Here is a 55,284-nt window from a genome sequence, read left to right on the forward strand (position 1 = left end):
TGCTGAACCTGTTTGCAGGCTGGGCAGGCAACTGGCTGCCGATGGCGCCGCTGCTGCGGGTGCTCAACGAAGCCACTGCGTTTGGGGTGTGCGCGGCGCTTTTTGTGGGCCTGATGCGCATGAGCGCAGGCCCCAAGCCCCGGTTGCGGTATTTGTGGTTGGGGGCCGTCATGGGCGCCTCGCTGTTCACGGCCGGGCGGCATGTGCTGGCGGTTTATCTGTCCACCGCGGCCGTGGTTTCTGCCTACGGGGCGGCGGGTTCGCTGGTGGTGCTGCTGATGTGGATCTATTTTTCGTCGGCGGTGCTGCTGTTTTCTGCCGGTTGTGCACGGGCCTACGAAGAGGCGCTGGTGTACACCGCGCGGTAATAAGAAATTGCTGAAGGCTCTTACCCCCGCTTACATGGGTGGCCGCCGTTTCAGACAGCGCAGTGTGTAACTTCAAGGCCGGCCCGCGACCCTTGTCGCAGGCGCTGTTTTCGATCTGTTGAGAAAGGCAAAAAAATGCAAACAAATCCCTCCGCTGCACCCAGTGCCCCCATTGCTGCAACCGCCGTAGGCGTGCCCCTGAAATGGCTGTGGGCGGCCATTGCCGCGCTGGGCCTGTGCGTGCTGGCACTGGGCGCCACGCTGGTGGCGCAGCAGCGCCCGGGTGCGGTGGCCGAACGCGAGGCCCTGGCGTCGCCTGCGCCGCGCACGCCAGAGTCCGAAATCATTGACGAAAAAAGGCCTGTAGCGCTTAACCAGCGTGCACAAGCAGCTCCTGAATATGGAGCAAACCCGTTGCCTGCCGCAGCGCCGGTGCAACGGGCTGCGGCCCGCGCCTCCCCGCAGGCGCCACAGCCGGCGCGGTATGACGAAGCACCCCGTCGCCAGGATGCGCGCCGGGAAATGGCCCGGGCCCCAGTGTGTGCGGTTTGCGGACGCATTGAATCGGTGCAGGCAGTGCAGCACGCAGCCCCCGCCACGGGCGTGGGCGCAGTCGCCGGCGGCGTGCTGGGCGCGGTGGTGGGCAACCAGGTGGGCAAGGGCTCGGGCCGCACGGCCGCCACGGTGCTGGGCGCCGTGGGTGGCGGTTACGTGGGTCATACGGTGGAACAGCGCACCCGCACCCAGACGGTGTACGAGGTGCGCGTGCGCATGGACGATGGCTCGGTGCGCCGCTTCACGCGCGCGCAACCCGTGCCCGAGGGCGCGCCCGTGCGCGTGGAAGGCAAGGGGTTTCAGCTGGTCTGATGGCGGATGGCGTGCGTTGCGCGCTTGCGGCCCCCACGCACGGCCTTTTTGCATGGATCAAGCATTGAAATGCCGCGGGCGCTTATCCATCAAGCGCTAGCAGCTATTAAAACAGTAGTGTTTTTGGCGCCACCGTGGGCAGCCCGCACCCGTCAGTCGACGATGATCTTCTGCTCCTTGATCAGCGTGGACAGCAGCTTGCCTTCATTGGCCAGCAGGGTCTTGAACTCGGCGGTTTCCAGCGGTACCGGCTCTGCGCCCAGGTCGGCATAACGCGACTTGGTGGCGGGCAGTGCCAGGGCCTTGGCCAGTTCACGGTTCATGCGGGCAACGATTTCGGGGGGCGTGCCCTTGGGCGCCCACATGCCAAACCAGATGTCGAGGTTGGCGTCCTTGAAGCCCTGCTCGCCCACGGTGGGCACGTCGGGGAAGAAGGGCGAGCGCTTGGCGCTGACCACGCCCAGCAGCTTGACCTTGCCGGTGCGGATGTGCGGGAACGCAATGCCGGGGTCGCAGACAAAGTCGGTCTGCCCGGCCATCACGTCCTGCAGCGCGGGCGCCGCGCCGCGGTAGGGGATGTGCGTGATGAAGGTGCCGGTGGAGAGCTTGAACAGTTCGCAGGCCAGGTGCGGGGGCGTGCCGGCACCGGCCGAGGCATAGGACAGCTTGCCGGGCCGGGCCTTGGCCAGGTCCACCAGCTCGCGGGCGTCCTTGGCTTCGAGTTGCGGCTTGCCCACCAGGTACATCTGCGTCTTACCCACGCCACCCACCGGTGCCAGGTCGCGCGAGGGCAGGATGGTGGACTTGAACAGCGAGGGGTTGGCGGTTTCCACCGAGGTGGGGGCGATCAGGAAGGTGTAGCCGTCAGGCGCCGCGCGGATCACTTCGGCGGCGGCGATGTTGCCGCTGGCGCCGGGCTTGTTGTCGATGACCACCGCCTGCCCCAGCGATTCGGACAGCGACTGCGACAGGATGCGCGCCATCACGTCGGTGCTGCCACCGGGCGCAAAGCCCACGACCACGCGCACGGGTTTGCCCGGCCAGCCAGCCGGTGTCTGGGCCTGCACGGCGCCCAAGGTGCCGAGTGCGCACAGTGCCAGCGCGGCCCGGGCAAGGTGGCGGCGGGTGAAGGGGTTGGGTTGAAATGCCATTTTTTGTCTCCGTTGTTGTGATGGGATGGCGTTTTTCGCGTCAGGTGGCTTCGTCGCGCAGCATGTCGCGCAGCTTGAATTTCTGGATCTTTCCGGAGGGTGTGGACGGCATCGCGTCGCGCACGATCAGGCGCTCGGGGATGTACTGCAGGGCGATCTTCTGGTCTTTCAGAAACTGCACCAGGCCTGGCAGGTCGATGGTTTGCCCGGGCTTGGGCACCACCACGGCGCAGGCCCGCTCGCCCAGGCGCTCGTCGGGATAGGCCACGATGGCGGCCATGGCGATGGCCGGGTGGCGATACAGCAGCGATTCGACCTCGACCACCGGAATGTTCTCGCCGCCGCGGATGATCACGTCCTTGCTGCGGCCGGTGATGCGCAGGTAGCCGCGTTCGTCGATGCGGGCCAGGTCACCGGTGTCGAACCAGTCGTCGGCGTCGGTGGCGTTCAGGTGGGCACGGTGCAGGTAGCCGCCAAAGTTGGAGCATGAGCGCAGCAGCAGCTTGCCGGGTTCGCCAGGCGGAAGATCCTTGCCGTCCACATCGACCACCTTGATTTCCACGCCGGGCAGCGGGCAGCCGTCGGTGTTGAACGAGCGTTCGTCGTCGTCTTCCAGCCGGGTGAGCGTGACCGCGCCGTTTTCGGTCATGCCCCAGGCCGAGACGATCTTGGCGCCCAGCGCCTTGCGGGCCTGTTCCACCAGCGGGCCCGGGATGGGAGCGCCGGCGCACAGGAAGGTGCGCAGGCTGGGCACGGCCACGCCGGTTTCGGTGACGGTGCGGGCCAGGTCGGTGAGGAATGGCGTGGAGGCCATGGTGAAGCTGGCCTTTTCCGCATTGATCAGCGCGATGGCCTTGTTGGGCTCCCACACATCCTGCAGCACCGCGCTGGCCTGCAGCAGGATGGGCATGATGAGCCCGTACATGAAGCCGGTCTGGTGCGCCATGGGCGAGGCCATCAGCACCACGTCGTCGGCGCCCAGGTGCAGGCGCTCGGCATACGGCACGATGTTGGCCATCACGGTGTTGGCCGAGTGCATCACGCCCTTGGGCTCGCCCGTGGTGCCCGAGGTGTAGATGAGCTGGGTGATGTCGTCCGGGCCGGGGCGGTGGGCCGTCAGGATGGCCTGGGCATCGGGCTGCTTTTCCCATTCGGGGCCACTGAGCAGGGCGTCAAAGCTGTTGGCGCCGCTGCCACCGACCACCACCGCATGCTGGAGGTGGGGCAGGCTGGGCTGCAGGGCGGTGATCATCTGTTCAAAGTCAAAACCCCGAAAGGCCTTGGGCGCAATCACCACCTTCGCCTCGCCGTGCTGCAGCATGAAGGACAGTTCGCGCTCGCGAAAAATGTGCATCAGCGGGTTCATGACGGCGCCGATGCGCGAACAGGCCAGGTAGGTCAGCGTGAACTGCCACCAGTTGGGCAACTGGCAGGCCACGATGTCGCCCCTGCCGACGCCCAGGCGGGCCAGCCCCACGGCCATGCGATCGGCCATGCGGGCCAACTCGCGGTAGGTGAAACGCGTGGTGGCGCCGGTTTCCACCTGCAACGCGGTGAGCGCCAGCTTGTCGGGGCAGGCGGCCACGCAGGCGTCGAGCGCATCGTTGATGGTGCGGTCGCGCCAGTGGCCTTGCGCCACCCTGCGTGCACGGCGGGGGGGCAGCAATACAGCATCGAATTCCATGGTCTTGTCTCCTGGTGTTTTGCGTGAATGCGGAATGCCTGGGGCTCAGGCCGGCACGAACTTGCGGCCGGCCCGGGCGCGGGCGATGATGGTTTTCATGATCTGCGCCGTGCCGTCGCCAATCTGGAAGCCCAGCACGTCGCGCAGGCGCTGCTCCATCAGGCCGCGGTCGTAGCCGCCGTGGCCAAAGCACAGCAGGCATTGGTGAATCACGTCGTAGGCCAGCTTGGGCCCCCACCACTTGGCCATGCCGGCCTCGGCGGTGTGGGGCAGGCCTTTGTCTTTGAGCCACAGGCCCTGCAGGCACAGCAGGCGGGCGCCTTCGACCTCGGTGTCGTACTGCGCCAGCGGATGCGTCACACCCTGGAAGGCCGACAGCGGCTGGCCAAACGCCTGGCGCTGGGTGATGTATTCCCAGGTTTCCTCCAGTGCCACGCGCGCCACGGCCAGGCATTGCAGGCCGATCAGCGAGCGCGAGAAGTCAAATCCATGCATCACCTGCACGAAGCCCTTGTTCTCGTCGCCCAGGCGGTGGCTGACGGGCACGCGCACGTTCTCAAAGAAGATCGAGCCGCGCCCGATGGCGCGCTGGCCGTGGCAGTCGAAACGGCTGGTGGTGATGCCGGGGGTGTTCATCGGCACCATCACGGCGGTGACGCCGTGGGCACCGTCTTCGGGCTTGCCGGTGCGGCCGAAGACGACCGCAATGTCGGCCTGGTCGGCGGCCGAGATGGAGGTCTTTTCGCCGTTGATGACATAGAAGTCACCGTCGCGCTCGATGCGCAGCCGAAGGTTGGCGGCGTCCGAGCCACCGCGCGGCTCGGTCAGTGCAATGCAGCAGATCGCCTCGCCTTTCGTGAGCTTGTGCAGCCAGGGCCCGACCACCTCGGGGTTGCCGTATTTGGACAGGATCTGGCCGTTGAGCGAGGCCAGCAGGTTCAGGTACGAAAAGCTCAGGTCGGCACGGGCGATTTCCTCGTGGATCACGCCGGCAGCGAGGCAGCCCATCCCCAGGCCACCGTGTTGCTCGGGCAACTCGGGGCAGATGAAGCCCAGTTCGCCCATCTCGCGCAGCAGCACGCGGTCCAGGTCGCGGGTCTTGTCGCGCTCCAGAAAGCCGGGTTTGACGCGCTCTTCGGCAAATCGGCGGGCCGTGTCGGCCAGCGCCTGCAGGTCTTCGTCGATGTAGGGGTTCGGGTTCATCTGCAGTCTCCAGGGTGGGCGCGTTATTTCGCGTACTTGCGGAACTCGGGCTTGCGCTTGTCTTTGAGCGCATTCACGCCCTCGCGTGACTCTTCGGTGTCGTAGTACAGCTTCAGGGCATACATGCCCAGGCCTGCAATGCCGGCCTGGTGCGCCGTGTCGGCGTTGAAGCTGCGCTTGGCAATGGCCAGTGCCGTGGGGCTGCGCTCGCACAGTTCCTCGCCAATCTTTTGCACTTCGGCGTCGAGCTGGTCGTGCGGGAAGCAGAAGTTGGCCAGGCCCATGGCCACGGCCTCGGCGCCGCTGTAGCGTCGGTTCAGGTACCAGATTTCGCGGGCCTTCTTTTCGCCGACCACGCGGGCCAGGAACGCGGTGCCGTAGCCGGGATCGACCGAGCCCATCTTGGGGCCGACCTGGCCGAACTGGGCCTTGTCGGAGCAAATGGTCAGGTCGCAGATGGTGGCCAGCACGTTGCCGCCACCAATCGCAAAGCCCTGCACGCGGGCAATCACGGGCTTGGGTACGTCGCGGATGGCGGTGTGCAGCTCTTCCATCGGCAGGCCAATGGTGCCGCGGCCGTCGTAGTTGCCGTTGTGGGCCGACTGGTCGCCGCCGGTGCAAAAAGCGCGGTCGCCGGCGCCAGCCAGCACGATGGCACCCACGTCGCGGTCGTAGCCGGCCTTGTTCAGCGCCTTGATGATTTCGTCGCAGGTCTGTCCGCGAAACGAGTTCATTTTTTCCGGGCGGTTGATGGTGATCCAGGCCACGCCGTTGCGCACTTCGTACAGGATGTCTTCAAAGTTCATGGTGTTCTCTCAAAAAATAAGGGGAAGTCAACAACAGGAATGCGGCCGGTCAACCGTGCATGGTCAGACCGCCGGAGACGCTCAGCACCTGGCCGGTGACAAAGCCCGCGTCGTCGCTGCCAAAGAAGGCAATGGCGCTGGCCAGGTCGTCGCCCTGGCCCAGACGGCCCAGCGGAATGGCGCTCTTGAAGGCTTCGATCAGCTTGGCCGGGTCGCGCGCACCTTCGGCCACACCGGCCAGCAAGGCGGTGTCGGTCGGGCCGGGGCAGACCACGTTGACGGTGATGCTCTGGCGGGCGTGTTCACGCGCCAGGGTTTTGGACAGGGCCACCAGGCCGCCCTTGCAGGCCGAATAAACGGCTTCGCCCGACGAGCCGCCGCGCGCGGCATCCGACGCCACGTTGACGATGCGGCCATATTTGCGCTCGACCATGCCGGGCAGTACGGCGTGCAACATGTGCAGCGCGCCCGTGAGGTTGATGGCGATGAGCTTTTCCCACTCGGCAGGCACGGTTTTGAGGAAGGGCTTGAACACGTCCCAGCCCGCGTTGTTGACCAGCACGGCGATGGGGCCGAGCTGGGTTTGAGCGGCGGCCACGGCCGCATCGACCTGTGCGCGGTCGGTGATGTTGCAGGCGAAGGCCGCAGCCTGGCCGCCATTGCCGCGGATGTCGGCGGCGACTTTTTCCGCGGCGTCCAGGTTCATGTCGAACACGGCGACTTTGGCGCCTTCGCTGGCAAAGCGGCGGCAGGTAGCCCCGCCAATGCCACCGCCGCCACCGGTCACGATTACTGTTTTGCCATCAAATCTTTGCATGGATTTCTCCTTGGGTGTCAGGGTTGGTTGCGGGTTGCTATGCTGGCGGTCATATTGCTGCGGTCCGTGCAATATATGTCAATACATTGACGTATAGTAGGCCTCTGTTGGGCGCAGCGCAAGCAGGAAACTCAAGGAAAAAATAGTGGAAAACCCTAGTAAAAACAGCGACGTGGTGAAGATGGAGCTGGCCAATCGCTTGTTCTTCCGTTTGTATCAATGTGCAAATATGTTGCATAAAACGGGAACGCGGGCGGTCGAGGAACAGGGCTTGACCACGCAGCAATGGGCCGTGCTGGGCGCGTTGTCGCGGCCCGAGGTGCAGGACGGCATGAGCGTGGGAGACCTGGCCCGCTACCTGATGGTGAGCCGGCAAAACCTGTCGGGCCTGATCAGCCGCATGGAGCGCGATGGCCACCTGGGCAGCGCGCCGGATGGCCGGGACCGCCGGTCACGGCGCATCACCATCACCGAATCGGGGCGCGAGGTGTGGGTGAACGAGGCGCAGCCCAACATCCGCCGCTACTACGGGCAGGTGCTGGAGGGTTTTTCGGTGGGAGACATGGCGCACACCCTGCACTACCTGCTCAAGCTGCTGGGCAATATGGAGCGGGTGGACGGGGAGGGTGCGGCGTCCGGGGCGGATGGCCCGCAGGAGGAGGCGCAAGAGGCACCAGAGTCGGCACAGCAGGACGCGCCAGAGCCGGCGCGGTCAGCAAAAGCCGCCGCCGGCCGGCGTTGAAACAACGCTTACTTTTCGACGAAAGCGCGTTCGATGACGAAGTCACCGGGTTTGGTGGTGTTGCCTTCCTCGAAGTCGCGGTGCTCCAGGATGTGCTTGAGCGAAGCCAGCATCTCGGGGCTGCCGCACAGCATCACGCGGTCGGTCAGCGGGTCCAGTGCGGGAACGCCCAGGTCGGTGAACAGCTTGCCGCTTTCGATCAGGTCGTTGATGCGGCCCTGGTTCTTGAACGGCTCGCGCGTCACCGTGGGGTAGTACTTGAGCTGCTTGGTCACCAGCTCGCCCAGGAACTCGTGTTGGGGCAGCTCCTGGGTGATGTAGTCGTGGTAGGCCAGTTCCTTGACCTGGCGCACGCCGTGCACCAGCACCACTTCCTCGAATTTCTCGTAGGTCTCGGGGTCGCGGATCACGCTCATGAACGGCGCCAGGCCCGTGCCGGTGGACAGCATGTACAGGCGCTTGGCCGGCAGCAGGTAGTCGATCAGCAGGGTGCCGGTGGGCTTCTTGCCGACGATGACGGTGTCGCCCACCTGGATGTGCTGCAGCCGCGAGGTCAGTGGGCCGTCGGGCACCTTGATGGAGAGGAACTCCAGGTGCTCCTCGTAGTTGGCGCTGACGATGCTGTAGGCGCGTAGCAGCGGCTTGTCGTTCACCTTCAGGCCGATCATGGTGAAGTGCCCGTTGGAGAAGCGCAGCGCCGGGTCGCGGGTGGTGGTGAAGCTGAAAAGCCGGTCGGTCCAGTGGTGAACGGTCAGCACGCGTTCTTCGAGAAAGGCACTCATGGTTTTTTGGCAGGAATGAAAAAAACAAGGCCCCAAACGGGGCAGGGCTCAGGGCGGCGGCGCCGCCCGGGCCGGGCCTGGCATGCACCCCGGTCCGGCGGGCAAACCCGCACATTGTCCGGCAAATGCGATGGGCGGTACATTTTGTGGTTTCGGCCCCTGTGATGTGGAACAAAGGAAAACCAATGCGAAGCTTCTCTGTCGCCCGTCGGGCCCTGTTGGTGGCCGGGCTGGCATGTGCCGCCGGTGCGGTGCACGCCCAAGGCGCGATCAAGATCGGTGAGATCAACAGCTACAAGGCGCAGCCCGCCTTCCTGGGGCCCTACAAGAAGGGCATGGAACTGGCCGTGGCCGAGGTCAACAGCGCCGGCGGCATCAACGGCCGCAAGCTGGAGCTGGTGGTGCGCGACGACAACGGCAACCCGGGCGACGCCGTGCGGGCCGCCGACGAGTTGCTGGCGCGCGAGAAGGTGGATGTGCTCATGGGCAGCTTCCTGTCGCATGTGGGGCTGGCCCTGACCGACTTTGCCAAGCAGAAAAAGGTCTTCTTCCTCGCGGCGGAGCCGCTGACCGACAAGATCGTCTGGGAAAATGGCAACCGCTACACCTTCCGCCTGCGCGCCTCCACCTACATGCAGGTGGCCATGCTGGTGCCCGAGGCCGCGGCCGTGAAGAAAAAGCGCTGGGCCATCGTCTATCCCAACTATGAATATGGCCAGTCGGCGGCGGCCACGTTCAAGAAGCTGCTCAAGGCTGCGCAACCCGATGTGGAGTTTGTGGCCGAGCAGGCGCCGCCCCTGGGCAAGGTGGATGCCGGCAGCGTGGTGCAGGCGCTGGCCGATGCCAAACCCGACGCCATTTTCAATGTGCTGTTTGCTGCCGATCTGGCGCGGCTGGTGCGCGAGGGCAACACCCGCGGGCTGTTCAAGGGCCGCGAAGTGGTGAGCCTGCTGACGGGCGAGCCCGAGTACCTGGACCCGCTCAAGGGCGAGGCACCGGTGGGATGGATCGTCACGGGCTACCCCTGGTATGCCATCCAGACCGCAGAGCACCAGGCGTTCCTGAAGGCCTACAAGGAGCGCTTCAACGACCATCCCCGGCTGGGCTCGGTGGTGGGCTACACGGCCATCCAGTCGCTGGCCGCCGGCTTGCGCAAGGCCGGGGGCAGCGACACCGAAAAGCTGATCGCCGCCTTCAAAGGGCTGGAGGTGACTTCGCCGTTTGGGCCCATCCGCTACCGCACCGAAGACCACCAGTCCACCATGGGCACCTTCGTGGGCCGCACGCGGCTGCAAAACGGCACGGGCGTGATGTCGGACTTCCGTTATCTCGACGGTGCGCGCTTTCAGCAGTCTGCCGACGAGGTGCGCAAACTGCGCGCTGCCGACTGAGATGGGTAACCCTTCGCCGTTCTGTTCGGCACTCTGCGCATGAGTTTTTCCGGGCTGCTCGTGCAGCTGCTCAACGGGCTGGCCTCGGCCTCGTCGCTGTTTCTGGTGTCGGCAGGGCTGTCGCTGATTTTCGGGGTCATGCGCATCGTCAACTTCGCCCATGGCTCGTTCTTCATGCTGGGCATCTATCTGGCGTATTCGCTGGTGGAGAGCCTGGGTGCCGTGATCGGTTTCTGGCCCGCGCTGCTGCTGGCACCGCTGGCCACGGCGGTCCTGGGGGCGCTGGTGGAGGTGGTGCTGCTGCGGCGCATTTACCGCGCGCCCGAGCTGTTTCAGCTGCTGGCTACCTTCGCTCTGGTGCTGGTGATCAAGGATGCCGTGCTGTGGGCCTGGGGGCCTGAAGAGCTTTTCGGGCCGCGTGCCCCGGGGCTGGAAGGTGCTGTCGACATCCTGGGCCGGCAGTTTCCGACGTACGACCTGTTCCTGATGGCGGTGGGCCCGCTGGTGCTGGGGCTTTTGTGGCTGGGCCTGCATCGCACGCGCTGGGGCACGCTGGTGCGCGCGGCCACGCAGGACCGCGGCATGGTGGGCGCCCTCGGCGTCAACCAGGCCTGGCTGTTCACCGGGGTGTTTGCGCTGGGCGCCTTGCTGGCGGGCCTGGCGGGCGCGTTGCAGCTGCCGCGCGAGCCGGCCCAGCTCGACATGGACCTGAACACCATCGGCGCGGCCTTCGTGGTCGTGGTGGTGGGCGGCATGGGCTCGATCCCCGGTGCGTTCGTGGCGGCGCTGCTGATTGCCGAACTCAAGGCGGTTTGCGTGTGGGCCGGGCTGGTGGAGGTGGGGGCATCAGCCTGTCGCTGTCCAGGATGACGCTGGTGGTGGAGTTCCTTGTCATGGCCGTGGTCCTGGTGTGGCGGCCCTGGGGGCTGCTGGGGCGGCCGCAGCCGCCCGCGCGCCAGGCCGGCATGGTCGAGGCGCCGCTGCAGCCGGCCAGCCGAGCCCTGCAATGGGTGGGCTGGGCCATCCTGGCCGCGCTGGCGCTGGTCCCGCTGCTGGCGGACATCTGGCCCTACGCGCCGGTGCTGCTGGTGGATGTGCTGGTGGCGGTGCTCTTTGCGTCCAGCCTGCATTTCCTCATGGGGCCTGCGGGCATGCACTCGTTCGGCCATGCCGCCTATTTCGGGCTGGGGGCCTATGCGGCGGCGTTGCTGGTGCAGTCGGCCGGGGGGCGCATGGAACTGGCCCTGCTGCTGGCACCGCTGGCCGCGGGCGTTGCGGCGCTGCTGTATGGCTGGTTTTGTGTGCGGCTGTCGGGCGTGTACCTCACCATGCTCACGCTGGCGTTTGCGCAGATCACCTGGGCGCTGTGCTACCAGTGGGACGCCGTCACCGGTGGCAGCAACGGCATCGCCGGCGTGTGGCCCGCACCGTGGCTGGCCAGCCAGCCGGCCTATTACCTGCTGACGCTGGCCCTGGTGGCTGCCGGCGTGCTGCTGCTGCGGCGCGTGCTGCTGGCGCCGTTCGGCTATGCGCTGCGCGCGGTGCGCGACTCGGCCCTGCGGGCCGATGCGATCGGCATGGACGGGCGCCGCCTGCAGTGGGTGGCGTTTGTGGTGGCGGGCGTGTTGGCCGGCCTGGCCGGTGCGCTGTATGTGTTCTCCAAGGGCAGCATTTCTCCCGAAGGGCTGTCGGTGGGCAAGTCGGTGGACGGGCTGGTGATGGTGCTGCTGGGCGGCGTGCAGACGCTGGTCGGCCCCTGGGTGGGCGCGGTCACTTTCACCTGGCTGCACGACACGGTGGCGCGCAACACCGACTACTGGCGCGCCGTGCTGGGCGGCACCATGTTGGCGCTGGTGCTGCTGTTCCCGCAGGGGCTGGCGGGCTTTGCCCGGCATGTGGCCCTGCGTTGGCAGTCCCGCCGCAGGAGCGCGCCATGAGCGCGGTGACCCCATTGCTGCAGGTGCGCGGCCTGCGCAAGGCCTTTGGCGGCGTGCACGCGGTCGACGGCGTGGATTTCACGCTCGCGCCCGGTGAGATGCTGGCGCTGATCGGGCCCAACGGCGCCGGCAAGTCCACCACCTTCAACATGGTGGGTGGCCAGTTGCGGCCCGATGCGGGCACCATTCGGCTGGCGGGCGTGGACATAGCCGGCTTGCCGCCGCGCGCCATCTGGCGCCAGGGCGTGGGGCGTACCTTCCAGATTGCCGAAACCTTTGCCTCGCTCACCGTGGTCGAGAACGTGCAGATGGCCTTGCTGTCGGCGGACCGGCGCCTGTTCTCGTTCTGGCCCCGCGCGCAGGACCACCGGCGTGACGACGCGCTGGCCCTGCTGGCACAGGTGGGGATGCAGGCGCAGGCGCTGCGCCCCTGCAGCACGCTGGCCTATGGCGATGTCAAGCGGGTGGAGCTGGCCATGGCGCTGGCCCATGCGCCCCGGCTGCTGCTGATGGATGAGCCCACGGCCGGCATGGCGCCGGCGGAACGCCTGGCGCTCATGGCCCTCACGCAGCAACTCGCGCGCGAGCGTGCCATGGGCGTGCTGTTCACCGAGCACAGCATGGATGTGGTGTTTGCCCACGCCGACCGCGTAATGGTGCTGGCGCGCGGGCGCCTGCTGGCCGAGGGCACGCCGCAGGCCATACGCGACAACGCCCAGGTGCAGCAGGTGTACCTGGGCAGCGGCAGCATGTTCGGCAAGGCGCCCACACGCGGGAGCATGGGGTGACAGCCGTAGCGTCTTCCTGCTCGCCACCCACGGCCTCACCAGCGCCCCTGCTGGCGGTGCAGGGCCTGGCCGCCTGGTATGGCGCCGCGCAGGTGCTGTTTGGCGTGGACCTGCAGGTGGGGCGCGGCGAGGTGGTTGCCCTGATGGGGCGCAACGGCGCCGGCAAGTCCACCACGCTCAAGGCGATCGTCGGTCTGGAGGTGCGCCGTAACCTGGGCCAGGCGGGGCACCTGCGCTTTCTGGGTCGCGACATCGCGCGCTGCGCGCCCTACGAGGTGGCGCGCATGGGCCTGGGCTATGTGCCCGAAGACCGGCGCATCTTCACCGACCTGAGCGTGCTCGACAACCTGGAAGTGGGCCGCCAGGGCGCGCGCCATTGGACCGACGGCAGCGCCGCGCCGCATTGGACGCCCGCGCGACTGTTTGCGCTGTTTCCCAATCTGGGTGAAATGCCCCAGCGGCCGGGCGGGCGCATGAGTGGCGGCGAGCAGCAGATGCTCACGGTGGCGCGCACCCTCATGGGCCAGCCCTTGCTGGTGCTGCTGGATGAGCCTTCCGAAGGCGTGGCGCCGTTGATCGTGGAGCAGATGGCCCACACCATCCGGCAACTCAAGTCACAGGGCGTGAGCGTGCTGCTGTCCGAGCAGAACCTGCACTTTGCCGAGGCGGTTGCCGACCGCGCCTACGTGCTGGAAAAGGGCCAGATCTGCCACCACAGCACCATGGCGGCGCTGGTGGCCGACCTGCCCGTGCGCCGCCAGTACCTCGGGGTGTAGGCCTGCGGACCGCTGATGAGAGGCTAAATATGCCTCTGGCGCTTTATTCATAAGCGCAAGCAGCTATCAATATAGGAGTTTTGTCTGGCGGTGCGTGGGCCCGCACGCGCCTGGCCCTCGGCTCAGAAGGATTCCCAGTCGTCCTCGCTGCGCTGCGAGGCAATGGCGGTTGCCGGGGCTTTGACGCGGGGCGCTGCAGGGCGGCTGGCCGATGACAGGGTGTGCTTGGGGGCGGGCTCGTGCGCGTGGGCGCGGCAACGGGGCGCGGTGCGGTGCGCTGCTGCGGGGCGATGGCGCGCGCTTCGGGTTGTCCGGCGATCCGGAACACGCTCACCGCCTGCGACAGTTGCGCTGCCTGGGCCTTGAGCGAGCCCGTGGCGGCTGCAGCTTCTTCCACCAGCGCCGCGTTCTGCTGCGTCACCTGGTCCATCTGCGAGATGGCCTGGTGCACCTGGTCGATGCCCGCGCTCTGTTCCTGGCTGGCGGCGGCGATCTCGGCCATGATGTCCGTCACGCGCTTGACGCTGTCCACGATGGCTTCCATGGTCTTGCCGGCTTCGGCCACCTGCTGCGTGCCTTCGTCCACCTTGCCCACCGAGTCGTCGATCAGCGTCTTGATGTCCTTGGCCGCCGCCGCCGAGCGCTGCGCCAGGCTGCGCACCTCGCTGGCCACCACGGCAAAGCCCCGGCCCTGTTCGCCGGCCCGGGCGGCTTCCACGGCCGCGTTCAGCGCCAGGATGTTGGTCTGGAAGGCAATGCCGTCGATCACGCCGATGATGTCGGCGATCTTGCGCGACGAGGTGTTGATGGCGCTCATGGTGCCCACCACGTTCGACACCACCTGACCGCCCTGCACGGCCACCTGCGATGCCGACGCGGCCAGCTGGTTGGCCTGGCGTGCGTTGTCGGCGTTCTGCTTGACGGTGCTGGTCAGCTCTTCCATCGAAGCGGCGGTTTCTTCCAGCGAGCTGGCCTGCTGCTCGGTGCGCGACGACAGATCCTGGTTGCCCGCGTCGATCTGGTTCGATGCGGTGGCAATGCCCTCGGTGCCCGAGCGCACGCGGCCCACCACCTGGGCCAGGCTGGTGTTCATGTCCTGCAGCGCCTGCATCAGCTGGCCCGTCTCGTCGCGGGAGTGCACTTGCACCGTCGTGGTCAGATCGTTGTCGGCCACGGCACGGGCCACGCGCACGGCGTCCGACAGCGGCCGGATGATCCCGCGCGTCAGCCACCAGGCGCACAGGCCGCCGGCCACCACGGCCAGGGTGCACAGCAGCATCAGCCACATGCGGCTTTGCGCATAGACGGCCTGGATGTCCTTCGCGGTGGTGTCGATGCTGGCGCGTTGCAGGTCCAGCAGTTGCTGGATCAGGGCCATGTATTTTTCGGCCGCGGGCAGGAAGGCCTGGTTCAGCGTGCGGTCGGCTTCCTCCAGTTGCCCGTCTGCCTTGGCCTTCACCGCCTGGTCGCGCGACGACAGATAGGTGACGCGGGCCTTCTTGATCGTGACCCACAGTTCCTTTTCGGCCGGGCTGGAGAGCAGGGGCTCGATCTGGTCCTGCAGCTTGCCCGATTCGCGCGTGGACATGGCGGCGTCTTCGGCGAAGAAGGCGCCCAGCGACGGGTCGGTGCTCTTGACGATGGCGGACGTGCGCCGGACGGCACTGTAGACGTACCGGTACCAGTCGCTGATCATCCGTTCCATGGCCAGGGGCTGCTGGGTCATGTTGTGGGTGGCCTGTGCCACGGTTTGCAGGCGCCACAGGCCAATGGTGGTCATCATGACCATCAGGACGAGAACGAGGGCAAATCCTCCGCCAAGGCGAGTGCCGATTTTCAGGTTTTTCATGGATTCTTGGGAGCTGGGTTGCAGGTGGGGGCCGCTGGGCGGCCAGGGGTATGGGGGTAACGGGGGCGGTGCTTCAGGCGGCAGGCCCGCGCAGCACGCGCCGGTATTGCACGGCCTCTGCCACATGCGCCACCTGGGTGCTGGCGGCACCGGCCAGGTCGGCAATGGTGCGCGCCACCTTCAGGGTGCGGTGCGTGCTGCGGGCCGACCAGCCCAGGCGCGCTGCCGCCGTTTGCAGAAACTGTGTGGCTGCGGGCTCCAGGGCGGTGTGGGTATCGATTTCCTGGCCCTGCAGCGCCTGGTTGGTTTTTCCCTGGCGGGTGATGGCCGCCAGGCGGGCGCGGTCCACGCGCTCGCGCACAGCGGCGCTGGCCTCGCCCGGTGGCGCGTCGAGCAGGTCGGTGGGCGGCAACGCGGGCACCTCCACATGCAGGTCGATGCGATCAAGCAGGGGCCCGCTGAGCTTGCCCTGGTAGCGCGCCACCTGGTCGGGCGTGCAGCGGCAGGCACGCTGCGCAGACCCCAAGAAGCCGCAGGGGCAGGGGTTCATGGCAGCCACCATCTGAAAACACGCCGGAAACTCGGCGCGCCGGGCGGCGCGCGCAATGGTGATGCGCCCGGTTTCCAGGGGCTCGCGCAGGGCCTCCAGGGCGGCCCGGGGGAACTCCGGCAACTCGTCCAGGAACAGCACCCCGTGGTGGGCCAGTGATATTTCTCCTGGCTGCGGCGGCGAGCCGCCGCCCACCAGCGCCACGGCCGATGCCGTGTGGTGGGGCTGGCTGGTGGGCCGCTGCGCCCATTGCCCGGCAGCGAAGCGACCTGCCAGGCTGGCCACGGCCGCACTTTCCAGGGCCTCTTCCATCGTCATGGCTGGCAGCAGCCCGGCAAAGCGCTGGGCCAGCATGGACTTGCCCGAACCGGGCGGGCCCATCATCAGCAGGCTGTGCCCGCCGGCGGCCGCGATTTCGAGCGCGCGTTTGGCGGCGGCCTGGCCCTTGACGTCCGAAAGATCGGCATAGACCGCTTGCGTGGCCAGCGGTGCGGGCTGCAGCAGGCACCAGCCCTCGTCCGTGGCAGCGGTGTCGTCGATGGACTCCTGGCCGCCTGCCGGCAGGAACTGCCGCACGACATCCAGCAGGTGGCGCGCGCGGTAAACCTGCGCGCCGGGCACCAGGGCGGCTTCTTCGGCGCTGCCCGGTGGCAACACCAGCCGCACCGCTACCTGGTGGGCGCGCAGCGCCAGGCTGGTGGCGAGTGCGCCGCGCACAGGGCGCAATTGACCGGACAGCGACAGCTCGCCGGCGAACTCATGGCCGGCCAGGCGGCTGGCGTCGATCTGTCCGCTGGCGGCCAGGATGCCCAGGGCAATCGGCAGGTCAAAGCGCCCCGAGTCCTTGGGCAGATCGGCCGGTGCAAGGTTTACGGTGATGCGCTTGTTGTGGGGGAACTCCAGCCCCGCGTTCTGCAGCGCCGAGCGCACACGCTCGCGCGCCTCCTTCACCTCCACATCGGCCAGGCCGACCAGGGTGAAGCTGGGAAGCCCGTTGGCCAGATGCACCTCGACGGTGACGGAGGGCGCTTCCAGCCCCAGAAGCGCGCGACTTTGCACCAATGCAAGACTCATGAACGGTTTTCTCCCCAGTTGGGTGCGGTGTGTGGGTGATTGTCGCCTGCTGGCGGCGCTGCGCACCAATGGGGTGCGATCGCGTGGCGCTGCAGCCAATGTACGGGCGAACGCACGCCGTGGATACGGGCCCTGTCGCCATGGTCGTTCACAACATGGCACGGACCGTGCTTAACCCGACTGTCCCTACTCTTTGTCCAACCGGAGGAACCATGAACCGCGCATCCATCAAGCTTCTGAGCGTCGCCTTTGCTGCAGCCCTGCCTTTGCTGGCCAGTGCCCAGCTCACCGGCAATGTCAGCCTGACCAGCAACTACAAGTTCCGGGGGCAGGACCAGGACACCGGCAAGGTCAGCGCTTTCAAGCCCGCCGTGCAGGGCGGTTTTGACTATGCCTTCGGTGACACCGGCTGGTACGTCGGCAACTGGAACTCCAGCGTGAACTGGCTGTCCGGCAACTCGCTGGAAGCCGATATCTACGGTGGCTACAAATTCAAGGCCGGTGAGGTGGACCTGGATCTGGGGGCCCTGAGCTACCTGTATCCCGGCAACACCAGCGGCAACACCACCGAGCTCTATGGCGCCGCCACCTTCGGCCCGCTCACGGCCAAGTATTCGCACACGGTGTCCAAGGATTACTTCGGCTGGGCGGGCGCCAAGTCTGGCTCTGGTCTCAAGGGCCGCAACACGGGCTACCTGAATTTCGCGGTGGCGCAGGAAGTCATGCCCAAGGTGACGCTGAAGGCCGCGGTGGGCTTCACCCGCTTTTCCAGCGACATCAAGGACTCGGGCGTTCCCAACTACATGGACTACAGCGTGGGCGGTGCCTACGACTTTGGCGACGGCCTCACCCTGGGTGCCGCCATCGTGGGCGCCAACAAGAAAGACTATTTCGGTCCCGGCAACAAAGCCCGCCTGATCGCCACGCTCACCAAAACCCTGTAATCAACGGCAGGCACCCCTAGGGTGCCGTCTATCGGAGGAACTCAAAATGAAAATGGTGACAGCCATCATCAAACCCTTCAAGCTCGACGAAGTGCGTGAAGCTCTTTCCGACATCGGGGTGCAAGGCATCACGGTGACCGAGGTCAAGGGCTTCGGGCGCCAGAAGGGCCATACCGAGCTGTACCGCGGCGCGGAATATGTGGTCGACTTCCTGCCCAAGGTCAAGATCGAGGCCGCCGTGGCCGACGAGCTGGTGGACCGCGTGATCGAAGCCATCGAAGGCGCGGCACGCACCGGCAAGATTGGTGACGGCAAGATTTTCGTCACCCATCTGGAGCAGGTGGTGCGCATCCGCACCGGCGAAACCGGCAAGGAAGCCCTTTAAGCGCCGGCCAAGGCCCCGCTGCATTCCACAAAGAGAACATGCCATGAAAAAACTGCTTGCCTCCTTCGTTCTGGGACTGAGCCTGCTTTGCGCAGGATCGATGTCCCTGGCCCAGGCACCCGCCCCGGCCGAAACCACTACTGCCGCCCCGGCGGCCGATGCTGCTGCGCCCGCCGCTCCGTGGCTGCGCCGGCAGATGCAGCCCGGCGCCCGCCGCCGCGGCTGCCGAGGCCGCACCCGCGGCGCCAGCGCCCAAGCTCGACTCGGGCGACACCGCATGGATGCTGACTTCCACCATGCTCGTGATCCTGATGGTCATCCCGGGCCTGGCCCTGTTCTACGGCGGCCTGGCCCGCTCCAAGAACATGCTGTCGGTGCTGGTGCAGGTGTTCGTGATCTTTGCGCTGATCACCGTGCTGTGGGCCATTTATGGGTACAGCCTGACCTTTGCCGGCGAGGGTCAGTTCTTTGGCGGCTTTGACAAGATCTTCCTCAAGGGCATAGCGCCAGACACGCTGTCGGGCCTGCTGCCGACCATTCCGGAGTACGTGTTCGTCGCCTTCCAGTCCACCTTTGCCGCCATCACCGTGGCGCTGATCGTGGGTTCGTTCGCCGAGCGCATCAAGTTTGCTGCCGTGCTGATCTTCGCCGTGCTGTGGTTCACCTTCAGCTACATCCCGATGGCCCACATGGTGTGGGGCGGTGGTTTGCTGGGCAAGGACGGCGCGCTCGACTTTGCTGGCGGCACCGTGGTGCACATCAATGCCGGTATCGCCGGCCTGGTGGGTGCCTTCATGGTGGGCAAGCGCATCGGCTTTGGCAAGGAAGCACTGACCCCGCACAGCCTGACGCTGACCATGGTGGGCGCCTCGCTGCTGTGGGTGGGCTGGTTCGGCTTCAACGCCGGCTCGGCCGGTGCTGCCAACGGTGTGGCCGGTCTGGCCTTCATCAACACCATTCTGGCCACGGGCGCTGCCACGCTGTCCTGGCTGGCCGGTGAAGCGTTGCACAAGGGCAAGGCCTCGATGCTGGGTGCTGCCTCGGGTGCGGTGGCCGGTCTGGTGGCGGTCACGCCGGCTGCCGGTTTCGTGGGCCCCATGGGTTCCATCGTGCTGGGCCTGATCGCTGGCGTGGTCTGCCTGTGGGGTGTGGGCGGCCTCAAGAAGATGCTGGGTGCCGACGATGCGTTCGATGTGTTTGGCGTGCACGGCGTGGGCGGCATCATCGGTGCCATCCTGACGGCGGTGTTTGCCTCGCAAAGCCTGGGCGGCACGGGTGGCCTGACCCCCGATACCTTCGCCATGGGTGCGCAGCTGTGGATCCAGGTCAAGAGCGTGCTGCTGACCATCGTGTGGTCGGGCGTGGTCTCCTTCATTGCCTACAAGGTCGCCGATCTGCTGGTGGGCCTGCGTGTCTCTGAAGAAGCCGAGCGCGAAGGTCTGGACATCACGTCACACGGCGAGACGGCGTACAACCGCTGATCGCCCCGCGCTGCGGCGTCTGGTGGCACCGCAGCGCACTGAAATTTCGGTGAGTGTCTCTTCAAGGTTTTGGCCCGCCCTTCTGGCGGGCCTTTTTTGTGGGGTGAAACAGCAGCTTGCCGCACGACCAGTCGCTGCGCCAGTGGAATGCACGGCCGCTGTTCAAAAAATTCATGCGGCCCACCCGGCATGCCCTGGTTGCGGGCCGCTACCATGCAGACCATGGAATTCGCCCTGCGCCAGATTGTTGACCGTGTCCACGCCGCCGCCGCCGCGCAAACGCCGCTGCGCATCCGTGGCGGGGGCACCAAGGACTTTCATGGTCTGGCGTTGCGCGGCGAGCTGCTCGACACCCGCGCGCTCACCGGCATCGTGAGCTATGAACCCAGCGAGCTGGTGGTCACGGTGCGTGCCGGCACGCCACTGGCCGAGCTGGAGGCCGTGCTGGCCGAGCAAGGCCAGTGCCTGCCGTTCGAGCCGCCCCATTTCGGCCCGGGCGCCACGGTGGGCGGCATGGTGGCCGCGGGCCTGAGCGGCCCCGCCCGCGCCAGCGTGGGCGCGGTGCGCGACTACCTGCTGGGGGTGGTGCTGCTCAACGGCCGTGCCGAGCTGCTCACGTTCGGCGGCCAGGTCATGAAAAACGTCGCGGGCTACGATGTCTCGCGCCTCATGGCGGGCGCCTGGGGCACGCTGGGCCTGCTCACCGAGGTCAGCCTCAAGGTGCTGCCCGTGGCACCCGGCGAGGCCACGCTGCGCTTTGAATGCAGCCAGGCCGATGCCCTGCGCCGGCTGCACGCCTGGGGTGGCCAGCCCCTGCCGCTTAACGCCAGCTGCTGGGTGGAAGACGCGGGCGTGGGTCAGCTTTACGTGCGCCTGCGCGGCGCCGTGGCAGCGGTCGATGCGGCCTGCCGTAGCATGGGCGGCACGCGGCTTGATAACGCCACCGTGGCGCCCGACTGGCTGGCCTGCCGGGATCAGACCCTGCCCTGGTTCGCCGCCCGCCGGGCGCGCCCCGGGCAGGCGCTGTGGCGCCTGTCGCTGCCCGCCACCGCGCCGGTGCTGGCTCTGCCTGCGGGTGGTGCATCGCCGCTGATCGAATGGCATGGCGCCCTGCGCTGGGTGCAGGCGCCGCTGGAGCAGGGCGATGCACTGCGCGAAGCGGCCCGGGCGGTGGGTGGAAGTGCTTCTTTATTCATAGCTGATGGCGCTGATGGATCAACCGCTACAGGCCAAATTGGCCTGAAATCTGTGGCCTTGGCGCAGATCCATGCGCGCCTCAAGCACGCCTTTGATCCGGCTGGCATTTTCAATCCCGGCCGCCTGGCGCCGCAGTGGTGAGGGGCGCGCCCATGGCTGCCACCGCCGTACGGCATCGGAAACCATGCCTTGACGGCGGCGGAATCTGACCATGCGGCGCCTGCGGCATCTCACCGGCCACCACCGCACCGGCACCAGCAACCGTGTGCTGGGGCTGTTGCTGGCCTTCAATGCCGGGGCGGTGAACGCGGGCGGTTTTCTGGTGGTGCACCTGTACACCTCGCACATGACGGGCTTTCTGTCGATGCTGGCCGACAACCTCGTGCTGGGCAACATGGTGCTGGTGCTCAGCGCCCTGGGGGCCCTGCTGGCCTTCATCAGCGGGGCGGCCACCACGGCGGTCATGGTGAACTGGGCGCTGCAGCGCAAACTGCACAGCAGCTATGCGCTGCCGCTTCTGCTGGAGGCAGGGCTCATGCTGGTGTTCGGGCTGGTGGGCGCCATCACGCTCGACTGGCGCACGCCTTTTTCCGTGCCCATGACGGTGCTGCTGCTGTCCTTCATCATGGGGCTGCAGAACGCCACCGTGACCAAGATGTCCTCGTCGCAGATCCGCACCACGCACATGACGGGCGTGGTGACCGACCTCGGTATCGAGCTGGGCAAGATGCTGTACTGGAACCGCACCGGCATCGCGGTGGAGAACCAGGTGCGCGCCAACCACGCACGGCTGCGCCTGTTTGCGGGTCTGGTGGCGATGTTTCTTGTCGGTGGCATCGCCGGGGCGGCTGGCTTCAAGCATGTGGGCTTTGTGTTTGTGGTGCCGCTGGCGCTGGTGCTGCTGGCCCTGTCGCTGCCCCCGCTGTGGGCCGATCGGGCGCGCCTGCGCCGTCCCCTGCGCAAGGCCGGGCCCGCCCAGCTGCCGCCCGCCCCTGAACCTTTCTTGCTGATCCATCCAGGCTGCACCCCATGCAAACCCAACTCGCCCCTGAATACCGCGCACGCACCGACGGACCGGAGGCCGAAGCCATCCTGCGCAAATGCGTGCACTGCGGTTTCTGCACGGCCACCTGTCCCACCTACCAGTTGCTGGGCGACGAGCTCGACGGCCCGCGCGGCCGCATTTACCTCATCAAGCAGGTGCTCGAAGGCGAGGCCCCCACGCGCAAGACGCAGATGCACCTGGACCGGTGCCTGACCTGCCGCAACTGCGAAAGCACCTGCCCCAGCGGCGTGCAATACGGCCACCTGGTCGATATCGGCCGCAAGATCGTCGATGAAAAAGTGCCCCGCCCCTTGGGCGAAAAGGCCCTGCGCTGGGCGCTGAAGGAAGGTCTGCCCTCGCCCCTGTTCGCTCCCGCCATGAAGGTGGGCCAGGTGGTGCGCGGCCTGCTGCCCAAGGCCCTCCAGGCCAAGGTGCCCGCGCCGCAGCCGGCGGGGGCCTGGCCCACCCGCGAACATGCGCGCAAGGTGCTCATGCTGGCCGGTTGCGTGCAGCCGGCCATGATGCCCAACATCAACACCGCCACCGCCCGCGTGCTGGACGCGGCGGGCATCCAGACCGTGATCGCGCCCCAGGCCGGTTGCTGCGGGGCCGTCAAGTTCCACCTCAACGACCAGGAGGGCGGCAAGGCCGAGATGCGCGCCAATATCGACGCCTGGTGGCCGCTGGTGGCGGCGGGCGGTGTGGAATCCATTGTCATGAATGCCTCGGGCTGCGGCGTCACGGTCAAGGAATATGGCCACATCCTCAAGGACGACCCGCACTATGCCGACAAGGCCGAGCGCATCAGCGCCCTCACGCGCGACCTGTCGGAGCTGCTGCCCGCCCTGCTGCCCGAGCTGGCGCAAAAAATGGCGGGCCGGGTCCAGCGCCCCGACATGCTGTTCGCCTACCACCCGCCTTGCACCCTGCAGCATGGCCAGCAACTGCGCGGTGGGGTAGAGACACACCTGAACCAGCTGGGCTTCAAGCTGCGCGTGGCCCGGAACGAATCCCATCTGTGCTGCGGCTCGGCGGGCACGTATTCGGTGCTCCAGCCTGACCTGTCCTACCAGCTGCGCGACCGCAAGCTCGGTGTGCTGGGCGAGGCCTTTGGCGAGCAGGCGCCCGACGTGATCCTGTCGGCCAACATCGGCTGCATCACGCACCTGCAAAGCGGCACGTCCACGCCGGTGCGGCACTGGGTGGAAGTGCTGGATGAGGCGCTGCGCGCGTCGTGACATCCTGTTTTGGTCTTTTCCCGTGCTGCCAGGGTGGGTGATCCGGGCGCCGCTGGACATGTCCGAGCGACAGGCGAAGACAATGGCCGCGGAGGTGAAATTCCATGCATGCTGCGACGGAACAACTGGTTCGTATCCCCGTGGACAGTGGCCATATCGAGTGCGCACTGGAGTGCCCGGCCGGTAGCCAGGGCCTGGTGCTGTTTGCCCACGGCAGTGGCAGCAGCCGGCACAGCCCACGCAACAACTTTGTGGCGCGGGTGTTGCGGGAACGCGGCTTGGCAACCTTGCTGGTCGATCTGCTCACGCCCGAGGAAGACCGTGCCTACGCCACGCGGTTTGACATTCCTCTGCTAACCCAGCGCCTGCTGGATGTGACCGATTGGGCCCGGCGCCAGCCCGCCACGGCGTTGCTGCCCGTGGGTTATTTTGGCGCGAGCACCGGGGCTGCGGCGGCATTGAGTGCCGCTGCCGCGCTGGGCGACGGCATCGGGGCGGTGGTCTCCCGCGGCGGTCGCCCGGATCTGGCGCCTGCCCGGGATCTTGCCCGGGTGCAATGCCCGACCTTGCTGCTGGTGGGCGCGTGCGACGAAGAGGTGCTGGCCCTGAACCGGCGCGCTGCCGCGCACATGCCGGGGCCCACAACGCTGACCATCGTTCCCCATGCCACCCATCTCTTTGAAGAACCCGGGACGCTGGAGGCCGTTGCCCGCCTGGCCGCCGACTGGTTCGCGCAGCATCTGCGGACACGCGCGGCCCCGGCGTCAAGTGGCGAGTAGCGCGATCACATCCTCGTCGTCCACCTGCGGAAAGTGGCGGTAAAACTGCCCCACCGCCCGGAAATTTTCTGGCGCCAGCAGGCACACCACCTCGTCGGCCATGGGCCGGATTTTCTCCAGGGCCTCGGGTGAGGCAACGGGTATCGCGCAGACCAGCTTGCCGGGTTGGCGCTGGCGCAGGCTGTGCAGCGCGGAAATCATGGTGGCCCCTGTGGCCAGGCCGTCGTCCACCACGATGACGACGCGGCCGTGCGGGTCGATCGGTGCGCGGATCGGCGTGTATTGCACCCGGCGCGAGTGGATCGTGGCCATCTGTTTCTGCTTTTCCTCGGCAATGTAATCCTGGTCGGCGCCCAGCGCAGCCGCGTAGGGTGCGATGTAGGTCCAGCCGTTCTCCGTCACGGAGCCAATGGCCACTTCCGGCTCAAAGGGGGCGCGCAGCTTGCGCACCAGCACCACGTCGAAATCGCCGCCGAGTTGCCGCGCAACGATCTTGCCGATGGGCACGGCACCACGCGGTATGGCCAACACCAGGGGGCGCTGGGTGTTGTAGGCCTTCAGGCGGTCGGCCAACTGATGGGCAGCGTCGTCGCGGTCTTTGAACATGGGGTCACCTTGGGTGGGGGCCGTTTTCGCGGTCGGGCTGGACGAGTTCTATCCTGAAATCGGGCTCATAGGGCGGCACATGGCATTCGATGATGTCCGGCGGGGCCACGCCAAGGCAGGCGCCCACCACATCGGCATGGACGGGCAGGCAAGTGGTGTCGCGGTTTACCAGGCAGGCCACCCGGATGGCCGCAGGTTGCTTGCGTGCCAGATATTCCACCACCTTCAGCAGGGAATGGCCGGTGTACAGCACGTCGTCCACGACCAGCACCGTGTAGCCGCGCAAATCCAGCGCGGCGTGCTGCGCCTGCTCGGTCAGCTGGGTTTGCGGATGGAGCAGCGTCAGGTCGTCCGCGTAGCGCTTGACCTGCAGATCCAGCCGCAAGGGCTGGGGCAGCCCATACAGCTCCATCAGCCGCGTGGTCAGGCGATCCGCCAGGGGTGCACCTCGGCGCAGCACGCCAATCACGGCCACCTGGCTGGCCCCATGGAGCAGGCCGTTGGCCTGCCGTGCCATCGCGTCGATAACGCCTATCAACTCCTGCGTGTCGTACAGGACGGTTCGTGCGCCAGCGGGAGCGGTCATGGGGCCCGCCGCATGAGGGCACCGTCGATCGCGATCCTGGATCTGCCCGGCGAGGGCCCCACGCCGCCATGCCGGGGCCTGGCGCAAGAGCCCGGTGCAAGCCCGATGGACCTGCTTTCCAGCAGGGTGTTGCGGGAGCTTCGTGAAGTCATGGTGCTTCTCCTCGGGGAACGAGATCGAACACGCTCAGGGACACACCCACTTTATGAGGCACCGTCACGGGCGTCAATCCCGGCGTGCTTCAGTTTGCACCGCTGCACCGGTTCCTGTACTGTCTGCATTGTGGTCGGGGAACCTTTGGCCTTGCGCCACGTACAGGAGATTTTCATGACGATCCATCAGAACCCGCGCGACAAGCAGCCGCCCCATACGGGCAAAGTCGAGAACGACACCAACAAGCTGGGCGAGCAAGACCCCACCCAGATCAACCAGGGCCAGCGCACGCCCGAAAGCCGCAGTGACCGCGAGTCGCATGTGGGCGGCAGCAATCAGTCGCAATCGCGGCGAGGGCAGGCTGGGAGTAACAACCGCTAGTGAAGTAGTGACCAACGCCGGTATGCGGCTTGGGGTGGGCGGCCTGGACAAGGCACTCTTGCCTGGGCAGTGCGGGTGTTGCCGCCGTTGATCGGCCGTTACGATGATGTCCCAACACTTTGGCGGAGCAGTTATGCGATTTGAGGGGACGTTGACGAAGTGGAACGATGAGCGTGGCTTCGGCTTTATCACGCCTATCCCGGCAGGGCAAGAAATCTTTGTGCATGTTTCGGCGTTTGCGCGCGACGGGCAGCGGCCGCAGTTGCAGGAAGCATTGAGTTTCGAGATAACCCTGAACAAGGATGGCAAGAAGCAGGCCGTAGCGGTTCATCGCGACCGACCAGTACCCTCCGCGTCTGTTGCGCGGGAGCGGCGGCGCCCCGAAACATCGGAAGAGCCCCGGGCGCTGTCATCACGCATCGTGGTGTTCCTCATCGCCTTTGTGCTGCTGGCCGCCGCATACTGGCAATACGACCGGCGCAGCCAGCGGGCCATGGCCGTTAAGGCGGAAGCTGCGGCGCAGGCGCTGGACCAGCCGACGCCCGCACCGTCCGCCACAGCGCAACCCCTGGCGTCGTCGCCGTTTCGGTGCGATGGCCGCCAGCATTGCTCGCAGATGACTTCCTGTTCCGAAGCCAAGTTTTTTCTTCAAAGCTGTCCGGGCGTGAAGATGGATGGCAACGGCGATGGCGTTCCCTGCGAGCAGCAATGGTGCACCCATCCCCTGGCAAAGTAGGAGGCTGAAGGGGCTGCTTGGCGCCTGTCGGCGCAAGGCTGGCATGATCGAGGGTTTTGTTGCCCTCCGATCCGCTACGCCATGACCGACAACGTGCCAGAACAAGAACCCACAGCGGCGCCCGCCGCCGCCCCGGTGGCCGCTGCCAGCGCCCCACAGGCCTTGCAGCAGCCCGAGACTGGCGACAGCGCTCCGGCTGCCACTGCTGAGGCGCCTGCCGCTGCGGAAGCGCCGGGGGGCGATCGCCCGCCCCGGGGTGGGCGTGGTGGCCGCAACAACGGCCGCGGTCGCGCCCGTACCGAGGGCCAACAAGCCCGGCGGGTCAGCCGGCACTGTCGCGCACGCCCCCGCGCACCCATCCGGCGCTGGAGCAGCTGGCGGGGCTCTATCCCCATCTGTTTGGCGCGGTGTTTTTGCCGCTCAAGCGCGGCATCTTTCAGGACCTGCTGGAAGCCCACCCCGAGCTGTTTGAGCGCGATGCACTCAAGGTGGCGCTGGGCATCCACACCCGTTCCACCCGCTACCTGCAAAGCGTGGCCGCAGGCGAAAAGCGCCACGACCTCGCGGGCCAGCCCGTCGAAGACATGGCGCCCGAGCATGTGCACCATGCGCTGCTGGAAGTGTTTCGCCGCCGCAAGGCCCGCGCGGGCGAAGATGTTTTGCCCAAGCTGCGCAAGCGCATGATCCAGGCGTTCGAGGCCTCGGGCCTCACGCGCGAGGCCTATACCGAGCTGGTCACCGGCCGCGATGAGGCGGCCAATGCCATCCTGCAGGAAGCCTTTGCCGAATGGGCGGCCCGCAATGCCAAGGATGAGGCCCTGCTGCGTGCTTTTGAGGCCAGCGGCCAGTCGCTGGATGCCTTTGCCGACATGTACGGCATGGACCCGCGCCAGACCGGCCAGATGCTGGAGCGCGCGCGCCGCCAGCGCCCGCCCGCCACAACGGCCTGATCGCAGCCTTTTATGCGGCGGGGGCGGCCAGCGCCGCCTCGATATCCGCTGCCAGCTTTTTCGGCGCATCCTGTGGCGCATAGCGGCGGATCACGCGGCCGTCCCGGCCCACGAGGAACTTCGTGAAGTTCCACTTGATGGCCTTGCTGCCCAGCAGGCCAGGGGCTTCGGCGGTGAGCCACTGGTACAGCGGCGAGGCGTTGGTGCCGTTCACGTCGATCTTGGCCATCATCGGAAAGCTCACGCCGTAGTTGCGCTGGCAGAAACTGGCGATTTCGTCGTTGCTGCCGGGGTCCTGCTGGCCGAACTGGTTGCACGGAAAACCCAGCACCACCAGCCCCTTGCCGCCGTATTGTTTGTGCAGTTCTTCCAGCCCGCCGAACTGCGGGGTGAAGCCGCAGGCGCTGGCTGTGTTGACGATCAGCAATACCTTGCCCTCAAACTGCCGCAGCGGCACGGCGGGCCCGCTCATGGCCTGGGCTTCGAAGTCGTAGAGGCTGGACATGGGCAACTCCTTGGGGGCGAACCGGATCGAAAGGCCCATGGTAGCGGCTTGCGTCGGGCGTTGCCCGGTGTGTCAGGTGCTGACGTGGGGGCGTGGTTGCAGGGATGGCAAGGCCGCCAGCAGCGCCGCCAGCATGATCAGCGCCCCGCCCAGCAGGGTGCGCGGCGCCAGCGTGTCGGAGGTGAGCAGGGCCGACGACACGCTGGCAAACACCACCTCGGACAGCATCACCAGGGCCGTGGTGCCCGCCGCCAACCGGGCGGCACCATATTGCAGTGCGTAGTTGCCCAGCAGAAAGGCCAGCGCCAGCGCCAGGGCCAGCGGGACCCAGGCCTGTGCCAAGGCGGGCAGGGCGGGCACGGCCCCCAGCGCCAGCCCCGCTGAGGCACTGAGGCCGGCCAGCAGAGCGCCGCCGCCAAACATGGCCAGCATGCGCGCCTTGCCGGGCACTGCGTGCAGGCGCCGCAATGTGACATTGGTGAGTGCAAAACAGAAACCGCCCGCCAGGGCCAGCAGGTCGGCACCCGACAGGTGGGACGCCAGCCGGTCCCAGGCGGCATCGGCGGGCACCAGCACCAGCGCCACACCTGCAAAGGCCAGCAGCAGCCGCACCAGCGCCACGCCCGTGGGGCGGTCGCCCAGCACCTTCCAGGCCAGCAGCACCGACCAGGCGGGCATGAGATAAAACAGCAGCACCACGCGCACCACGTCGCCCACGGTCACGGCCCAGTTGAAGGCCACGTTGGTAAGACCCGAGCTCAGCGCCAGCAGCCACAGGCCAGGGTGCTGCAGCGTGCTGCGCAGCGCCTGCGGGCGGGCCAGCAGCAGGCAGACCAGGGCCAGCGCATACATCAACGCCGTCGCCCACAGCGGGTGCAGCCCGGCCGCATGCAGCTGCCTGAAAGGCCACCACGAAACGCCCCAGACAAAGGCGTTGAGCAGCAGGGCCAGTATGGGGAGCAGGTTGGGAGTCAAATCGGCATTTGGCGCTTATTTGGTAAGCGCTAACAGCTATTCAATAAATAGCTTCAGTGGTGCGTATCCTGCCGCGCGATGTGCAGCAGGTGGTTCAGTTCCTCGCTGTGGTTGCGGCAGTTGCTGGCATGCCAGCGCTGGATGACCAGCATGATGCCGGCGACCACCACCCCAAACACGGTGATGGCGCCGAACACCGACAAGCCCAGCTTGAGCGACAGGCTGTAGAACGCGCCCAGGCCCAGGATGCAGGCCTGCTCGTTGAAGTTCTGCACCGCAATCGAGCGCCCCGCGCCCATGAGGTTGTGGCCCCGGTGCTGCAGCAGGGCGTTCATGGGCACCACCAGAAAACCGCCCAGCCCGCCCAGCAGGATGAGGAACGGAATGGCCACCCAGATGTTGCTGATGAACACCATCAGGATCAGCAGCAGCCCCATCGTGATGCCCAGTGGAATCACACGGGTGGCCATGTCCAGGCGCATGCGCATCGATGCCGCCACGGCGCCCACGGCGGTGCCGATGGCCACCACGCCGGTCAGGGCCGACGCCTGCGTGGTGTTGTAGCCCAGGGCCACGCCGGCCCAGGCCAGCACGATGAACTTGAGGTTGCCCCCCGCACCCCAGAACAGCGTGGTGGTGGACAGCGAGATCTGGCCCAGCTTGTCGCGCCACAGGCGGCTATTGCAGGCCCAGAAATCGGGCAGCAAGGCCAGGGTGTTGGCCAAAATGCTGCGTTGCGGGTTCTGGCGCAGCGGGCGCATCTCCACGCCCGTATGGGGAATGCGCGTGTTGAACCAGGCGGCCAGGGCATACACCAGAATCAGCGCAGCAATGGCCGATTCGGCGGCGGTATCGACGCCGGTATCGATCATGGGAATGTTGATGGACAGCAGCGCCGCCGACAGATGCTGCCCCACGAGCTGCCCGCCCAGCAGCACCCCGAGGATGATGGAGGCAATGGTCAGCCCCTCGATCCAGCCGTTGGCCTTGACCAGCTGCGAAGCCGGCAGCAGCTCGGTGAGGATGCCGTACTTGGCTGGCGAATAGGCCGCGGCGCCCAGCCCCACCACGGCGTAGGCCATCAGCGGGTGCGAGCCGAACAGCATCATCAGGCAGCCCACGATCTTGATCGCATTGCTGACAAACATCACCTTGCCCTTGGGCAAGGCATCGGCAAACGCGCCCACAAAAGGCGCCAGCACTACATAGAACAGGGCAAACATGGGCACCAGTGCCGCGCGCTGCCATTCGGGGGCACCGCTGGTGCGCAGCAATTCCACGGCCGCCACGAAGAGTGCGTTGTCGGCAAGCGAGCTGAAAAACTGCGCCGACATGATGGTGTAGAAACCGCGCTTCATCGAATGGCTGGAGGGGGTATCAGCGAGACTGATGCCCGATTAAATGGAGAGCCCGCGTACAGGTGACTGGCGGTTATATCACGCGCTCAGAGCCTGTTTGCGATCTCCCAGGGGCCGCGCAGCGGTCTTTGCGGGATGGGATGCAAGGCGCGGTGGGCAGTGGATAGCTCGGCTATCCACAAGCGCCGCAACGCAGCAGACCGCCCGCAAAGACCACTGCCCGAAGGGCTGGAGCGAAATCGGGCGATTGAACGCCCCGGCTGCTTGCATGGGCACCAGCCCATGCGGCGCACCCGAAGCCTTCACTCATCCCGATTGCGCGCCAACGCGGCCCCTGGGAGATCGCAAACAGGCTCTTGTGCCCGTAATGCCAGAATCCCATGCTCGTTTCCCCCCCCCCATTGCCATGCCGCGCCCGATCCAAGCCACCATCCATACCTCTGCCCTGCAACACAACCTGGAGCGCGTGCGCCAGGCCGTGCCCGACGCCAAAACCTGGGCCGTGGTCAAGGCCAATGCCTATGGGCACGGCATTGAGCGGGCCTTTGAAGGGCTGCGCGCCGCTGATGGCTTTGCCCTGCTCGACTTGGCCGAGGCCGAGCGCGTGCGCCACCTGGGCTGGCGGGGCCCCATCCTGCTGCTGGAGGGCGTGTTCGAGCCGCGCGACCTGGAGCTGTGCTCGCGCCTGTCGCTGTGGCATGCCGTGCACTGCGACGAGCAGATCGACATGCTGGCCGCCCACAAGACGCAGGTGCCGCACCGCGTGTTCCTCAAGCTGAACTCAGGCATGAACCGGCTGGGCTTCACGGCGCAGCGCTACCGCAGCGCCTGGGCGCGCCTGAACGCGCTACCGCAGGTGGACGAAATCTCGTTCATGACCCATTTCAGCGATGCCGACGGAGCGCGCGGCGTTGCGCACCAGATGGCGGCCTTCAATGCGGCCACGCAAGATCTGCCCGGCGAGCGCAGCGTCTGCAATAGCGCCGCCACGCTGCGCTTTGCCAGCGACGCCCAGGTGCGGGGCGACTGGGTGCGCGCGGGCATCGTGCTGTATGGCAGCGCGCCCGATTTTCCGGTCCACAGCGCCGACCACTGGGACGTGCAGCCCACCATGACGCTGTCCAGCCGCATCATCGGCACGCAGCAACTGCAGGCGGGCGACACCGTGGGCTACGGCTCGCGTTTCACAGCCGAGGGGCCGCTCACCATCGGTGTGACCGCCTGCGGCTACGCCGATGGCTACCCGCGCCATTGCGACACCGGCACGCCCGTGCTGGTGGACGGCGTGCGCACGCGCCTGGTGGGGCGGGTGAGCATGGACATGGTGACCGTGGACCTGACCCCGGTCATCGCGGCCGGTGTGGACGCCGGTTTCGGCAGTGAAGTCACGTTGTGGGGGCGGGCGCGCAACGGCACCATGCTGCCCATCGACGAGGTGGCGCAGGCCGCTGGCACCGTGGGCTACGAGCTGATGTGTGCGCTCGCGCCGCGCGTGCCTGTGGCGGTGGACGGCGCTGCCTGATCGGCCCTCGCCAGACAACGCATTCTCCACATGGCCAGCCCCTGCCGGATAAGCGGCAATCAACCCACGGCCTCCAGCTGGCGCTCGGTGCGCATGCCGCACCACGCCACAGTGGCCCGCACGTTGCAGCAGCGCTACCGCCTGCGCTGGCACGGGCTGCTGATCGGCAGCTTCACGCTGCTGCTCATGGGGTGCAGCGCGCATGTGCAGATGCTGCTGGGGGTGGACTCGCTGGCGCTGCGCTATCTGGTCACGCTGTCGGTCGGTTACCTGGGCTATTTGCTGGTGCTGCGCGCCTGGGCGGCCCGGCTGGTGCGGCAGCGCAAATTTGGGGATAGCGGCGCAGACGGCGGCGGCGGGGGCGATGCGCTGGACCTGGTCACCGAACTGCCCTGGCCACGAGGTGGGTGCAGCGACGTCGGCGTTCCCCTGCCGCGCACCGGCGGGGGCGACTTTGGTGGCGGCGGTGCTTCCGGCGAGTTTGACGGGCCAGGGCCCTCGGGCCTGCCCGATGCAGTTTTGAATGGCGGCAGTGAATCCAGCACGCTGGTTGACCTTGCCAGCGGTGCCGCCGACGCCATGGGCAGTGCGGACGAAGGGGCCGTGGTCGTGGTGCCGGTGGTGGCGATTTTCCTCATCGGTGCCGCGCTGATTTTGGGTGCGGGCTCGCTGGCCATGCTGTTCTTTGGCTGGGATGTGCTGTTGACGGTGGCGGTGGAACTGGCGTTTTCGGTGGCCACGGCCCGTGCTGCCGTGGGCGTGGAGCGCGAAGGCTGGCTTACGGCGGCCGTGCGCCTGACCTGGAAACCGCTGCTCGGTGCGCTGGTCTGCGCCGTGCTGCTGGGCGCCGGCATTGACCATTTCCTGCCCGACGTGCACTCGCTGCCCGCAGCGGTGAAACTCCTGCGGGGGTGATGGATCGCTCTGTTTTTGATAGCTATTGGCGCTTTATTGATGGAGGCTAGAGCCCATTTTACCTAGGTGAATGGGATCTTTGGCGGCGGATGCGGTGGCCATTCCGGCGGCCATCACCCGTTTGCGGTGGCGTCGAGAGTGCTGCATACGCGTTCCCGCCCGACCCTGTCCTGAAGCATGCCCACAGCAACGAAGTGACGCTGCATCGGCCTTGGCAGCCGCGGTTTTTTTGCGGGCCACGCGGTAGCAGGGGCATCGCCCTTGGTTTTGACGGGCTCTGGCTCATCGGTGACCAGACCGCGCTGCCCGCCAACGTCGCTGCCTTGTGGCAGCGGGTTGTGGCAAAGCACTGTGCGCTCTATGCATTCGGTTACACGGCTGGCGGCCGCACAGGACGTGACGGATCGCGCCAAGGCGCGCATACTGAAAAACATGCGTATCAGCCTGTTGATCCTTGCGCCGCTGTCGGTGGCGTTGCCCTGCGCCTTGGGCGCGGGGCAGCGCGGGCGCAGGGTGGCGAAACCGACAGCAACCGCGCGGCCAGCCTGCGCCAGGAGGCCATCGCCTACGAGCATGGCGAGGGCGTGGCGCGCGACCCGCTGCGGGCTGCAGCCCTCTATTGCGCGAGCGCGCGGCTCGGTGACATGCAGGCCCAGTACAACCTTGGATGGATGTATGCCCATGGCCGCGGTGTGGCGCGCGACGATGCGGCGGCAGCCTTCTTCTTCCAGGCCGCTGCCGAGCAGGGGCTGGGCGTGGCCGAGCGCATGTTGCACGTTGTGGGGGGCGCCACCGACGAGGTGCCCGAGTGCCTGCGTGCCCCACCGCCCGATCAGCCTGCGGCGGCCCGGCCGGGCGTGAACTATGCGCTGACCGCGCCGCGCAAGATCGTGGAGCTGGTGCACAAGATGGCGCCCCAATACCAGGTCGAGCCGCAGCTGGCGCTGGCCATCATTGCCGCCGAATCGAACTTCAACACCCAGGCACTGTCGCCCAAGAACGCGCAGGGCCTGATGCAGCTGATTCCCGAAACGAGCGAGCGGTTCAACGTCAAGAACCCGTACGACCCGGCGCAGAACATCCGCGGGGGCCTGACCTATCTGCGCTGGTTGCTGGCCTACTTCGAGGGCGACCTGGCGCTGGTGGCTGCCGCCTACAACGCTGGCGAGGGCAAGGTCGAGCGCTATCGCGGCGTGCCGCCCTATCTGGAGACGCGCGCCTACGTGCAACGCATCCTCAAGGCCGTCGGCGCCACCGCGCACCCGTTCGACCGCACCGTGGCCCCGCCTTCGCCGGCGCTCGAACGCATTCGGTTGGCACTGCGGCGCAAGTAGCGCCTGCGCGGTGCGCCTGCGGGCGCACATCGTCGGTGGCATGCAGGGGTGCTCTGACCCTGCTACGCATATGGATACAACAACAAAATTGTTCCGGCGGCGCACGCCCTCGGTCACAGTAGCGACTTGTTATCTGAGAGGGAAAAACCCATGCATTTCAAACCCCTGCTGCTTGCTGCGGCGCTGGCTGTCACCCTGCCCCTGGCCACGCAGGCCAAGACCTTCCGCTGGGCGCGCGCCGTCGATGTGTCGTCGTGGGACGTTCACGCCCAGAACGTGGGCGTGAACAACACCTTGCACGCAGCCGTGTACGACACACTGGTCGAATACAACAGCAAGACCTTCAAGCCCGAACCATCGTTGGCCACGGAATGGAAACTGGTGAGCCCCACCCAGCTGCGCCTGACCTTGCGCAAGGGCGTGAAGTTCAGCGACGGCAGCGAGTTCACCGCCGACGATGCCAAGTTTTCGCTGGAGCGTGCCAAGTCGAAAAGCTCCAACTACGCGGTCTATGCCCAGGGCATTGACCGGGTGGAAAAAGTCAACAGCCACACCATCGACATTTTCTCGGACGTGCCCAACCCGGTGCTGCTCAACCAGTTGACCGAGCTGCGCATCCTCAGCAAGGCCTGGGCCGAGAAGAACAAGTCGGTGGAGCCCAAGGACATCAAGAACAAGGACGAAACCTTTGCCCACCGCAATGCCCTGGGCACGGGGCCATTCGTGCTCAAGTCGTGGACGCCGGACCAGCGCGTGGTGCTGGAGCCCAACCCGCACTGGTGGGGCAAGGGCAAGTTCGCCACCAACGTGACCGAGGTGGTTTACACCCCCATTAAGTCGGATGCTACGCGCACGGCGGCGCTGCTGTCGGGCGAGATCGATTTCATCATCGACCCGAGCCTGCAGGATCTGGCGCGGGTGCGCCAGACGCAGGGCCTCAAGGTGCTGGAAGGCGCCGAATACCGCACCATTTTTCTGGGGCTGGACCAGTTCCGCGACGAATTGCCGGGCTCGGACGTCAAGGGCAAGAACCCGCTCAAGGATGTACGCGTGCGCAAGGCGCTCTACCAGGCGATCGACATCAATGCCATCCAGCGCGTGGTGCTGCGTGGCCTGGCCCAGCCCACGGGCGCGCTGGTTGCCCACCAGGTCAACGGCTGGACGCCCAAGGCCGATGTGCGCTACCCCTTTGATGCCAAGGCCGCGCAAAAACTGCTGGCCGATGCGGGCTACCCCAACGGCTTCGAGGTGGACTTTGCCTGCAGCGCGGGCCGCTACATCAACGACGAGCAGCTGTGCCAGGCCATCGCGTCGCAGTGGGCCAAGGTGGGCGTGAAGGCCAAGCTGCGCTCGCTGCCGTTTGCCACCTATTTCCCGATGATCCAGCGCAATGAGGCCAGCATCTACCTGCTGGGCTGGGGCGTGCCGACGTTTGATGCGTTCTATTCGCTGCAGTCGCTGATTCGCTCGCCGGGTGCGGGTGGCGACGGCAACTTCAACCTGGGCCGTTTCAGCAACCCGCAGCAGGATGCGCTGATCGAGCGCATCAAGAAGGAAACCGATCCGGTCACGCGCAACGGGCTGATCGAAAAGGCGCTGGTGCAGGACCACGAGCTCATTTCGCACATCCCGCTGTACAACCAGGTGATCCCGTGGGCCGCCACGCAGAAGGTTGACCTGCCGCACCGGGCGGACAACCGCATTGACTGGCGCGCGCTCAAGGTCAACTGACCAGGCCCGCAAAGTCAAAAGCCCCGGCGCCGTGATGGCGCCGGGGCTTTTTTGCGGACGTTTCCTGCGCCGGGCGCGGCACGCCGCAGGGCGTGTTCAGGCCAGCGCGCGCTGGACGGCAGGCCGCTCGGCCATGCGGCGCCGGTGGTCGGCCACCTTGGGGAACTGCGCCACGTCCACACCATCGCTGCGCAGCCAGCCGGACATGGTGAACAGGTAGGCATCGGCAACGGAATATTGCTCCCCCAGCACCCAAGGGCCTTGCAGGTAGTGGTGTTCGATCACGCCAAAGCACTCCGCCATGTTCTGCGGGACTTTGCGCAGCATGTCGGCATGGGAGGCGGGATCGTCTGCCCAGCGGCTGCCGCGCCGCCCGTGGGCGTGGGCCACATGCACGGTGGAGGCCAGGTAGCTGTTGAACTCCTGCATGCGTGCGAAGGCAAACGGATCCAGTGGCGCCAGCTGCCCCTGGGCATAGCGCTGGGCCACATAGGCCAGCAGTGCCGGGGTTTCGGTCAGCACGCCGTGCTCGGTCACCAAGGCAGGCACGCGGCCTTTGGGGTTGATGGCCAGGTATTCGGGGCTGCGTTGCTGCTGGGCGGCAAAGTCAAGGCGCACCAGTTCGTGGCCTGCCTGGGCCTCGTGCAAGGCAATGTGAACGGCCAGGGCGCAGGTGCCGGGGGCGAGGTACAGCGTGGGTGCGGACATGGTGAAGGTGGTGAGAGTGAGAAGGGGGCGGGCAAGGTGCAAACCGGGATCGCCATCGTACGGGGTCTGACCGGCGGGTGTTGGCGCATGGCCTCTTTGCGGGTGCAAGGCCGCCAATGTGGTCGACCCGCGGCTGGCCGCTATAGTGGCCAGCCGCTTCGCACGATCCCGCACTCATGGCCAAAGACAAAACCCTTTTCACCTGCACCGAATGTGGCGGCACCAGCCCGCGCTGGCTGGGAAAATGCCCGTCCTGCAACGCATGGAACACGCTCATCGAATCGGTGGCAGAGGCGGGGCCCGGGAAGAACCGCTATAGCGGCACTCAGTTCGCCGGCCTGGCGCAGGCGCAGGCCGTCATGCCGCTGGCCGCCATCGAGGCCACCGACATTGCGCGCACGCCCAGTGGCATCGACGAACTGGACCGCGTGCTGGGCGGGGGCATTGTGGAAGGGGGCGTGGTGCTGATCGGCGGCGACCCGGGCATCGGTAAGTCCACTCTGCTGCTGCAGGCGCTGGACGCGCTGCAGCGCGCAGGTCTACCCACCCTGTATGTCACCGGCGAAGAAAGCGGCGCCCAGGTGGCGCTGCGCTCGCGCCGGCTGGGGCTGGACCACAGCCAGGTGAACGTGCTGGCAGAGATCCAGCTGGAAAAAATCCTGGCCACCATCGAATCCATGCAACCGGCGGTGGCAGTGATCGACTCGATCCAGACGGTCTATTCCGACCAGCTCACGTCGGCACCCGGCTCTGTGGCCCAGGTGCGCGAGTGCGCGGCGCACCTCACACGCTGCGCCAAGGCATCGGGCGTGGCCATCGTGCTGGTGGGCCATGTGACCAAGGAGGGTGCGCTGGCCGGGCCCCGCGTGCTGGAGCACATGGTGGACACGGTGCTGTATTTCGAAGGCGATACGCACAGCCAGTTCCGCCTGGTGCGCGCCATCAAGAACCGCTTTGGTGCCGTCAACGAGATCGGCGTGTTCGCCATGACCGAGAAGGGCCTCAAGGGGGTCAGTAACCCCAGCGCCATCTTTCTGAGCCAGCACAGTGAGCCCGTGCCGGGCAGCTGCGTGATGGTCACGCTCGAAGGCACCCGACCCTTGCTGGTGGAGATTCAGGCTCTGGTGGACAGTGGCGGCCCCAGCCCGCGGCGCCTGAGTGTGGGCCTGGACAAGGATCGCCTTGCCATGCTGCTGGCTGTGCTGCACCGCCATGCGGGCGTGGCCTGCATGGACCAGGACGTGTTTGTGAACGCCGTGGGCGGCGTGCGCATCAGCGAGCCCGCCGCCGACCTGGCCGTGATGCTGGCCATCACCTCCAGCCTGCGGGGCAAGGCCCTGCCGCAGGGTTTTATTGCCTTTGGCGAGGTAGGGCTGGCGGGCGAGGTGCGCCCCGCGCCCCGCGGTCAGGAGCGCCTGCGCGAGGCGGCCAAGCTGGGCTTCAGCATAGCGGTGGTGCCCAAGGCCAATGCCCCCAAAAAGTCGATCGAGGGCCTGACCATCCATGCCGTGGAGCGGGTGGAAGAGGCCATGAACGTGGTGCGGGCCATGGGCTGAGCGCAGTTTCAGGTCTGCATACGCACTCCCCACAGGGCGGGGCGGGTGGCGTCGTAAGACAATGGGGCCATGAATTTTCGAAATATTTTGGTGCCTGTGGGGTTGGTGATTGTGGTGGTGATGGGCTTTCGGTCCTATGGCTGGATGGGCGTGGCGGCCGTCGGCGGGGGCGTCCTCATGTGGGCCCTGCTGCATTTCACCCGCCTTATGAATGTGCTGCGCAAGGCGGCCGATCGCCCGATCGGCCATGTGGGCAGCGCCGTCATGCTCAATGCCAAACTGCAGGCGGGGGTGAGCCTGATGCATGTGGTCGCCATGACCCGCTCGTTGGGGGCGCTGCAGTCGCCCGAAAACGAACAGCCCGAGGTCTACCGCTGGACCGATGGCACCCAGTCGCATGTGACCTGCGTGTTCCAGAATGGCAAGCTGGTGAAGTGGGCGCTGGAGCGTCCGGTGGAACCCGCCGATGCCCAAGGCGGCGATGCAGGGTCGGCGGCGCCGTAAAATCCGTGGTTTTGCGACACCTCCAGCAACCCAAAGGACACCCATGAGCCCCGTAGTTCCCTCGATGGCCGATCGTGACGGCAAGATCTGGATGGACGGCCAGATGGTCGACTGGCGCGATGCCAAGATCCATGTGCTGACCCACACCCTGCATTACGGTTGCGGCGCCTTCGAAGGCGTGCGCGCCTACAACACCGTGGGCGGCACGGCCATCTTCCGTCTGCAGGACCACACCGAGCGCCTGTTTAACAGCGCCAAGATCCTGCGCATGAAGATCCCGTTCACCCAGGAGCAGGTGAACGAGGCGCAGTGCGCGGTGATGCGCGAGAACAAGCTGGAATCGGGCTATCTGCGCCCCCTGACCTGGATCGGCGACAAGAAGCTGGGCGTGTCGCCCAAGGGCAACGACATTCACCTGATGGTGGCGGCCTGGGCCTGGGGCGCTTACCTGGGTGAAGACGGCATGGCCCGCGGCATCCGCGTCAAGACCAGCAGCTACACGCGCCACCACGTCAACATCACCATGAGCCAGGCCAAGGCGGTGAGCAACTACACCAACTCCATCCTGGCCAACACCGAAGCCACCGACGATGGCTACGACGAGGCGTTGCTGCTCGATGCCTCCGGCTTCGTCTCCGAGGGTTCGGGCGAGAACGTGTTCATCGTCAAGAACGGTGTGGTCTACACGCCGGACCTGTCGGCCGGTGCCTTGAACGGCATCACCCGCAACACCGTGTTCCATATCTGCAAGGACCTGGGGCTGGAAGTGGTGCAAAAGCGCATCACGCGCGACGAGGTGTACATCGCCGACGAAGCATTCTTCACCGGCACGGCCGCCGAAGTCACGCCGATCCGCGAACTGGACCGCATCGAGCTGGGCAAGGGTGACTATGTGGGCCGCCGGGGTCCCATTACCGAAAAAATCCAGAGCGCTTTCTTTGATATCGTCAACGGCCGCAATCCCCAATACGCCCACTGGCTCACCAAGGTCTGACCATGTCGCAAGCCGTTATAGAACTTCTGGCCAAAGACCTGAACGCCCAGGGCGGCGTGTTCTGCCCCAATCCCAAGGCAGACATGAAGCTGTGGAACAGCCATCCCAAGGTGTATCTCGACGTGGCGCATACCGGGGAAGCCAAGTGCCCGTATTGCGGCACGGTGTACCGGGTGAAGGCGGGCGAAACCGTAAGGGCTGGTCACTGAACAGCGCTGGCCCCCGTGCACGCGCGCTGCCAGAGGCTGCCCGGCACCGGTTCCCCATGCTGATCGATCATCTGCGTGAAATGCCGCCGCTCCCCGCCGCGCAGCTTGATGAGCGGCGCGGGCTGTGCCGCGTCTGGCACCAGGCACAGCCTCGGGTACAGCAGGTACCACTTCCACCACAACGCTTGCTGGTAGAAAAAGGCCGTGTCTTCGGCCCGCAGCAGCACGAGCTTGAAGCCGTTGGCGCGGCGCAGCACCTGCTGTGCCGCCACGTGGATCAACAGGTATGCCGGGTCCGCGATGCCCTGCAGCACCGCCGCGCCACCATCGGCCTGCTGGCGCAGCCGGGCCAGGTAGGCATCGGGGCCCGCCTCGATCAGCGCATGGTGGAACTCGCGCTGCCAGGCCTTTACGAACTGCTCGCCCGCTGGCGCGCCAAAGGCCCAGCTCTCCACCACCGGGCAGGCGGGGTCGTGCGTGAAGCCGCCCAGGTAGAAGCCGGCGAACCCGGCACCATGCTGCTGGCGCAGGGCGTCCAGCCAGTTGGGCGGGCGGGTCAGCACGATGGTGGCGTCCAGCCAATAGCCGCCGAAACGGTGCACCAAGTACAGGCGCAGCCAGTCGGATTGCTTGGTTGGGTGCAGGGCCGCGAAGCCCTCGGGCAGGTCGCCTGGGGGCACGTACTCAGTCAGGTTGCCGGGGTGGACCAGCCGGATGGCGTAGCTTGGGCAATGCCGCTGCCAGCTTTGCAGGCACTGGCGCACGAACGCGTCGGGCTCAGGGTGGTTCCAGTACGTCCAGAGGATGGCCGGGATGTCCCCTTGCACCGTTACCGCAGCGGCAGTGCTGCCTTGGTAGATGCTGGGCGCGGGCATAGCATAGCTGGTGCGCTGGCGCGGCCTGACGCAGCGCAGGGCCCATTTGAAAAGGCTGGCGGGAATTCGTTTCATGGTGGTGCGGATTGTCAGCCAGGACAGAAAGCACCAGTATCGACCGCGGCAGACAGGGCTGAAAAAACGTGAAGGTGCTGCACTTTGTCACTGGCGGTTTTTCCGGCGCCACGCAGGTGGCCGTGGATCTGTGCGAAGCCGCGCAGCGCACTCCTGGCATGGAGGTGCTGCTGGTGCTGCGGCGTAAGCGCAGCACCAGCATGGAGCGGATCGACGCGTTGCGGGCGCGGGGCCTGCAGGTTCGCGTGGTCTCCAACTGGCTGCACGTACTCACCGTGTGGGAGCTGCGCCGCATCATCCGCGTTTGGAACCCCGACGTGGTCTTTGCCCACGGGTTCAGCGACCACATCTGGGGCCGGCAGGCAGCGGTGGCCGAAGGCGTGCCGCGCATCTTCCATGTGGAGCACAACTCGCGCGAGCGCTACACCCGGCGGCGCCTGCGGCAGGCGCTGGCGCTGGCGCCGCACACGCAGGCTAGTATCGGCGTGTCCGAGGGGGTGCGCACTAGCCTGATAGAGCGCGGCTTTGCGCCCGAGCAGTGCATCGCTATCCCTAACGGCATCGTGCTGGAACGCTTTCCCGACAGTCTGTTGCCTGCGCGCTGGCAAGACCGCGAGCCGGCCATCCTGATGGCCTCGCGCTTCGCGCGGCAGAAAGACCACGCCAGCCTGATCCACGCCCTGGCGTTGCTACGCGACAGGGGTCTGGCGCCCATGCTGTACCTCGCAGGGGCGGGCAGCCAGCGCCTTTTGCGCCAGGCGCAAGCCCTCGCGCGGCGCCTGGGCCTGCAGGCGCAGGTGCGATTCCTGGGCAACGTGGCCGATCTGCCCGAGCGCCTGGCGGCCACGCAGGTCTTCGTGCTATCCACACGTTGGGAGGGCATGCCGCTAGCGCTGGTTGAGGCCATGGCGGCGGGTTGCGCGTGCATCGGCACCGACGTGGTCGGCGTGCGCGAGGTCATCGACCAAGGCCGCACGGGCCTGCTGGTGTCACCCGGGGACACCGACGCACTGGCCGACGCGCTGCAGCGGCTGTTGCAGGATGCTTCCCTGGCCGAGCGCCTGGGCGCCGCGGCGCGCGCTCAGGCCCTGAACGCGTATGGGCACGACCTGATGTGGCAGCGCTACCGCGCCCTGCTGTTCGCGGAGGGTGCGCCATGAAGGCGATGGTACTGTCCGCACGCACCAACACAGTGGCTGCTTTCTTGTTGCCTGCGCTCGCACTGTGGGTGCCCTCGGGCTATTCCTATGCGGCACTGCTGCTGCTGCTCGGGGCCTTGTGCTTCGCGCCCGTGTGGCTGCGGCGCAGGCCCGAGCGGGCCACGCTGGGGCTGGCGCTGCTTATGCTGGCCATGGGCTGCATGGCATATCTGCTATCGCTCGGCACGGGCATATCACGCTGGGACAAGGCTCTCAAATGGTTCCTGGGGGCACCGTGCCTGTTGTACCTAGTGGCCAGTCCGCCCGCGCCGCGTGCCTTCCTGGCGGGGCTGCCCATCGGCTGCGCCGGTATGGGCGCGCTGGCGTTGTGGCAGGTGCTGGGCCTGGGGCTTGAGCGGGCGACGGGCTACACCAACGCCATCCAATGGGGGAACCTCGCGCTGCTGCTGGTCTGCCTGGCCGCCGTGCCCATGGCCGTGTACTGGCGTCAGCATGGCTGGCCATGGCGCATGGGCATGGGACTGGCCGTGGCTTTGGGCTTTGCAGCGTCGCTGCTGTCGCAGTCACGTGGTGGCTGGCTGGCCGTGGGGCCATCTTCCCTCTGTGGCTGTGGCTGGCCTGGCGCCTGCGCCCGCAGCGGTTTGGGTCGGTGTTGGCGGCGATCGCGCTCGCGCTGGTCGCACTGGTGCTGGTGCTGGCTTTCACGCCGCGCTTCAAGGATCGTGTGGACCTGGCGGCAACGGAGATCAGCGGCTACGTGTACAAGGGCCAGGGGAACACATCGCTCGGTTTGCGACTGGCGCAATATCAGCTGGTGGCCCAGCTGATTCCGCAAAAGCCCTGGCTGGGCTGGGGTGCGCATGGTTTCGTCGAGGAGATGCAGCGGCGGGTGAACGCGGGGGAATATGTGCCGGAGATGATGAACTACCGGGAGGTCCACAACGTCTTCCTGGATGGTTGGGTCAAGATCGGGCTTGGCGGCCTGTTGCTGCCGGTTGCGCTCCATGCCTGGGTGCTGGTGATGTTCTGGCCAAGTCGCAAGCGCATGGCACGCCATGTCGTTGACACGCCCGCCTGGCGTGACGTACTGGCGCTACGCGTTATGGGCACGGTCGTGCCGGTGGGTTATCTCGTGTTTGGCATGTCGCAGCCCTTTTTCAACCACAATAACGGCGTCATGTGCTTCGTGTTCTATGTTGCCGTGCTGTGGGCTGCGCTCCAGGGCCTGGAGCGGGAGCGCTGACGTGCTGCCCTGGCTCAGCATCTTGGTTCCGGTCTACAACGTGCAGCCATACCTGCGCGAGTGCCTGACCTCCGTCATCGATCAGTTGGGCGATGACGGAGGCGTGCAGATTCTGTTGCTGGACGACTGCTCCACAGATGGCAGCTGGTCGCTGATGCAGAAGCTTGCCCAACGCTGGCCGGGCCGCCTGCAGTTGTTGCGGCACGAGCGCAATGGCGGCCTGAGCATGGCGCGCAATACGATGATCGATGCGGCGCAGGGCGAATACCTGTGGTTCCTCGACTCCGATGACAAGCTGCTGGCCGGCGCTATCGCCAGCTTGCGCACCATTGTGCAGGCGCATGCGCCGGACGTAGTGCTCTGCGACTTCGCCGTATGGCGCGAGCGCGAGCGCCTCAAGCACTTGCTGCGCGGCGAGCGCCACCGGCGCAGCTTCAGCGGTACGGCACGGCGTCTGGAGCACGACCGCTGCGCGCTGCTGGCGGGCATGCTGTCCACGGGCGAGTTGCATGCGTGGTCCAAGATTTCGCGACGCACGCTGTGGGGTGGCGACCTGCGCTTTCCAGTCGGCCGCCATTTCGAGGACATGACCACCATGCCCCTGATGGCCCTGCGCGCCGAAAGCTTTTATTACGAGCCCCGCCCCTGGGTGGCCTACCGTCAGCGCCCGGGCAGCATCCTGGCCGGCAAGAGCCTGCCCAAGGCGCTGGACCAGTCCGCCGCGCTGCGGCCATTCACCCGGGCACTCCAGGCCTCCCCCTGCGCAGCCCACGCGGGCCTGCGGCTGGCGCTGGCACAGCAGGCGGCGCGCAGCCTGACAGGCGCGATGCGCACCATGTGCCAGGCAGGATCAATGGAGGCCGCCGATGAGCTGCGCCGCAACTTCCTTGACATCTCGCCACTGGGGCCTGAGGAACTGGCACACGCATACCTGATGCGTGGCTGGTGGCTGCGCCGCCAGCGGTTCCTACGCTGCTTTCACGCCTGTCCTTGAATTCCAAAATTGGTCGGGCCAGTAGCGAACGAATGGCTCAGTTCAGCAGCGCGCGGGCCCCTTGGTCCATGCGCGCAATCAGCTCGGCGGCGGTCGGCAGGTCGCGCACCAGTCCCACCCCTTCCCCCACGGTGACGTGGGCAGCGGTGTAGTCGCCCGCCAAAACGGCGGCGTCATACGCATCCCGGGCAGCGGCCGGCTCGCTGCGCAGCGTGTCGATGCGTTCTTCCCACACCCGATGCAAGGGGTTGCGAATGGCGCGAAAGTCGTAGGGCGCGGGCCAGTTCTTGCGGCGCAGGATGTCGAAAACCGGGCTGCGGGCCGTGCCGTCGCCGTCCGTGCGCACGGCCAGCTCTTTGGCGCCTTGTGGCGCCAGGCTTTCGGCCGTGGCCCACAGGCGCGAGCCGACCAGCGCGCCATCGGCGCCCAGTATCATCGCCGCGGCCAGGGTGCGGCCGTCGGCAATGCCGCCGGCGGCCAGCAGGAGGGTGTCGGGGGCATGCGCCGCCAGCCAGTCGGCCAGTTCGGGCACGAAGGTCATGGTGGCGCGGCCATTAAGGGCGTTCATGCCGTGGCCGCCCGCCTCGGCGCCTTGCGCCACGATGACCGTGGCGCCGGCCTCCACGGCCTGGGGCGCCTGTTCCATGCGCTGGATCTGGCAGATCAGCGCGGCCCCACTGGCTGCAATGCGTGCGGCATACCGGCGGGCGTCGCCGAACGACAGCATCACGGCGCGGGGGCGGTGCTCCGGGGCATGGTCCAGCACCCAGTCCAGTGCCGAGGCGTTTTCGTCCAGCTTCCAGGTGATGAAGCCGCAGCCAATGCGGCCGGTTTCTGCCGCCTGCAGCGCGAGTGTGTACTCACGCTGGGTCCAGGCGAGGTCGCCATAGCCGCCGCCAACCAGGCCCAGCGCCCCGGCACGAGCGCAGGCGCTCGCCAAGGCTCCGCCCGAGGCCAGCGCCATGGGCGCCAGTGCGACGGGAGTGGTCAGGCCGAAGCGGGTGCAAAAGCGGGAGTTGATGAAGGTGTTCATGCGGGCATTGTCCATGGGTGAATGCTTGGCGTCCATCGGGGCCATGGCGCCAGTGCGCGGGCGCGTGCGCACGCGCCGCCCTCCGCGCAGGGACCGTGCGGCGCTGAGCGTAGGATAAAGAAAATAGACATCGAAACCACGCTATGGAACCACAGGCCACCGTCCACCCCGGCACCATACCCGCTGCAACGCCCTGGGCCGACCGACCCCACACCGTGGCGCTGGCGGGCATGCTGGCGCTGGCCGTGGCCATGGGCGTGGGACGCTTTGCGTTCACACCGCTGCTGCCCATGATGCTGCACGATGGCGTGCTCACGCTCGCCGAGGGCAGCTGGCTGGCCACGGCCAACTACGTGGGTTACCTGGTGGGCGCCCTGGCCTGCATGGCGCTGCCCTGGCTGGCGCCCGGGTTCTACGCCCGCTGGCATCCGGCGCGGCTGGCGCGCGCGGGGCTGGTGGCCACGGTGCTGCTTACATTGGCCATGGCACTGCCAATGCCCGCCAGCTGGCCGGCGCTGCGTTTTGTGGCGGGGGCGGCCAGCGCCGTGGTGCTGCTCAACGTGGCGGCCTGGTGCATGGTGCGCCTGGCGGTGCTGGGCCGGCCGGCGATGGGCGGGCTGATCTTTTGCGGGCCGGGCGTGGGCATCGTGCTCACGGGGCTGGCGGCTGGCGCCATGGTGGCCGGGCAGTGGCGGGGGCTTCGGGCTGGGTGGTGTTCGGTCTGTTGTCGGTGCTTCTGTGCGTGGGGCCTGGCCCGTGGTGCGGGGTCGGGCTGCCCAGGTCCAGGCCACGGAGCTTGCAAGGGGGCGCCACCGGCTGCGGCGCGGGCGCAGGGCGGCGGTACGGTGGTGGCGCGGGCCGTGCATGCGCTGGCCTATGGTCTGGCGGGGCTGGGCTACATCGTTACCGCCACATTTCTGCCCGTCATCGCGCGTGCTGCGTTACCGCCGGGTTCACCCTGGCCGGACCTGTTCTGGCCAGTGTTCGGTGCTGGCGTGGCGATTGGCGCGGCGCTGAGCACGCGGGCCCCCCGGCTTGGGACCGGCGCTGGCTGCTGCTGGCCGCCTATGCGCTGCAGGCGCTGGGCATTGCGCTGGGGCTGGTATGGCCCTCGCCCGCGGGCTTTGCGCTCAGCAGTCTGTGCGTGGGCTTGCCGTTCACGGCCATCACCTTTTACGGCCTGCAGGAGGCGCGGCGCCTATGGCCCGCTTCGGCCGACAGTTTTGCCAGCCTGGTGACAGCCGCCTATGGCCTGTGCCAGATCGCCGGGCCGCCTCTGGTGGCCTGGCTGATTGCGCAGGGCGATGCGGGCCGGGGGTTTGCGCGTGGCCTGGCGCTGGCGGCGGCGGCGCTGGTGGCCGGAGCGGTGATGTATGGGCTGTCGGCCTGGCGCTGGCCACTGTCGCCACATCGGATGGTGCGCTGATCAGTGCGGCACAGGTTCCGCTGCCGCCGCAGGTGCCAGCGGCAAGGACAGCACAAAACATGCGCCACTGGCGTTGTCGGGTCGATCATCGCACCGCACCGATCCGTTGTGTCGCTCGGCAATCGAGCGCACCAGCGCCAACCCCAGGCCCACGCCCCCGGCACGCTCGCTGGCGCCGGGCAGGCGGTAGAAGGGCTCAAAGATGCGTTCGCGCAAGGCGGGGGGAACGCCGGGCCCCTGGTCGAGCACGCTCACCTGCGCCTGGCCGTCGCGCCGCTGCACCACCACCGTGATGTCGCCCTGGCTGTAGCGGCGTGCGTTTTCCAGCAGGTTGCGCAATGCGCGGCGCAGCAGCTTGGCCACGCCGCGCACTTCCAGCAACTCGGGGCTGGCGCTCACATCCAGGTCGGCCCCCACCCGTGCGCATTCTTCGGCGGCCAATCCGATCAGGTCCACCAGTTCCACGGTGCCCACATCGGCCTCGCGCGCGTCCAGGCGGCTGGACAGCAGGATTTCATCGACCAGCTGGTCGAGTTCGGCAATGTTGCGCAGTATTTCTTCGCGGAACGCGGGCGACGGCTGTTGCCCGCCCATCAGCTCCAGGCCCATGCGGATGCGTGTGAGCGGCGAGCGCAGTTCATGCGAGGCGTTGGCCAGCAGCGACTTGTGGGTCTTGACCAGGGTTTCAATGCGCGCCGCGGCCGCATTGAACTGGCGCGCCAGGTCGGCCACCTCGTCCTGCCCGTGCTCGGGAACGCGCACCGACAGATCGCCTTCGCCAAACCGCTGCACGCTGCGCTGCAGCGCCTCCAGCCGCTGCAGCAGGCGACGGATGATGGGAAACACCCCCACAGCCACGGCCAGGCCCACCAGGCCCAGCATCCACAGGAAACCAAAGGGCGGACGCATCCAGAAGGCGGCTTCGGGGCGTCGGTTGGGGCCGGGGTGGTTGCCCCGGTCGGCGCGCGGAGCGAGCTGCAGGTTGTAGGTGGTGCCGTCGGCGCTGTCTATGCGCAACTCCAGGCCTTCGCCCGGTGGCCCGGGCACGCGCGTGGCCAGCCCGGCGATCAGTGTGTGGCCGTCCCCGTCGCGCAGCACCACTTCGCGGGCGGGTGGTGCCGCGGGCTGGGCGTTCTGCTCGGCGGCGATGCGCCAGGCCCAGCCCGCGGCCAGGGTGAGCACGGCCATGCCGCCGACCACCGCCAGCCAGATGCGCAGGTACAGGCGGCGGGAAAAAATATCAAACAAAGCCATGCCCCACGCCCGTGAACTTTGGCCTGAGCAACTGGCGCGCCCCAAGCCAGTGCCACCGTGGAACTGGCTTTGCCAGGCCACCGGTGGCGTCCCCCTGGGGGGATGGCGCGAAGCGCCTCAGGGGGGCATCCATGTCAGTCCTGCTGTTTGGCAAACACATAGCCCACGCCGCGCACCGTGAGGATGCGGCGCGGATTCTTGGCGTCCACTTCGATGGCGGCGCGGATGCGGCCCATGTGCACGTCGATGGAGCGGTCAAACGCTTCCAGCTCGCGGCCGCGCACGGCCTCCATGATCTGGTCGCGCGTGAGCACCCGGCCCGCGCGCTCGGCCAGCGCCACCAGCAGGTCGAACTGGTACGAAGTCAGGTCCGCCAGTTGGCCGCCCACCGTCACGGTGCGGGCGTCGCGGTCGATCTCCAGCGTGCCAAAGCGCAGCGCCTGCGTGGCGGGCGCGGCCCCGCCATCGGTGCGCCGGCGCAGTATGGCGCGGATGCGCGCCAGCAGCTCACGCGGCTCGAAGGGCTTGGGCAGGTAGTCGTCGGCGCCCAGTTCCAGGCCGATGATGCGGTCCATGGGGTCGCCCTTGGCGGTGAGCATGAGCACCGGCACCTGGGCGGCGGGGCCCTGCAGCGCGCGGATGCGCCGGCAGACGTCCAGGCCGTCCATGTCGGGCAGCATCAGGTCGAGGATGACCAGGTCGGGCAAGGGCCCCGCATCAGGGCCCTGCAGTTGCGCCAGGCCGCTCGCGCCATCGGCGCGGTGCGTGACGTGCAGGCCGGACTGGCCGAGGTATTCGCCCACCATCTGTGCAAGGCGGGCGTCGTCTTCAATCATCAACAGGTGCGAGCTCATCGTGGCAGTGTAGTGGGGCAGTGGAGCCGGTTCGGGCAGGGCTCCATCGTGACCCGCAGGCGTCGCGCAGCGTTGAAGCCGCCGTAAAGTTCCGGTAAACCGTACAACCCGGCAGGTGCTCGAATGCTATTGTTTATATAGCTGTTGGCGCTTTAAGGTCGGGCGCTAGCGGGTGTTCTGACCCGTGAGGCCAGCCATACCAGTCCCAGCACCGGCAGCCCCAGCAAGGACGTGGCCGTAAAGAAATGGGCGTAGCCGAAACTGTTGACATAGTCGCCCGAAAAGCCTGCCACAAACTTCGGCAGCAGCAGCATCATCGAGCTGAACAGCGCGTACTGCGTGGCCGAATAACTCACGTTGGTCAGGCTCGACAGATACGCAATGAACGCGGCCGACGCAATGCCGCTGGCCAGGTTGTCGGCCGACACCACGGCGATCAGCGCCGTCACGTCGTGCCCGTGGCCCGCCAGCCAGGCAAACAGCAGATTGCTGGCGGCGCTCAGCACGGCGCCCAGCATCAGCACCCGCATCACGCCCAGGCGCATGGACAGCACGCCGCCCACGAAGGCGCCCACCAGCGTCATGATGACGCCATAGACCTTGGTCACGGCGGCCACCTCGTCCTTGGTGAAGCCCATGTCCACATAAAAGGGGTTGGCCATGATGCCCATCACCACGTCGCTGATGCGATAGACGGCGATCAGCGCCAGGATCAGCACGGCCTGCGCGCCGTAGCGGCGCAGAAAGTCGGCAAACGGATCGACCACGGCACCCTTGAGCCATTCGGCGGCGTTCTTGGCGGGCGGCAGCACCACGGGCACGGGCTCGCGCGAGAAAAGCACCGTGACCACGCCCACGGCCATTGACGCGGCCATGGCCAGATAGGCCGCCTGCCAGGCGCCGTTCTGGTAGGCCGCCGCGCCCTCGGCCACCGCCTGGCCAACCATCTGCGCTGCAGCCGGTGCCACCTCCGAGCGCGCCGCAATCCACAGCACCCCCGCACCGGCCCAGATCATGGCCAGGCGGTAACCGGTCTGGTACGAGGCGGCCAGCGCCGCCTGGTGGTTGGCGTCGGCCGATTCGATGCGAAACGCATCGAGCGCGATGTCCTGCGTGGCCGAGCCAAAGGCCACCGCCAGCGCGCACCACACGATGGGGCCGAGCGTCAGGCGCGGATCGGCCAGCGCCATGCCCACGAGCCCGGCCACGATGAGGGCCTGCGACAGCAGCAGCCAGCTGCGCCGCCGCCCCAGCCAGCGTGTCAGCAGCGGCAGCGGCATGCGGTCCACCAGCGGCGCCCACAGCCATTTGAAGCCATAAGCCAGGCCCACCCAGCTCAGATAGCCGATCGTGCTGCGGTCGATGCCGGCCTCGCGCAGGCGAAAGCTCAGCGTGCCCAGCACCAGCAGCAGCGGCAGGCCGGCGGAGAAGCCCAGCGTCAGCATGCGCAGGCTGGCCGGTTCGAGGTAAACGCGCAGGGTTTGCAGCCAGGAGGTGCGTGGGGGATGCATGTCGCGGGCAGGCGTGGCCGCTGCGGGGGTCGGGATGGGGTCTGGCATGTGCGCGTGGGGATTTTTGTCTATTATTCCCGCATGTGTCTTTTCTGCCCGGCGTTGCCGCCCACTGCTGCCCCCTCGTCACCCTGGATGCCCCGCCGCGCCTTTTTGCTGGCCGCCGGCGCAGGCGCGGGTGTGCTCGTGGCGGCCCCGGCGTTGGCGCAGGTGGATGTGGGCTCGGCCTCCGGCATGCGCAGGCTGGTGCCTGCCGAGACGCTCGAATCTTCTGCCACCCAGCAATACAGCCAGTTGCTGGCCCAGGCGCGCGCCCAGAAAGCGCTGGCGCCGCCCGGCCACCCGCAGCTGCAGCGCCTGCACGCCATTGCGCGGCGGTTGATCCCCTACACCACCCAGTGGAACGACCGGGCACGCCAGTGGCACTGGGAGGTCAACCTGATCGGCAGCAAGCAGATCAATGCCTTTTGCATGCCCGGCGGCAAGATTGCCTTCTACACCGGCATCCTGGAGCAGCTCAAGCTGACCGATGATGAAGTCGCCATGGTGATGGGCCACGAGATGGCCCACGCCCTGCGCGAGCACGCCCGCGAGCGCATTGCCAAAAGCAGGGCCACGGGCCTGGGGCTGTCGCTGGGGCGCAGCTGCTGGGCCTGGGCGATTTGGGCAACATGGCGGCCAACCTGGGCACCCAGTTGCTCACGCTCAAGTTCAGCCGGGGCGATGAGTCCGACGCCGATCTGGTGGGGCTGGAGCTGGCCGCACGCGCGGGCTACAACCCCGAGGCGGCTGTGAGCCTGTGGCGCAAGATGGGCAATGCCACCGGCAGCACGCAAGGGGGGCTGGCGTTTCTGTCTACGCACCCCAGCGGCCCCGACCGCATCCGCGAGCTCGAGAGCAACGTGCCCAAGGTGCAGGGGCTGTATGCCGCCGCACGCCGCGGTGGTTGAAATGTCGCTACGTTATTGATAGCTGCTTGCGCTTATGGAATAAGAGCTGCGGGTGGTTTTTGCTAAATTCGCGTGGCGCTTCCACGCCAGCATCTTCGGGGCAGGCTAACCCAGGCTGACCCGGTTGCGGCCCGCACGCTTGCTGTCATACAGGGCCTTGTCCGCCCGCGCCGTGGCGTCCTGCAGGTCGTGGCTGCCGTGCAACTGTGCCACGCCAAACGACAGGGTGATGGCAATGGGTGTCCCATCGATGGCGAGCGGGTGCGCCTCGATGGCGGCGCGGATGCGCTCGGCTGCAGCGTGGGCGGCTTGCAGCGAACTGTCGGGCAGCAGCGCCAGAAACTCCTCGCCACCCCAGCGCGCCAACACATCGCACTCGCGCAGGTTGGCCGACAGGATTTTCGCCACATGCACCAGAGCCAGGTCTCCGACAGCGTGCCCGCAACGGTCGTTCACCTGCTTGAAATGGTCAACATCGCACAGCATCACCGCGACGGGCGCGCCGGAGCGCTGGCAGCGCGCCAATTCGTTGGACACCAGTGTCTGGAAATGGCCGCGATTGCTCAGACCGGTCAACGGGTCCAGAGTGGCCTGCTTGAGCAGACGGGCTTCGGCCACCAGGATGGTGCGGCGGTAGAGACCGGCCAGCGCCGCGAACATGCCGAAGATCAGGCAGACGTGGATCGCGTTGACGATCTCAACGCGTCGCGGTGGCAATGGCGCCAGGGGCCCCAGGTATTCGCACAGGCTCTTGAGCCCCAGGTAGTAAACCAGCAGGCCCAGCACCATCGGCATTGCGTATCCCTTGGTGTTGGCGATCACGATGGCGGGGATGAACAACAGCAGGTAATAGTGAAACCCGCTCTCCCAGCCGATCATCAGCGAACCCAATGCCGAATGGGCGACGACCTCCACCCAGATCAGCGTCACCCCCAGCATGTTGCGCCGTCGCCGGATGAGCGCATAGGCGCTCAGATACATCGCGATACTGATGACGTTGATGGCCGCCAGCGGCACCGAGCCCAGCAGCAGAAACAGCACGATGTAAGCCGCATCGATGGTCGCAGCCGTCAAAGCAATTCGGCCCACCATCCCCCAATAGGCCTTGCCTGCAATGCTGGAGCCGCGCGAGGCGGCGAGGGGAAGGACGAGGGTGGACGCAGTCATGTTGGGCGATATGGTGTGGCCGGGTGCCGAGGGGCTGAGCGCTACCGGTCATTGGCACATCGCGGTGGCTGAGCGCTTGGCCACTGCATGAGGGTGAGCCGTGGGACCCTGCATTTTGTTACCTAAAACAAAGTAGAGCCTTTGTCCGACAATCGCAGTCAGGTATTGGTGAGGAATCAGGCAGCCTGTCGGGGTAGAACGGCGGCGGCTCAAGTGTTGCCGACATACGGGTTGCTGCGCCGCTCGCGCCCGAAGCTGCTCTCCGGTCCATGACCCGGAATGAACACCGTCTGGTCGCCCATGGGCCACAGGCGCTGCGTGATGCTGTCGATGAGCTGCTGGTGGTTGCCCTGAGGAAAATCGGTGCGGCCAATGCTGCCAGCAAACAGCACGTCGCCCACAAAGGCCCGGTCGATCTGCGGCGCATGGAACACCACATGGCCGGGTGTGTGGCCGGGGCAGTGGCGCACGTTCAGCGTCTCGTTGCCGACCTGCACCTGATCGCCATCGTGCAGCCAGCGTGTGGGCGTGAACAGCTGCGCCGGCGGAAACCCGAACATTGCGCTTTGCTGCGGCAGGCCGTCAATCCAGAACTGGTCGGCCGGGTGCGGGCCGACGATGGGCAGGGACAAGCGCTGTGCCAGTTCGCCCGTGCCACCTGCGTGGTCGATGTGGGCGTGCGTGAGCCAGATCTGTTCCAGCGTGAGGCCCAGGCGCTCAATCTCTGCCAGCAGTGTGTCCAGATCGCCACCCGGATCAATGATGGCGGCATTGCGGGTGGCGTCGCACCAGACGATGGAGCAGTTTTGTTGGAAGGGCGTGACGGGAATGGTGAGGTACTGGAGCATGGAAAAATCGGTTCGAGTGCCGCATCGGCAGGCTTGAACGATAGCGCAAGCGTTCAGCCAGCCAACAGTGCCGGGGCGGCTTCGGCGGCGGCCCCTGGGGGCAAGGTCAGCTGGCCAGTGCGCAATGCCTGCGCCAGCAGATCGGGTGTGGCGCGGATATGGGCTTCAAGAGCCAGGGCTGCACGCGCTTCACGGCCGGCCAGGGCATGCTCGAAGATCTCGGTGTGCTCGGCATGCACGTCGCGCACCGAGCCGGGCAGGCCCATGGCGTAGCGGCGGTAGCGTTCACCGTGGCGCGCCAGCAGGCCGAGCACCTTCTGTGTCCAGGGCGAGTCGTTTCCGCTCAGCAGGGCCTCGTGAAAACGCACGTTGAGGGTTTCCCATTGGCGGCGGTGGGCGGGGTCAATGGGTTGCTCCAGTGCCGAGATGGCTTCATAGCTGTGGCGCAGCGCGGCCCGCCAGTGCGCCCCGCCATTGCGAATGGACAGGCGCAGCGCCTCGATTTCGACGTGCACGCGCAGCCGGGTGATGTCTTCCAGTTCCTCGATGGCGATGGGGGCCACGCGAAAGCCGCGCTGCCCTTCCGTGGTCACCAGTGCATCGCTGGCCAGCCGCGTGATGGCTTCGCGCAGCGTGCCGGCACCCACGTTGTATTGCACCCGCAGGTGCTCGATCGGCAGCTTGCTGCCCGGCTCCAGCCGGCCTTCGATGATGTCATTGCGCAGTTCGGCATAGGTCTGCTCGATCAGTGTGCGCGACAGGGAGATACCCAGACCGTTCAGGTCGCTATCGGTGTTGAGCGCTTGCAGATAGGGGCGTTTGGCCATGGTGTTGCGTGGTGGGGTCAAGTCTGCGCGCGCTCGTTCAGGCGCGAAAGACGGTAGCTCAACTGGGGGCGCGTGAGGCCGAGTGCGCGCGCGGCGGCCGATAGATTGCCGCCGGCGCGTGCCACGGCCTCGCGGATCAGGTGTCTTCGAGGGCTTCCAGCGTCAGCCCGCTGCTTTGCAACTGGTCATAGAGCTGCGTGGCTTGCGCGGTGGGGGCTGCCGCATGCTCCAGCGTGCCCGCGGCGTTGAGGGTGGCGCCTGGCTGTACCGTGATGTGTGGAAACAGCAGGTCGGCGTCCACGCTCTCGTCCGATGGGGTGAGGATGACGCCCCGCTCGATCTTGTTCTCCAGCTCGCGCACATTGCCGGGCCAGGCATGGGCGCGTATCGCCAAAAGGGCGCGGTCGGTGAAGCCGGCCATGCGCTTGCCATGTTGCACCGCGAATTTTTGCAGCAGGTGCATGGCGATCAGCTCGATGTCGTCGGTGCGCTCGCGCAGGGGCGGGATGCGGATGGGATAGATGTTCAGGCGGTACAGCAGATCGCGCCGAAAGCGCCCCTCCGCCACGGCCTTTTCCAGATCGACGTTGGTGGCGGCCACCACCCGCACATCCACCTTGCGCACCTGGGTGCCACCCAGGCGCTCGATTTCGCCGCTTTGCAGCACCCGCAGCAATTTGGCCTGCGCGGGCAGGGGCAGCTCGCCCAGTTCGTCGAGCATCAGGGTGCCGCCGTGCGCGCGCTCGAAGCGCCCGATGCGCGTGGCGGCAGCGCCGGTGTAGGCGCCTTTCTCGGCGCCGAAGAGTTCGCTCTCGATCAGCTCGGCCGGTAGCGCCGCGCAATTCACGGCCACAAACGGTTTGTCAGAGCGCGCGCCCATGGCGTGCAAGGCGCGGGCAAAGCGCTCCTTGCCCACGCCGGTCTCGCCCGTGAGCAGCACCGTCACCTGCGTCTGTGCTGCCTTGCGCAGCAGCGCAACGGTCTGCTCGAATGCGTGCGAGCGACCTACCAGAGGACCCAGCTCATCGGCGGGCTGTAACTGGGTACGCAGGGTCTGCACTTGTGACTGCAGTTCGTCGAGTTTGACCAGCATCGATTCAGCATCGTAGTCGCGCGCCATCGCATCCCCATCGGGCCACTCGTGCGCAAAGCGGCCTTCAATCATGCAGTGGCCGTGTCCGCAAGCCGCGCATTGCACTTCCTTGAAGAGCACGGGGCGGTGAAAGAACGCACTGGTGTAGCCCGAGGCATAGCCGAGCAGCATCCAGCAGACCGGGTCATTCTGTGGGCCGAAGTCGCGGACATGGCTCTCGACCTCCCAGCTGTGGTCCCAGCGGAAAAGCCCATGAAAGTGGCCTGCCGCCTCATCGAGTTCAAAGGTCTGGGGAGTGACCTGCACCGCCCCTTCGAGCATGTGCAGCTGGGGGCCGACCGAGAACATTTCGAACAGCGATGCCTCAGGGCGAACCTGGCGTGCGAGCTGCGCGTCG

General features: G+C 66.9%; 48 protein-coding genes and 7 pseudogenes (2 of these 55 running past the window's edge). 31 read left to right on the forward strand and 24 right to left on the reverse strand.

Annotated features, from left to right (window positions below):
* Together CBP34_RS00775 and CBP34_RS00780 are read left to right on the forward strand one after the other, a co-directional pair.
* On the forward strand, window positions 1–368 hold the 3' portion of the coding sequence (locus CBP34_RS00775; RefSeq protein WP_094097014.1) for a YihY/virulence factor BrkB family protein. It extends 523 nt beyond the left edge of the window; 368 of the gene's 891 nt are visible here — the last part of the coding sequence; its start codon lies off the left edge, out of view; its stop codon occupies window positions 366–368.
* Window positions 369–503: 135 nt separating this feature from the next.
* A complete protein-coding gene (locus CBP34_RS00780) occupies window positions 504–1,235 on the forward strand; it encodes an outer membrane lipoprotein (protein WP_094097015.1) in 732 nt (243 codons plus the stop codon).
* A gap of 152 nt (window positions 1,236–1,387) precedes the next feature.
* Here the strand turns inward: CBP34_RS00780 and CBP34_RS00785 are convergent, their stop codons facing one another.
* Genes CBP34_RS00785 through badH form a run of 5 tightly spaced genes read right to left on the reverse strand, consistent with a single transcriptional unit; the run spans window position 1,388 to window position 6,896 of the window.
* Window positions 1,388–2,386 carry a Bug family tripartite tricarboxylate transporter substrate binding protein gene (locus tag CBP34_RS00785; protein ID WP_094097016.1) on the reverse strand — a complete coding sequence of 333 codons (999 nt, stop codon included), beginning with the start codon at window positions 2,384–2,386 and terminating at the stop codon, window positions 1,388–1,390.
* Window positions 2,387–2,426: 40 nt separating this feature from the next.
* Window positions 2,427–4,070: a cyclohexanecarboxylate-CoA ligase gene (gene aliA / locus CBP34_RS00790; protein WP_094097017.1), complete on the reverse strand. Its 1,644-nt coding sequence runs from the start codon at window positions 4,068–4,070 to the stop codon at window positions 2,427–2,429.
* Between the two features lie 45 nt (window positions 4,071–4,115).
* Window positions 4,116–5,273 carry a cyclohexanecarboxyl-CoA dehydrogenase gene (aliB, locus tag CBP34_RS00795; protein WP_094097018.1) on the reverse strand — a complete coding sequence of 386 codons (1,158 nt, stop codon included), beginning with the start codon at window positions 5,271–5,273 and terminating at the stop codon, window positions 4,116–4,118.
* A gap of 23 nt (window positions 5,274–5,296) precedes the next feature.
* On the reverse strand, window positions 5,297–6,079 hold the full coding sequence (badI, locus tag CBP34_RS00800) for a 2-ketocyclohexanecarboxyl-CoA hydrolase (protein ID WP_094097019.1): 783 nt from the start codon (window positions 6,077–6,079) through the stop codon (window positions 5,297–5,299).
* A gap of 49 nt (window positions 6,080–6,128) precedes the next feature.
* Complete coding sequence (gene badH / locus CBP34_RS00805; protein ID WP_086910980.1) at window positions 6,129–6,896, reverse strand: 2-hydroxycyclohexanecarboxyl-CoA dehydrogenase; 768 nt, start codon at window positions 6,894–6,896, stop codon at window positions 6,129–6,131.
* Between the two features lie 181 nt (window positions 6,897–7,077).
* Here badH and CBP34_RS00810 point away from each other — a divergent pair, with 181 nt between their 5' ends.
* Window positions 7,078–7,638 (forward strand): MarR family winged helix-turn-helix transcriptional regulator, encoded by a 561-nt coding sequence (locus tag CBP34_RS00810; RefSeq protein ID WP_086910981.1) that lies wholly within the window; start codon window positions 7,078–7,080, stop codon window positions 7,636–7,638.
* A gap of 8 nt (window positions 7,639–7,646) precedes the next feature.
* Here the strand turns inward: CBP34_RS00810 and CBP34_RS00815 are convergent, their stop codons facing one another.
* On the reverse strand, window positions 7,647–8,420 hold the full coding sequence (locus CBP34_RS00815; protein ID WP_094097020.1) for a ferredoxin--NADP reductase: 774 nt from the start codon (window positions 8,418–8,420) through the stop codon (window positions 7,647–7,649).
* Window positions 8,421–8,605: 185 nt separating this feature from the next.
* Here CBP34_RS00815 and CBP34_RS00820 point away from each other — a divergent pair, with 185 nt between their 5' ends.
* The 4 genes and pseudogenes from CBP34_RS00820 to CBP34_RS00835 all read left to right on the forward strand — a co-directional run bounded on the left by CBP34_RS00820 (window position 8,606) and on the right by CBP34_RS00835 (window position 13,312).
* Entirely contained in the window at window positions 8,606–9,811 is a 1,206-nt protein-coding gene (locus CBP34_RS00820) for an ABC transporter substrate-binding protein (protein ID WP_094097021.1), read from the forward strand.
* Between the two features lie 39 nt (window positions 9,812–9,850).
* Window positions 9,851–11,748 (forward strand): annotated as a pseudogene (locus CBP34_RS00825) (ABC transporter permease).
* On the forward strand, window positions 11,745–12,536 hold the full coding sequence (locus CBP34_RS00830; RefSeq protein WP_086928548.1) for an ABC transporter ATP-binding protein: 792 nt from the start codon (window positions 11,745–11,747) through the stop codon (window positions 12,534–12,536). The pseudogene CBP34_RS00825 and the gene CBP34_RS00830 overlap by 4 nt, the downstream one beginning before the upstream one ends.
* A complete protein-coding gene (locus tag CBP34_RS00835; protein WP_094097022.1) occupies window positions 12,533–13,312 on the forward strand; it encodes an ABC transporter ATP-binding protein in 780 nt (259 codons plus the stop codon). The genes CBP34_RS00830 and CBP34_RS00835 overlap by 4 nt, the downstream gene beginning before the upstream one ends.
* Window positions 13,313–13,355: 43 nt before the next feature.
* Here CBP34_RS00835 and CBP34_RS00840 read toward each other — a convergent pair whose 3' ends face one another.
* Both CBP34_RS00840 and CBP34_RS00845 read right to left on the reverse strand, forming a co-directional pair.
* Entirely contained in the window at window positions 13,356–15,161 is a 1,806-nt protein-coding gene (locus CBP34_RS00840) for a methyl-accepting chemotaxis protein (RefSeq protein WP_094097023.1), read from the reverse strand.
* Between the two features lie 73 nt (window positions 15,162–15,234).
* Window positions 15,235–16,785, reverse strand: coding sequence for a YifB family Mg chelatase-like AAA ATPase (locus CBP34_RS00845; protein WP_086926240.1), 1,551 nt, complete (start codon window positions 16,783–16,785; stop codon window positions 15,235–15,237).
* Window positions 16,786–16,997: 212 nt separating this feature from the next.
* On the opposite strand from CBP34_RS00845, the gene CBP34_RS00850 reads away from it, so the two are divergent.
* From CBP34_RS00850 to CBP34_RS00880, 7 genes and pseudogenes are all read left to right on the forward strand, one after another.
* Complete coding sequence (locus CBP34_RS00850) at window positions 16,998–17,729, forward strand: TorF family putative porin (RefSeq protein WP_094097024.1); 732 nt, start codon at window positions 16,998–17,000, stop codon at window positions 17,727–17,729.
* Between the two features lie 46 nt (window positions 17,730–17,775).
* Entirely contained in the window at window positions 17,776–18,114 is a 339-nt protein-coding gene (glnK, locus tag CBP34_RS00855; RefSeq protein ID WP_086910987.1) for a P-II family nitrogen regulator, read from the forward strand.
* A 43-nt stretch (window positions 18,115–18,157) separates the two neighbouring features.
* Window positions 18,158–19,595, forward strand: a pseudogene (amt, locus tag CBP34_RS00860) (ammonium transporter).
* Window positions 19,596–19,808: 213 nt separating this feature from the next.
* Window positions 19,809–20,933, forward strand: a complete 1,125-nt coding sequence (gene glcE, locus CBP34_RS00865) for a glycolate oxidase subunit GlcE (protein WP_208616358.1) — start codon at window positions 19,809–19,811, stop codon at window positions 20,931–20,933.
* Between the two features lie 70 nt (window positions 20,934–21,003).
* Window positions 21,004–21,771: pseudogene (locus CBP34_RS00870) on the forward strand (YoaK family protein); the annotation flags it as partial.
* A 50-nt stretch (window positions 21,772–21,821) separates the two neighbouring features.
* A complete protein-coding gene (gene glcF, locus CBP34_RS00875; protein WP_094097025.1) occupies window positions 21,822–23,075 on the forward strand; it encodes a glycolate oxidase subunit GlcF in 1,254 nt (417 codons plus the stop codon).
* A 104-nt stretch (window positions 23,076–23,179) separates the two neighbouring features.
* Entirely contained in the window at window positions 23,180–23,854 is a 675-nt protein-coding gene (locus tag CBP34_RS00880) for a dienelactone hydrolase family protein (RefSeq protein WP_094097026.1), read from the forward strand.
* Here the strand turns inward: CBP34_RS00880 and CBP34_RS00885 are convergent.
* Window positions 23,840–24,460 carry a phosphoribosyltransferase gene (locus tag CBP34_RS00885; RefSeq protein WP_094097027.1) on the reverse strand — a complete coding sequence of 207 codons (621 nt, stop codon included), beginning with the start codon at window positions 24,458–24,460 and terminating at the stop codon, window positions 23,840–23,842. The genes CBP34_RS00880 and CBP34_RS00885 overlap by 15 nt on opposite strands.
* Before the next feature lie 4 nt (window positions 24,461–24,464).
* A complete protein-coding gene (locus CBP34_RS00890; RefSeq protein WP_086910993.1) occupies window positions 24,465–25,046 on the reverse strand; it encodes a phosphoribosyltransferase family protein in 582 nt (193 codons plus the stop codon).
* A gap of 327 nt (window positions 25,047–25,373) precedes the next feature.
* Here CBP34_RS00890 and CBP34_RS00895 point away from each other — a divergent pair, with 327 nt between their 5' ends.
* From CBP34_RS00895 to CBP34_RS00905, 3 genes and pseudogenes are all read left to right on the forward strand, one after another.
* The gene (locus CBP34_RS00895) at window positions 25,374–25,580 is read left to right on the forward strand and encodes a hypothetical protein (RefSeq protein WP_094097028.1); all 207 of its coding nucleotides are present in this window, start codon (window positions 25,374–25,376) and stop codon (window positions 25,578–25,580) included.
* Between the two features lie 151 nt (window positions 25,581–25,731).
* Window positions 25,732–26,316 (forward strand): cold shock domain-containing protein, encoded by a 585-nt coding sequence (locus CBP34_RS00900; RefSeq protein WP_236748478.1) that lies wholly within the window; start codon window positions 25,732–25,734, stop codon window positions 26,314–26,316.
* Window positions 26,317–26,397: 81 nt separating this feature from the next.
* Window positions 26,398–27,266 (forward strand): annotated as a pseudogene (locus CBP34_RS00905) (ProQ/FINO family protein).
* A 10-nt stretch (window positions 27,267–27,276) separates the two neighbouring features.
* On the opposite strand, the gene CBP34_RS00910 reads toward CBP34_RS00905, so the two are convergent.
* The 3 genes from CBP34_RS00910 to lplT form a co-directional block, all read right to left on the reverse strand.
* Window positions 27,277–27,771 (reverse strand): glutathione peroxidase, encoded by a 495-nt coding sequence (locus tag CBP34_RS00910; protein ID WP_094097030.1) that lies wholly within the window; start codon window positions 27,769–27,771, stop codon window positions 27,277–27,279.
* Between the two features lie 72 nt (window positions 27,772–27,843).
* The gene (locus CBP34_RS00915; protein WP_094097031.1) at window positions 27,844–28,746 is read right to left on the reverse strand and encodes a DMT family transporter; all 903 of its coding nucleotides are present in this window, start codon (window positions 28,744–28,746) and stop codon (window positions 27,844–27,846) included.
* Window positions 28,747–28,799: 53 nt separating this feature from the next.
* Window positions 28,800–30,104, reverse strand: a complete 1,305-nt coding sequence (lplT, locus tag CBP34_RS00920; RefSeq protein ID WP_094097032.1) for a lysophospholipid transporter LplT — start codon at window positions 30,102–30,104, stop codon at window positions 28,800–28,802.
* Between the two features lie 406 nt (window positions 30,105–30,510).
* Between lplT and alr the strand changes: the two genes are divergently transcribed.
* The 4 genes from alr (at window position 30,511) to CBP34_RS00945 (ending at window position 35,606) form a co-directional block, all read left to right on the forward strand.
* Complete coding sequence (gene alr / locus CBP34_RS00930; protein WP_094097033.1) at window positions 30,511–31,626, forward strand: alanine racemase; 1,116 nt, start codon at window positions 30,511–30,513, stop codon at window positions 31,624–31,626.
* Between the two features lie 30 nt (window positions 31,627–31,656).
* Complete coding sequence (locus CBP34_RS00935; RefSeq protein WP_094097034.1) at window positions 31,657–32,541, forward strand: hypothetical protein; 885 nt, start codon at window positions 31,657–31,659, stop codon at window positions 32,539–32,541.
* A gap of 338 nt (window positions 32,542–32,879) precedes the next feature.
* On the forward strand, window positions 32,880–33,875 hold the full coding sequence (locus tag CBP34_RS00940) for a transglycosylase SLT domain-containing protein (RefSeq protein WP_236748479.1): 996 nt from the start codon (window positions 32,880–32,882) through the stop codon (window positions 33,873–33,875).
* A gap of 150 nt (window positions 33,876–34,025) precedes the next feature.
* Window positions 34,026–35,606 carry an ABC transporter substrate-binding protein gene (locus CBP34_RS00945; protein ID WP_094097035.1) on the forward strand — a complete coding sequence of 527 codons (1,581 nt, stop codon included), beginning with the start codon at window positions 34,026–34,028 and terminating at the stop codon, window positions 35,604–35,606.
* 96 nt (window positions 35,607–35,702) lie between these two features.
* On the opposite strand, the gene CBP34_RS00950 is transcribed toward CBP34_RS00945, so the two are convergent.
* Entirely contained in the window at window positions 35,703–36,314 is a 612-nt protein-coding gene (locus CBP34_RS00950) for a glutathione S-transferase family protein (RefSeq protein ID WP_094097036.1), read from the reverse strand.
* 176 nt (window positions 36,315–36,490) lie between these two features.
* On the opposite strand from CBP34_RS00950, the gene radA reads away from it, so the two are divergent.
* The 4 genes from radA (at window position 36,491) to CBP34_RS00970 (ending at window position 39,577) form a co-directional block, all read left to right on the forward strand.
* On the forward strand, window positions 36,491–37,870 hold the full coding sequence (radA, locus tag CBP34_RS00955) for a DNA repair protein RadA (RefSeq protein WP_094097037.1): 1,380 nt from the start codon (window positions 36,491–36,493) through the stop codon (window positions 37,868–37,870).
* 69 nt (window positions 37,871–37,939) lie between these two features.
* The gene (locus CBP34_RS00960) at window positions 37,940–38,374 is read left to right on the forward strand and encodes a glycerate kinase (protein WP_086911002.1); all 435 of its coding nucleotides are present in this window, start codon (window positions 37,940–37,942) and stop codon (window positions 38,372–38,374) included.
* A 43-nt stretch (window positions 38,375–38,417) separates the two neighbouring features.
* Window positions 38,418–39,368 carry a branched-chain amino acid transaminase gene (locus CBP34_RS00965; RefSeq protein WP_094097038.1) on the forward strand — a complete coding sequence of 317 codons (951 nt, stop codon included), beginning with the start codon at window positions 38,418–38,420 and terminating at the stop codon, window positions 39,366–39,368.
* Window positions 39,369–39,370: 2 nt separating this feature from the next.
* Window positions 39,371–39,577 (forward strand): zinc-finger domain-containing protein, encoded by a 207-nt coding sequence (locus CBP34_RS00970; RefSeq protein WP_094097039.1) that lies wholly within the window; start codon window positions 39,371–39,373, stop codon window positions 39,575–39,577.
* On the opposite strand, the gene CBP34_RS00975 is transcribed toward CBP34_RS00970, so the two are convergent.
* Complete coding sequence (locus CBP34_RS00975; protein WP_208616359.1) at window positions 39,571–40,527, reverse strand: glycosyltransferase family 32 protein; 957 nt, start codon at window positions 40,525–40,527, stop codon at window positions 39,571–39,573. The two genes, CBP34_RS00970 and CBP34_RS00975, sit on opposite strands and share 7 nt — an antisense overlap.
* A gap of 68 nt (window positions 40,528–40,595) precedes the next feature.
* Between CBP34_RS00975 and CBP34_RS00980 the strand changes: the two genes are divergently transcribed.
* Window positions 40,596–41,687, forward strand: a complete 1,092-nt coding sequence (locus tag CBP34_RS00980; protein WP_094097040.1) for a glycosyltransferase — start codon at window positions 40,596–40,598, stop codon at window positions 41,685–41,687.
* 287 nt (window positions 41,688–41,974) lie between these two features.
* Here CBP34_RS00980 and CBP34_RS19860 read toward each other — a convergent pair whose 3' ends face one another.
* The gene (locus tag CBP34_RS19860) at window positions 41,975–42,181 is read right to left on the reverse strand and encodes a hypothetical protein (protein WP_236748480.1); all 207 of its coding nucleotides are present in this window, start codon (window positions 42,179–42,181) and stop codon (window positions 41,975–41,977) included.
* 8 nt (window positions 42,182–42,189) lie between these two features.
* Here CBP34_RS19860 and CBP34_RS19865 point away from each other — a divergent pair, with 8 nt between their 5' ends.
* Window positions 42,190–42,930 (forward strand): O-antigen ligase family protein, encoded by a 741-nt coding sequence (locus tag CBP34_RS19865; protein ID WP_236748481.1) that lies wholly within the window; start codon window positions 42,190–42,192, stop codon window positions 42,928–42,930.
* Between the two features lie 4 nt (window positions 42,931–42,934).
* Window positions 42,935–43,924, forward strand: coding sequence for a glycosyltransferase family 2 protein (locus CBP34_RS00990; protein WP_236748549.1), 990 nt, complete (start codon window positions 42,935–42,937; stop codon window positions 43,922–43,924).
* Between the two features lie 37 nt (window positions 43,925–43,961).
* On the opposite strand, the gene CBP34_RS00995 is transcribed toward CBP34_RS00990, so the two are convergent.
* Window positions 43,962–44,972: an NAD(P)H-dependent flavin oxidoreductase gene (locus CBP34_RS00995; protein WP_208616360.1), complete on the reverse strand. Its 1,011-nt coding sequence runs from the start codon at window positions 44,970–44,972 to the stop codon at window positions 43,962–43,964.
* 278 nt (window positions 44,973–45,250) lie between these two features.
* Here CBP34_RS00995 and CBP34_RS20210 point away from each other — a divergent pair.
* Window positions 45,251–45,925: pseudogene (locus CBP34_RS20210) on the forward strand (YbfB/YjiJ family MFS transporter); the annotation flags it as partial.
* A gap of 131 nt (window positions 45,926–46,056) precedes the next feature.
* Window positions 46,057–46,383 carry a YbfB/YjiJ family MFS transporter gene (locus CBP34_RS20215; protein ID WP_418134711.1) on the forward strand — a complete coding sequence of 109 codons (327 nt, stop codon included), beginning with the start codon at window positions 46,057–46,059 and terminating at the stop codon, window positions 46,381–46,383.
* Here CBP34_RS20215 and CBP34_RS01005 read toward each other — a convergent pair whose 3' ends face one another.
* From CBP34_RS01005 to CBP34_RS01015, 3 genes are all read right to left on the reverse strand, one after another.
* Window positions 46,384–47,637 carry a HAMP domain-containing sensor histidine kinase gene (locus tag CBP34_RS01005; protein ID WP_094097042.1) on the reverse strand — a complete coding sequence of 418 codons (1,254 nt, stop codon included), beginning with the start codon at window positions 47,635–47,637 and terminating at the stop codon, window positions 46,384–46,386.
* 134 nt (window positions 47,638–47,771) lie between these two features.
* Window positions 47,772–48,491, reverse strand: coding sequence for a response regulator transcription factor (locus CBP34_RS01010; RefSeq protein ID WP_094097043.1), 720 nt, complete (start codon window positions 48,489–48,491; stop codon window positions 47,772–47,774).
* Window positions 48,492–48,643: 152 nt separating this feature from the next.
* Window positions 48,644–50,050, reverse strand: a complete 1,407-nt coding sequence (locus CBP34_RS01015) for an AmpG family muropeptide MFS transporter (RefSeq protein ID WP_418134699.1) — start codon at window positions 50,048–50,050, stop codon at window positions 48,644–48,646.
* A gap of 33 nt (window positions 50,051–50,083) precedes the next feature.
* On the opposite strand from CBP34_RS01015, the pseudogene CBP34_RS01020 reads away from it, so the two are divergent.
* Window positions 50,084–50,952, forward strand: a pseudogene (locus tag CBP34_RS01020) (M48 family metallopeptidase).
* Between the two features lie 105 nt (window positions 50,953–51,057).
* Here CBP34_RS01020 and CBP34_RS01025 read toward each other — a convergent pair.
* The 4 genes and pseudogenes from CBP34_RS01025 to CBP34_RS01040 all read right to left on the reverse strand — a co-directional run.
* Entirely contained in the window at window positions 51,058–52,119 is a 1,062-nt protein-coding gene (locus tag CBP34_RS01025; protein ID WP_094097045.1) for a GGDEF domain-containing protein, read from the reverse strand.
* A gap of 209 nt (window positions 52,120–52,328) precedes the next feature.
* A complete protein-coding gene (locus tag CBP34_RS01030) occupies window positions 52,329–52,967 on the reverse strand; it encodes an MBL fold metallo-hydrolase (protein WP_094097046.1) in 639 nt (212 codons plus the stop codon).
* A gap of 53 nt (window positions 52,968–53,020) precedes the next feature.
* Entirely contained in the window at window positions 53,021–53,794 is a 774-nt protein-coding gene (locus CBP34_RS01035; RefSeq protein WP_094097047.1) for a GntR family transcriptional regulator, read from the reverse strand.
* A gap of 17 nt (window positions 53,795–53,811) precedes the next feature.
* A pseudogene (locus tag CBP34_RS01040) lies at window positions 53,812–55,284 on the reverse strand (sigma 54-interacting transcriptional regulator) (it continues 218 nt past the right edge of the window).

Source organism: Acidovorax carolinensis (assembly GCF_002157145.1).
Lineage (GTDB): Bacteria > Pseudomonadota > Gammaproteobacteria > Burkholderiales > Burkholderiaceae_C > Acidovorax > Acidovorax carolinensis.

What these genes read in the sequence shown, in the direction of transcription:
- CBP34_RS00780 (WP_094097015.1), top strand. Translation starts at nt 504, where the DNA reads ATGCAAACAAATCCCTCCGCTGCACCCAGTGCCCCCATTGCTGCAACC.
- CBP34_RS00785 (WP_094097016.1), bottom strand. Translation starts at nt 2,386, where the DNA reads ATGGCATTTCAACCCAACCCCTTCACCCGCCGCCACCTTGCCCGGGCC.
- aliA (WP_094097017.1), bottom strand. Translation starts at nt 4,070, where the DNA reads ATGGAATTCGATGCTGTATTGCTGCCCCCCCGCCGTGCACGCAGGGTG.
- aliB (WP_094097018.1), bottom strand. Translation starts at nt 5,273, where the DNA reads ATGAACCCGAACCCCTACATCGACGAAGACCTGCAGGCGCTGGCCGAC.
- badI (WP_094097019.1), bottom strand. Translation starts at nt 6,079, where the DNA reads ATGAACTTTGAAGACATCCTGTACGAAGTGCGCAACGGCGTGGCCTGG.
- badH (WP_086910980.1), bottom strand. Translation starts at nt 6,896, where the DNA reads ATGCAAAGATTTGATGGCAAAACAGTAATCGTGACCGGTGGCGGCGGT.
- CBP34_RS00810 (WP_086910981.1), top strand. Translation starts at nt 7,078, where the DNA reads ATGGAGCTGGCCAATCGCTTGTTCTTCCGTTTGTATCAATGTGCAAAT.
- CBP34_RS00815 (WP_094097020.1), bottom strand. Translation starts at nt 8,420, where the DNA reads ATGAGTGCCTTTCTCGAAGAACGCGTGCTGACCGTTCACCACTGGACC.
- CBP34_RS00820 (WP_094097021.1), top strand. Translation starts at nt 8,606, where the DNA reads ATGCGAAGCTTCTCTGTCGCCCGTCGGGCCCTGTTGGTGGCCGGGCTG.
- CBP34_RS00830 (WP_086928548.1), top strand. Translation starts at nt 11,745, where the DNA reads ATGAGCGCGGTGACCCCATTGCTGCAGGTGCGCGGCCTGCGCAAGGCC.
- CBP34_RS00840 (WP_094097023.1), bottom strand. Translation starts at nt 15,161, where the DNA reads ATGAAAAACCTGAAAATCGGCACTCGCCTTGGCGGAGGATTTGCCCTC.
- CBP34_RS00845 (WP_086926240.1), bottom strand. Translation starts at nt 16,785, where the DNA reads ATGAGTCTTGCATTGGTGCAAAGTCGCGCGCTTCTGGGGCTGGAAGCG.
- CBP34_RS00850 (WP_094097024.1), top strand. Translation starts at nt 16,998, where the DNA reads ATGAACCGCGCATCCATCAAGCTTCTGAGCGTCGCCTTTGCTGCAGCC.
- glnK (WP_086910987.1), top strand. Translation starts at nt 17,776, where the DNA reads ATGAAAATGGTGACAGCCATCATCAAACCCTTCAAGCTCGACGAAGTG.
- glcE (WP_208616358.1), top strand. Translation starts at nt 19,809, where the DNA reads ATGCAGACCATGGAATTCGCCCTGCGCCAGATTGTTGACCGTGTCCAC.
- glcF (WP_094097025.1), top strand. Translation starts at nt 21,822, where the DNA reads ATGCAAACCCAACTCGCCCCTGAATACCGCGCACGCACCGACGGACCG.
- CBP34_RS00880 (WP_094097026.1), top strand. Translation starts at nt 23,180, where the DNA reads ATGCATGCTGCGACGGAACAACTGGTTCGTATCCCCGTGGACAGTGGC.
- CBP34_RS00885 (WP_094097027.1), bottom strand. Translation starts at nt 24,460, where the DNA reads ATGTTCAAAGACCGCGACGACGCTGCCCATCAGTTGGCCGACCGCCTG.
- CBP34_RS00890 (WP_086910993.1), bottom strand. Translation starts at nt 25,046, where the DNA reads ATGACCGCTCCCGCTGGCGCACGAACCGTCCTGTACGACACGCAGGAG.
- CBP34_RS00895 (WP_094097028.1), top strand. Translation starts at nt 25,374, where the DNA reads ATGACGATCCATCAGAACCCGCGCGACAAGCAGCCGCCCCATACGGGC.
- CBP34_RS00910 (WP_094097030.1), bottom strand. Translation starts at nt 27,771, where the DNA reads ATGTCCAGCCTCTACGACTTCGAAGCCCAGGCCATGAGCGGGCCCGCC.
- lplT (WP_094097032.1), bottom strand. Translation starts at nt 30,104, where the DNA reads ATGAAGCGCGGTTTCTACACCATCATGTCGGCGCAGTTTTTCAGCTCG.
- alr (WP_094097033.1), top strand. Translation starts at nt 30,511, where the DNA reads ATGCCGCGCCCGATCCAAGCCACCATCCATACCTCTGCCCTGCAACAC.
- CBP34_RS00935 (WP_094097034.1), top strand. Translation starts at nt 31,657, where the DNA reads ATGGCCAGCCCCTGCCGGATAAGCGGCAATCAACCCACGGCCTCCAGC.
- CBP34_RS00945 (WP_094097035.1), top strand. Translation starts at nt 34,026, where the DNA reads ATGCATTTCAAACCCCTGCTGCTTGCTGCGGCGCTGGCTGTCACCCTG.
- CBP34_RS00950 (WP_094097036.1), bottom strand. Translation starts at nt 36,314, where the DNA reads ATGTCCGCACCCACGCTGTACCTCGCCCCCGGCACCTGCGCCCTGGCC.
- radA (WP_094097037.1), top strand. Translation starts at nt 36,491, where the DNA reads ATGGCCAAAGACAAAACCCTTTTCACCTGCACCGAATGTGGCGGCACC.
- CBP34_RS00960 (WP_086911002.1), top strand. Translation starts at nt 37,940, where the DNA reads ATGAATTTTCGAAATATTTTGGTGCCTGTGGGGTTGGTGATTGTGGTG.
- CBP34_RS00965 (WP_094097038.1), top strand. Translation starts at nt 38,418, where the DNA reads ATGAGCCCCGTAGTTCCCTCGATGGCCGATCGTGACGGCAAGATCTGG.
- CBP34_RS00970 (WP_094097039.1), top strand. Translation starts at nt 39,371, where the DNA reads ATGTCGCAAGCCGTTATAGAACTTCTGGCCAAAGACCTGAACGCCCAG.
- CBP34_RS00975 (WP_208616359.1), bottom strand. Translation starts at nt 40,527, where the DNA reads ATGAAACGAATTCCCGCCAGCCTTTTCAAATGGGCCCTGCGCTGCGTC.
- CBP34_RS19860 (WP_236748480.1), bottom strand. Translation starts at nt 42,181, where the DNA reads ATGCTGACGCCAGTACACGGCCATGGGCACGGCGGCCAGGCAGACCAG.
- CBP34_RS19865 (WP_236748481.1), top strand. Translation starts at nt 42,190, where the DNA reads ATGGCGCATGGGCATGGGACTGGCCGTGGCTTTGGGCTTTGCAGCGTC.
- CBP34_RS00995 (WP_208616360.1), bottom strand. Translation starts at nt 44,972, where the DNA reads ATGGACAATGCCCGCATGAACACCTTCATCAACTCCCGCTTTTGCACC.
- CBP34_RS01005 (WP_094097042.1), bottom strand. Translation starts at nt 47,637, where the DNA reads ATGGCTTTGTTTGATATTTTTTCCCGCCGCCTGTACCTGCGCATCTGG.
- CBP34_RS01010 (WP_094097043.1), bottom strand. Translation starts at nt 48,491, where the DNA reads ATGAGCTCGCACCTGTTGATGATTGAAGACGACGCCCGCCTTGCACAG.
- CBP34_RS01015 (WP_418134699.1), bottom strand. Translation starts at nt 50,050, where the DNA reads ATGCCAGACCCCATCCCGACCCCCGCAGCGGCCACGCCTGCCCGCGAC.
- CBP34_RS01025 (WP_094097045.1), bottom strand. Translation starts at nt 52,119, where the DNA reads ATGACTGCGTCCACCCTCGTCCTTCCCCTCGCCGCCTCGCGCGGCTCC.
- CBP34_RS01030 (WP_094097046.1), bottom strand. Translation starts at nt 52,967, where the DNA reads ATGCTCCAGTACCTCACCATTCCCGTCACGCCCTTCCAACAAAACTGC.
- CBP34_RS01035 (WP_094097047.1), bottom strand. Translation starts at nt 53,794, where the DNA reads ATGGCCAAACGCCCCTATCTGCAAGCGCTCAACACCGATAGCGACCTG.